Source organism: Paenibacillus sp. Soil766 (genome assembly GCF_001428105.1).
Taxonomy (GTDB): domain Bacteria; phylum Bacillota; class Bacilli; order Paenibacillales; family NBRC-103111; genus Paenibacillus_E.
Genome location: NZ_LMSJ01000011.1, coordinates 1 through 57,671, shown reverse-complemented (window position 1 = coordinate 57,671; position 57,671 = coordinate 1). Strand labels below are relative to the sequence as shown.

At 45.6% G+C, this 57,671-nt stretch carries 37 protein-coding genes and 1 pseudogene (1 of these 38 running past the window's edge); 3 read left to right on the top strand and 35 right to left on the bottom strand.

The features are described from left to right. From ASG89_RS35075 to ASG89_RS09115, 4 genes are all read right to left on the bottom strand, one after another. Nucleotides 1–1,680: the start of a cadherin-like beta sandwich domain-containing protein gene (locus tag ASG89_RS35075; RefSeq protein ID WP_157276578.1), read on the bottom strand. Its footprint begins 3,057 nt before the window's first position; 1,680 of the gene's 4,737 nt are visible here — the first part of the coding sequence; it begins with the start codon at nucleotides 1,678–1,680; its stop codon lies off the left edge, out of view. A 138-nt stretch (nucleotides 1,681–1,818) separates the two neighbouring features. Then, complete coding sequence (locus tag ASG89_RS09125) at nucleotides 1,819–3,390, bottom strand: extracellular solute-binding protein (protein ID WP_057310275.1); 1,572 nt, start codon at nucleotides 3,388–3,390, stop codon at nucleotides 1,819–1,821. A gap of 56 nt (nucleotides 3,391–3,446) precedes the next feature. After that, nucleotides 3,447–4,313: a carbohydrate ABC transporter permease gene (locus ASG89_RS09120; protein ID WP_057310274.1), complete on the bottom strand. Its 867-nt coding sequence runs from the start codon at nucleotides 4,311–4,313 to the stop codon at nucleotides 3,447–3,449. A gap of 16 nt (nucleotides 4,314–4,329) precedes the next feature. Further along, nucleotides 4,330–5,313 (bottom strand): ABC transporter permease, encoded by a 984-nt coding sequence (locus ASG89_RS09115; protein ID WP_082592937.1) that lies wholly within the window; start codon nucleotides 5,311–5,313, stop codon nucleotides 4,330–4,332. A gap of 287 nt (nucleotides 5,314–5,600) precedes the next feature. Between ASG89_RS09115 and ASG89_RS09110 the strand changes: the two genes are divergently transcribed. Beyond that, the gene (locus ASG89_RS09110) at nucleotides 5,601–7,862 is read left to right on the top strand and encodes a helix-turn-helix domain-containing protein (protein ID WP_057310273.1); all 2,262 of its coding nucleotides are present in this window, start codon (nucleotides 5,601–5,603) and stop codon (nucleotides 7,860–7,862) included. 237 nt (nucleotides 7,863–8,099) lie between these two features. Here the strand turns inward: ASG89_RS09110 and ASG89_RS09105 are convergent, their stop codons facing one another. After that, nucleotides 8,100–9,458, bottom strand: coding sequence for an S-layer homology domain-containing protein (locus ASG89_RS09105; protein WP_157276577.1), 1,359 nt, complete (start codon nucleotides 9,456–9,458; stop codon nucleotides 8,100–8,102). 196 nt (nucleotides 9,459–9,654) lie between these two features. After that, nucleotides 9,655–10,452 (bottom strand): hypothetical protein, encoded by a 798-nt coding sequence (locus ASG89_RS09100; protein ID WP_235549672.1) that lies wholly within the window; start codon nucleotides 10,450–10,452, stop codon nucleotides 9,655–9,657. Nucleotides 10,453–10,541: 89 nt separating this feature from the next. Here ASG89_RS09100 and ASG89_RS09095 point away from each other — a divergent pair, with 89 nt between their 5' ends. Further along, nucleotides 10,542–11,372, top strand: a complete 831-nt coding sequence (locus ASG89_RS09095) for an AraC family transcriptional regulator (protein WP_057310271.1) — start codon at nucleotides 10,542–10,544, stop codon at nucleotides 11,370–11,372. On the opposite strand, the gene ASG89_RS09090 is transcribed toward ASG89_RS09095, so the two are convergent. The 25 genes and pseudogenes from ASG89_RS09090 to ASG89_RS08965 all read right to left on the bottom strand — a co-directional run bounded on the left by ASG89_RS09090 (nucleotide 11,366) and on the right by ASG89_RS08965 (nucleotide 49,396). Continuing rightward, on the bottom strand, nucleotides 11,366–12,886 hold the full coding sequence (locus ASG89_RS09090) for an FAD-dependent oxidoreductase (RefSeq protein ID WP_057310270.1): 1,521 nt from the start codon (nucleotides 12,884–12,886) through the stop codon (nucleotides 11,366–11,368). The genes ASG89_RS09095 and ASG89_RS09090 overlap by 7 nt on opposite strands. 584 nt (nucleotides 12,887–13,470) lie before the next feature. Beyond that, entirely contained in the window at nucleotides 13,471–14,259 is a 789-nt protein-coding gene (locus ASG89_RS09085) for a heparinase II/III domain-containing protein (protein ID WP_057310269.1), read from the bottom strand. A gap of 91 nt (nucleotides 14,260–14,350) precedes the next feature. Next, complete coding sequence (locus tag ASG89_RS36985) at nucleotides 14,351–15,925, bottom strand: helix-turn-helix domain-containing protein (RefSeq protein ID WP_057310268.1); 1,575 nt, start codon at nucleotides 15,923–15,925, stop codon at nucleotides 14,351–14,353. A gap of 681 nt (nucleotides 15,926–16,606) precedes the next feature. Further along, entirely contained in the window at nucleotides 16,607–20,206 is a 3,600-nt protein-coding gene (locus ASG89_RS09070; RefSeq protein WP_157276575.1) for a hypothetical protein, read from the bottom strand. 521 nt (nucleotides 20,207–20,727) lie between these two features. Further along, on the bottom strand, nucleotides 20,728–25,173 hold the full coding sequence (locus ASG89_RS09065) for an OmpL47-type beta-barrel domain-containing protein (protein ID WP_162259687.1): 4,446 nt from the start codon (nucleotides 25,171–25,173) through the stop codon (nucleotides 20,728–20,730). Further along, on the bottom strand, nucleotides 25,118–25,312 hold the full coding sequence (locus tag ASG89_RS36220) for a hypothetical protein (protein ID WP_057310264.1): 195 nt from the start codon (nucleotides 25,310–25,312) through the stop codon (nucleotides 25,118–25,120). Before ASG89_RS36220 ends, ASG89_RS09065 begins: the two co-directional genes overlap by 56 nt. Before the next feature lie 53 nt (nucleotides 25,313–25,365). Continuing rightward, entirely contained in the window at nucleotides 25,366–26,460 is a 1,095-nt protein-coding gene (locus tag ASG89_RS09055; RefSeq protein WP_057310263.1) for a TolB family protein, read from the bottom strand. A 23-nt stretch (nucleotides 26,461–26,483) separates the two neighbouring features. After that, nucleotides 26,484–28,850 carry a helix-turn-helix domain-containing protein gene (locus ASG89_RS09050; protein WP_057310262.1) on the bottom strand — a complete coding sequence of 789 codons (2,367 nt, stop codon included), beginning with the start codon at nucleotides 28,848–28,850 and terminating at the stop codon, nucleotides 26,484–26,486. A 74-nt stretch (nucleotides 28,851–28,924) separates the two neighbouring features. After that, nucleotides 28,925–30,520 carry an extracellular solute-binding protein gene (locus ASG89_RS09045; protein WP_057310261.1) on the bottom strand — a complete coding sequence of 532 codons (1,596 nt, stop codon included), beginning with the start codon at nucleotides 30,518–30,520 and terminating at the stop codon, nucleotides 28,925–28,927. 83 nt (nucleotides 30,521–30,603) lie between these two features. After that, complete coding sequence (locus ASG89_RS09040; RefSeq protein WP_057310336.1) at nucleotides 30,604–31,473, bottom strand: carbohydrate ABC transporter permease; 870 nt, start codon at nucleotides 31,471–31,473, stop codon at nucleotides 30,604–30,606. A 50-nt stretch (nucleotides 31,474–31,523) separates the two neighbouring features. Beyond that, nucleotides 31,524–32,489, bottom strand: coding sequence for an ABC transporter permease (locus tag ASG89_RS09035; RefSeq protein WP_063867797.1), 966 nt, complete (start codon nucleotides 32,487–32,489; stop codon nucleotides 31,524–31,526). 1,149 nt (nucleotides 32,490–33,638) lie between these two features. Further along, a complete protein-coding gene (locus ASG89_RS09030) occupies nucleotides 33,639–35,186 on the bottom strand; it encodes a response regulator transcription factor (protein WP_057310260.1) in 1,548 nt (515 codons plus the stop codon). Nucleotides 35,187–35,213: 27 nt separating this feature from the next. Then, entirely contained in the window at nucleotides 35,214–36,950 is a 1,737-nt protein-coding gene (locus ASG89_RS09025; protein WP_057310259.1) for a sensor histidine kinase, read from the bottom strand. A 75-nt stretch (nucleotides 36,951–37,025) separates the two neighbouring features. Then, on the bottom strand, nucleotides 37,026–37,859 hold the full coding sequence (locus ASG89_RS09020; protein ID WP_057307816.1) for a carbohydrate ABC transporter permease: 834 nt from the start codon (nucleotides 37,857–37,859) through the stop codon (nucleotides 37,026–37,028). Nucleotides 37,860–37,872: 13 nt separating this feature from the next. Continuing rightward, complete coding sequence (locus ASG89_RS09015) at nucleotides 37,873–38,751, bottom strand: carbohydrate ABC transporter permease (RefSeq protein WP_200963448.1); 879 nt, start codon at nucleotides 38,749–38,751, stop codon at nucleotides 37,873–37,875. A gap of 66 nt (nucleotides 38,752–38,817) precedes the next feature. Beyond that, nucleotides 38,818–40,167: an ABC transporter substrate-binding protein gene (locus ASG89_RS09010; RefSeq protein ID WP_057310258.1), complete on the bottom strand. Its 1,350-nt coding sequence runs from the start codon at nucleotides 40,165–40,167 to the stop codon at nucleotides 38,818–38,820. Nucleotides 40,168–40,179: 12 nt separating this feature from the next. After that, on the bottom strand, nucleotides 40,180–41,643 hold the full coding sequence (locus ASG89_RS09005) for a glycoside hydrolase family 32 protein (protein ID WP_057310257.1): 1,464 nt from the start codon (nucleotides 41,641–41,643) through the stop codon (nucleotides 40,180–40,182). A 515-nt stretch (nucleotides 41,644–42,158) separates the two neighbouring features. Next, nucleotides 42,159–43,037 carry a phosphotransferase gene (locus tag ASG89_RS09000; RefSeq protein WP_235549671.1) on the bottom strand — a complete coding sequence of 293 codons (879 nt, stop codon included), beginning with the start codon at nucleotides 43,035–43,037 and terminating at the stop codon, nucleotides 42,159–42,161. A 206-nt stretch (nucleotides 43,038–43,243) separates the two neighbouring features. Next, the gene (locus ASG89_RS08995; protein ID WP_057310255.1) at nucleotides 43,244–43,621 is read right to left on the bottom strand and encodes a hypothetical protein; all 378 of its coding nucleotides are present in this window, start codon (nucleotides 43,619–43,621) and stop codon (nucleotides 43,244–43,246) included. A gap of 38 nt (nucleotides 43,622–43,659) precedes the next feature. Next, nucleotides 43,660–43,917, bottom strand: coding sequence for a Gfo/Idh/MocA family oxidoreductase (locus ASG89_RS08990; RefSeq protein ID WP_057310254.1), 258 nt, complete (start codon nucleotides 43,915–43,917; stop codon nucleotides 43,660–43,662). A gap of 157 nt (nucleotides 43,918–44,074) precedes the next feature. Then, a pseudogene (locus ASG89_RS08985) lies at nucleotides 44,075–44,294 on the bottom strand (ROK family protein); the annotation flags it as partial. 51 nt (nucleotides 44,295–44,345) lie between these two features. Then, nucleotides 44,346–45,836, bottom strand: coding sequence for a glycoside hydrolase family 32 protein (locus ASG89_RS08980; protein WP_057310252.1), 1,491 nt, complete (start codon nucleotides 45,834–45,836; stop codon nucleotides 44,346–44,348). 76 nt (nucleotides 45,837–45,912) lie between these two features. Next, nucleotides 45,913–47,511, bottom strand: a complete 1,599-nt coding sequence (locus ASG89_RS08975) for an ABC transporter substrate-binding protein (RefSeq protein ID WP_057310251.1) — start codon at nucleotides 47,509–47,511, stop codon at nucleotides 45,913–45,915. A gap of 49 nt (nucleotides 47,512–47,560) precedes the next feature. Beyond that, complete coding sequence (locus ASG89_RS08970; protein WP_057310250.1) at nucleotides 47,561–48,442, bottom strand: carbohydrate ABC transporter permease; 882 nt, start codon at nucleotides 48,440–48,442, stop codon at nucleotides 47,561–47,563. Between the two features lie 18 nt (nucleotides 48,443–48,460). Next, nucleotides 48,461–49,396: an ABC transporter permease gene (locus ASG89_RS08965; protein ID WP_235549680.1), complete on the bottom strand. Its 936-nt coding sequence runs from the start codon at nucleotides 49,394–49,396 to the stop codon at nucleotides 48,461–48,463. A gap of 544 nt (nucleotides 49,397–49,940) precedes the next feature. Between ASG89_RS08965 and ASG89_RS08960 the strand changes: the two genes are divergently transcribed. Beyond that, nucleotides 49,941–50,978, top strand: coding sequence for a LacI family DNA-binding transcriptional regulator (locus ASG89_RS08960; protein ID WP_057310248.1), 1,038 nt, complete (start codon nucleotides 49,941–49,943; stop codon nucleotides 50,976–50,978). A 403-nt stretch (nucleotides 50,979–51,381) separates the two neighbouring features. Here ASG89_RS08960 and ASG89_RS08955 read toward each other — a convergent pair whose 3' ends face one another. The 4 genes from ASG89_RS08955 to ASG89_RS08940 form a co-directional block, all read right to left on the bottom strand. Further along, entirely contained in the window at nucleotides 51,382–51,927 is a 546-nt protein-coding gene (locus tag ASG89_RS08955) for an ATP-binding protein (protein WP_057310247.1), read from the bottom strand. Nucleotides 51,928–52,895: 968 nt separating this feature from the next. Next, nucleotides 52,896–54,569 (bottom strand): alpha/beta fold hydrolase, encoded by a 1,674-nt coding sequence (locus ASG89_RS08950; RefSeq protein WP_057310246.1) that lies wholly within the window; start codon nucleotides 54,567–54,569, stop codon nucleotides 52,896–52,898. Between the two features lie 1,034 nt (nucleotides 54,570–55,603). Continuing rightward, nucleotides 55,604–56,854 (bottom strand): MFS transporter, encoded by a 1,251-nt coding sequence (locus ASG89_RS08945; RefSeq protein WP_057310245.1) that lies wholly within the window; start codon nucleotides 56,852–56,854, stop codon nucleotides 55,604–55,606. A gap of 13 nt (nucleotides 56,855–56,867) precedes the next feature. Further along, nucleotides 56,868–57,329 (bottom strand): MarR family winged helix-turn-helix transcriptional regulator, encoded by a 462-nt coding sequence (locus ASG89_RS08940; RefSeq protein ID WP_057310244.1) that lies wholly within the window; start codon nucleotides 57,327–57,329, stop codon nucleotides 56,868–56,870. Between the last annotated feature and the right edge of the window lie 342 nt (nucleotides 57,330–57,671).

Genomic DNA, 57,671 nt, shown 5'->3' with positions numbered 1-57,671 from the left:
CGCAGATGGCGTACCGCTTACAGCGCCAGGTGGTTCTGTATCGGTTGGTGGCTCCCAGAACACGCCGCCAGCTCCCCAAAAGGATGGCAGCTTGCGGATGTCGTCGTAGTGATGCATAGCAATGCCGCCGAACGATGCGTCGTCATTGAAAGCTGTATACACTTTGTCAAGCTCCGCTTCCAGAACTGCACGGCCTTCTTCCTGAAATGTGATCGTCTCCGGATCGCCGCTGTTCGCGATATCTTTCGTCTCTACGCCAATGACGACCGAGTTTGGCTTATTAATCGAATTCGCATAATCAATTTCGCCTTGCGCTCCCGCCATGATGCCGGCTCCCCCATCAGCCGTATCGCGGTAGTCCATGATGGCGATATAATCGCTGATGTCTTGAACATGCTGAGACAGCCATTTGGTGCTGCCTTTCCACGTAATGTCCTTCGAATTGTCACTCGAATCGTACCACTTCGGTATGGCTGGACCGAACGGCAGATTGATACCAGCGGTTTGAATTCGGTTCTTCATCTTCTGAATGCCTTCCAAATATTGAATCTGAAGCGATGGTTTCTTCGAATTAAACTCCGCGGAGATGTAAGGCTCAATATCAACGTTCACACCGTCGAACCGCTCATTTGCGCCTGCAGCCAAATTGTAGTTGATGATATGCTCGATCTCGCGGATCGCTTTATTGTGGTAAGTTTCATATGCTCCCAGGTATGGCGGAGAAGTTCCGCCCGCTATACAAGCCTGCACTTCATAGCCGTGTTGATGCGCCCAGGCGACGAAGTCGCGCAGCTTGCCCGGGTCATCCTCCAGAATGTCCATACCTGCAAAAGAGCCAACTGCCAAATAAAACGTCGTGATCTTATCGGAGCCGAACGTTGCCGTATCTTGAGCAAGCGCATCGAGCACCTGGCGGGAATTCGGATTTAGCAGCAGCTTATATGTCTCCGGCTCCCATATCCACATCGCGCGGTCCTGCCGGGACATGTGAAACGGCTCGTTCGTGCCGGCTCCTACCTTGGCATAGGTCGTCATGCTGAAGCCGACATTGCCCTTGGTGTCCGAAGCCTTCGCTTCAATACTCACCGTTTTGTCACCGATCCCGTCGGGCTTCCAATTGTAAACGTATTTATTTCCATTCAGAACTGTATTCAACCAGGCGCCGTTATTGATTCTGACCTGCACGCTCTGAATCGTTTCTGCGCTTGTGGCGGAGATACGAATCGGCACTGTGCCGCTGATATTCCCGCCGTCAGCTGGATTGATGACGGTCACTTGAGGGAGACCAGCCTCGGGGTTGTTCACATTTACATGAATCGTTGGGCTCCAAACCGCATACCGTGAGATAATATTGCTGGCTTTAGCGAGCACCTGCACATCGCCATTGTAAGAGCTGGCATCAAAGTCATAATACCAGGTGCCCGTATCGTCCCCTTCTGGGTCGATCATCACCGTATTAACCTGCTTTTCACCGTTAATGTACAGCATGACCTCATATGCGCCCGTATACGTTCCAGAAAAACGAGTGACACCTTTGACCAGCTGTACGCCGTCAGTCGGCGTATCGATCGTGACGCCTGGAGTTACATCTGCACTGGCATGAGACGGCATTCTAAACGTCACTGCGATCAGAAGCAAGCATACAAGCAATCCTATGTGACAAAACTTTTTCGCGAGCATGACCAATGTGACCACTTCCTTTCATTTAACATGATTAAAAATTTTTAAAAAAAACGGATGTTGCTCACCCAGCATGAAGCTCGAGTCAAACAACATCCGTCCTTTCTCAGCAAGTCTTGTCTTGTTGCAAATTGCAAATTATTTCGTTTTCAATTCGACCGACTCTATCCGTTTATTAGCCGTTTTATACGTATCTACCAGCTTCTGCACGCCTAGTCCATCAATTTCCTTGACGTACTTATCCCATTCGCTCAAGCTGCGGGAGCCCAAAACGAACTTGGCGAAGTTCTCATCTCGGCTCTTTTTCACCGCTTGACCGGTCACAGCCAATCCCTCGTTCTCCGCTTCCGTAAACGCCGGTTTCGGCTGCATCGCCGGCAGATCGTATTTCACAACTTCCTGATACGCCGCACGCAGATCTTTCGAGAACAGTGACAAATGCGCCCCGAAATCGATCCAAGTATAACCTCCGCTCGTCTGAAGGCCTGTTTTCTTGCGCATTTCTGTTACATCTGTAAATTCAGGCTTGAATTTCTTCTGGCCGTTCTCCACTGTAAACGTCTCACCTTCTTTCCCCCAGCTCGCCAACGTTTTGCCTTCCTCGGAGTAGAAGAAATCCATGTATTTCATTATGTCTTTCACGTTTTTAGATGTGGATGCCACTGTTAAACCGCCCTCCAAGTAATGGAAGTACGGATTCAACTGCTTGCCGCCAGCAATCCCTGCCGGAGGCGCCATGAATTGCATGTTATATTCTGGATTTTCCTTTCTCATGGCGTTATTGAAGAAGTCAACACGGCTGATATAGTCAATCGTGATGAACGAGTTACTGTTGGAAATCATGTCCTGCCATTGCTTCGTTTGCGTCGTCAGGAAATCCGGTGGGATCAATCCTTCTTTATAGAATTTATTCCAAGCACCCAACATTGCTTTATACCCTTCTTCTGTCGGTCCGAATCCCCAATCCTTTTTGTCAAAGTTATAGTAAACGTTCTCGCCAGTATTGAAATTCGTCGTCAGATTGGCGTACATTTCGTCCGGAATTTGGCCAAAACGCATGGAGAGTGGATAACTGCTTGGATACAACTCCTTCAGCTTCTTCATTACGGTATACAACTCATCGTAGTTTTTAGGCGGCGTCAATCCATGCTTGCGGAAGATGTCCTCCCGGTATAACCAAATCATCCGGTTTGTTTCCCCGAAGCCTTGGTTCGGGAACATGTACATTTTGCCATCCGTGGAAAGAACAGCTTTTCCTTCCTCTGGATATTTCTTCAACCATGCCGTCAGATTTGGCATCTGGTTCAAATAATCGAGAATATTAACGAGCGCACCTTGCTGACCGAATTTATTCGAGGTCACACGAGTAGGAATATACAGCAAATCTGGCATATTATTAGAAGCTACAACCAAATTGAGCGAATCGCTCAGTTTACCGGACGGTGTCTGGACATCAAGTGTTACACCTGTTTTCTCTTCGATCCATTTCCAAACCGGCCAATCTTTACTGTAAGGAAATGTTGGGTTGCTATCCAACAAAGCCTTGAATGTTTTCTTTTCTATGGCTGGCGTCGACGTGCCAACAACACTCTCCGATGCCGTACTCTTCGGTTCCCCGCTTACATTCCCCTCCGTCTTGCCGCCTGTACATCCAGCTAAAACAGATAATCCGAGCATCAAAGTCACAAGCATCATTGCGTTTCTTTTCATTTTCTTTCCCCCTCGTCATCTTTTGGGTTGCTGACTGCATTCTATGCAATTGTGCATTATCCTTTTACTGCGCCAATCATGACACCTTTGACAAAGTATTTCTGGATGAATGGATAGACCAGTAGAATCGGCAGCGTCGATACCATGATTGTCGCGAATTTTAACGAGTCCTCTACGATAAGATTATCACCTCCAATTCGAGTTACATCACCCGATGCGACGTTGCCTGCTAATACGAGATTGCGTAGAAGTACTTGAAGCGGAAACAGATCCGGATCTCTTAAGTAAAGAAGTGGCAGCATAAAATTGTTCCATAACCCTACCGCGTAAAACAGGGATACGGTCGCGATGACCGCCTTCGACAGCGGCAGGACGAGGCGGAAGAAAATGCCGATATCGGTCAACCCGTCCATTCGGCCAGATTCTTCAACTTCCTTCGGCATGTTGCTGAAAAAAGTGCGCATAATAATCAAATTCCATGTACTCACCGCTCCCGGAAGCACCATGCCCCAAACCGTGTCTATCAAACCCAGCGAGCGTACGACCAGGAACGTAGGAATCATGCCTCCGCTGAAAAACATAGTGAAAATAATGAGTATAGTCATCGACTTATGAAACCCCATATCCTTACGTGACAGCGCATACCCCCCCATAGAAGTAACAATGACAGAAATCAGTGTGCCTAAGCCGACGTAGACCAGTGTGTTTTTATACGAAGTCCATATTTTCGGATTCTGAAACACCAATTCGTACATCTTCAGGTTGAAGCCTTTGGGCCATAGACTAATTTCCCCTTTCATAACATATATATCTTTACTTAATGAAACGGCCAGCATATATAGGAATGGATAAAGCGTAACGACAATGACAAGGAGCATGATCAGAGAATTCACTAGGCCGAGAAGGCTGATCCGATTTTTCATACCGTTAGTCCCACCTTTACCATAAGCTGTTTTCTCCCACTTTCCTGCTGATGTAATTCGCCGAGTAGATAAAGATTAGGCTGATGATGCCCATGAATAAATCGATCGACGCCCCGTAGCTGAAATTGCCTTGCTCTAGACCTACACGGTAAACATAAGTGCTGATGATATCCGCCGTCGAATAGACAGCCGCATTGTACATAAGAAATACTTTTTCAAATCCGATTTCCAATACTTTCCCAACATTTAATATAAAGAGGATAACGATCGTCGGCGCAATACCAGGCAGTGTCACGTTCCACAGCTTTCCCCAGCGTCCTGCTCCATCAATATTGGCCGCTTCATAGAGCTGCGGGTCCACAGCTGTCAATGCCGCCAAATAAATGATCGATTCCCAGCCAATTTGCTGCCATATATCCGAAGCGACGTAGATGGAACGGAACCAACCAGGCTCCATCATGAAGTTAATCGGCGTGAAGCCGAGCTTTTGTATAATCTGATTGATTAGGCCGCCAGAAGGAGACAGAAACATAATGACCATGCTAGCCACAATCACGTTAGAGATGAAATGCGGCAAATAGCTGACTGTTTGGACAAACCGTTTTAAAGCCATACTTTTTAACTCGTTCAGCAGGATGGCCAGAATAATGGGCGCGGGGAAGCCGAACAGCAGCTTGTAGAAGCCCAGTAAAAGTGTGTTGCGCATTAAGAGAAAGAAATCCGGATTTTGAAAAAACATCACATAATATTTGAACCCTACCCATTCGCTAGCCCAAATCCCTTTAAAAAGATTAAAGTTTTTGAATGTAATCACCAAGCCAAACATAGGGATATAGCGAAATATGACATAGTAGATCAAGCAGGGCAGAACCAACAGCCATAAATATTTATTATGGTTCCATGACTTTCTCAGCAGACTCGTTCTCTTGGTCCGATTGAACGATTCGGCGGATACTTGCTCTTGCTTATGCTCGATTGCGTGTGTATTCGTCTGTGCCATGCGCATATCTCCTCATTCAGTTATAGATGCTTGCCTACTGCTGGCGCCTTCGTGCAGCCGGCTTTGATATCGTCATTATACGCACGCCATTCTCGGGAAATAAATCTCCACATTTACTGGAGAACCCGCATTTTATTGGTTAAGCAAAGAAAGTGTGTATGATTTAGAAGAAATGAATATTGTTCCTGCACATTACGTTCCCGTAGTATAGTGGTATGATAAATGTAATATATATCCGCCTAGATTCGACAGAAATCGACACAAAGAGCATGAGGGGGGTCTATCGGATGTTGAGATTGAAAAGATTCAGTTGGAAAACCAACTCCTTGTTCGCTAAGTTAATGATTAGTTTTCTTGTTGTAATTGCCGTGCTCGCGCTCTTCAATTTCGCATCCTTTCTATTTTTGAAATCGAAAATCCACCAAGAGATCGTCAAATACAACCAATCTAATTTGAATCATACGGTGGAGCAATACGAGAACCATTTCAGACTGGCCTGGGAAACAATTATCAGTTTAAATCAAGATGACATATTCAGGGCGAATCTGAATATGTTGCGGAATGTACAGAAATTTAACGCTTATGACAAAGTAGATAGCGTCATGTCGGCGATCAAAGTGCTGATTGCCAACCCTTTTCTTTCTATTGACAATATCATGCTTTATTTTAAGAATGATTCTTATGTGGTGGAGAAGGAAGGGACGAGCGGGGCTAAGGACTTGTTCTCCAGATATTATGCCAGCAGCGAATATTCGCCGGAATTTTGGTACCGCCAGTTCGACGAATCCTTTACATACCGGTTGATCCCTGTCTCCTCATTCACGGAAATCTCAGCAAATATCCAAAAGAACAAGGGGCAGCTGCTTCCAGCTGTTATCAAACTGATGCCATATAAAGACATGTATTTCATCGTCATGCTCGATCCGAAGAAAATGTTCAACTCGTATCATTACTCAGATCATTCTGATTTCTACATATTAAATGAAGAAGGTGCTTCAATCTTCTCATCGGCACCCAGCATGAAGGCACTTCTTAACCAATCTTTTGAAGGACAAAACGGGAGCTTTACCAGCAATAATCTCTATTACTTCTATCAAAAAGGGCAGCAGACTGGCTTGACCTATGTAAGTGTCGTTCCGATTAAGAGCATTTCCAATCAGTTAATGCGGTTAAATATTCTTTTCATTACTTTACTGCTAATCATCATCCTGCTAAGTATCGTAACGTCTGTTGTACTCACGATGCGATTGAACCGGCCCGTCAAAAAAATCATCGAAGCCGTTCAGCAACGTCACCCGACAGCCATGCCGATGAGCAGCCCTATCCATGAATTTAATATGATTAGCGAAAAAATGAGCAGCATCCTCCGAACAAATGACCAGATGACGGAGGATTTAGACAAAAAGAAAGACCAGCTTCGCTATTACGCTTACACAAACAAATTACGAAACATCCATATGAACTTATCTGACCTGCGGGAGCTGGTTGTTGCCGATACCCCTTTCACACTCGTGCTGTATCAATTGACGATGAAAGAAAAATTTGCGGAACTCGATTACGAGCTCGAAAAAGCCGTATACTTTATCCGGGAATATATCAACATTATCCTATCACAGGCATACCAGGACACGATTACGTTCCAAATGGATAAAGATACGGTGCTTACCCTATTCTTCTGCCCGGACGATACGGCAGCTATTGAATCTGCGTTGGAGCAATTGATTCAGGTACTCGAAGTGGACCGAGATCTATTTTTCCTGACTATGGCAGTAAGCCCGATATATCCCGATTCCGGCCATTTGATTTCGGCTTATGAATATGCGTCCACCATGCTGCTGCAGCGGAAATTGAATGACGAGACGCAATTCATCCGCACGTTCCGTCCTGCGAAAGGGGCCGTTCATTTCACCGTACTAGAAGAAGAGGAGTTCTCCACCCGGTTCATGTCCGGCAACGAACAGTCAATATTGGACTGGATCTACCGTTACCTGGACTCCCTCTATAAGAGAAAGGCTTCCGTGGACGAATTCAGACGGTTCGCCAAAGAAGTATACGGCCAGTTGAACAAGTCGCTTATAAAACTTAATTTGCAAGTCGAGTTGTTTACTCTGGAATTAGATCACCTGAACAGCTTTTACAGTATCGACAAATACAAGCAATGGTTCAAAGAGCTTCTGTCGCCGGCCATAGAAAAAGTGAATGACAAGAAATCGGATCACGATCCGACGACCCATTTTATCTTGGAGTATTTGAACCTGCACCTCGAGCAAGACATCACGCTGGATATCATGGCGGACAAATTGAATATTACGCCAGGTTACTTATCGACCTATTTCAAAGAAAAAACAGGAGCGAATTTCAGCGATTACTTGAACGGCTTGCGCATGCAGAAAGCGAAAGAGCTACTGAATAATCTGGACCTGAAAATCCAGGAAATCTCCGTCAAAGTCGGCTACCATAACGTAAATTCGTTTATCCGCATGTTCAAACGCTACTCCGGTATTACCCCAGGTGAATACAGGAAGATGTACGGCACGCAGAGGACGTAATTTTTTCAAAAAAAATCCTCCTGCAAGATTCCAGTGTAATCTTCTGAGCCGGCTGCGGCGTCTGTCCGCCGCTCTCGCCCACATTCGTATCCGCGCCGTCGCAAACGAATGCTGCAGGTCGGCCTGTAGAACCTCTTATTTCAACTCCTGCAGCCACTGCCTTCAATAAACCCCGCATTGGCCGGTTAAGCAAAAAGGGACCCGCTGAATATAAGCGGATCCCTTGGATTGCATTCTCTACTCTAAAATCAATCCTGATTTTTGTAAAAGCCGTCTTACAAATACAGCAACCTCCGCACGGGTAATATTGTTTTTTGGCGCCACTAAATTGCCATCCCGGCCGGTAATAATTCCGGTCTTTATGCACGATACAATACTGCTTTTCGCATAGTCAGCAGAATAACCGGCATCTGCAAACCCTGAAAGCAGGTTTTCAGCTTCATTCTCTTTAAACTCTGCTTGTAATCCAGTAATTTTCATTGCTCTTGCCGTCATTGTCATAGCCTGCTCGCGGGTAATTTTATCCGCAGGCCCGAATGTACCGTTTCCGTATCCGTCTATAATACCGTATTCGTAAGCAGTGGCCACGGCATCGTAATACCAATTGCCTTTGGTTACATCGCTGAAGATATCCTTACCGGTACCGGGCCTCATTACCCCAAGCCCCTTTACTATAATCCCAGCAAATTCCGCACGGGTAATGTCCCTGTCGGGCTCAAACCTTCCATCTCCGCTACCATCAATGACAAGTCTGGACCCCATGTCATTCACCGCTTCTTTTGCCCAATGCGCATTAACGTCTGCAAAAGTTTTGGAGCTGTAAATGACCGAATAGGTGCTGTTGGTCAAGCTGTTGATTTTGGCGTAGCGTCTTCCGTCGATGATAGAAATTGTCGTAGGCACATGGGAGAAGGTTCCGTCAGTATTAAGGACAATGCCTGTCGTTATCTTGCTCGAATCTATTCCATCCGGAATCGCTATGGCCCTTTCCACAAAGCCTTTGAATGTTGAAACGTCCACCGTTTTGCTGCCACTGGTGAACGTAATATTGAACTCTACCGGATTGACAACAATCTGATAACTGTTTTCGTTTGCAGTATCTTGAACCATCTTTACCGTATCGGTTGGAGGAGTTGCTACCATTATGTTGACTTTAATATCCTGCAATGCCACCTGATCCCCAATCTGTTGTGAGACGGCCATCATATTGATGTATGCTGCAGGCAGCGTATAAATTACATTGTCCGTTTTTATCTGCAGCACTGCTTCCTTGGCTTCCATACTCTTGACCGTCTGCCCGGTCAATTCATAGACTACCACGTCAGATTTGTCTGTGACTGGAATAGTCACTATGGCTCCCTTTCCTTCCTGTGACAACTTTTGTTCCACCTTGCTCTGGTCAATGGAAACGGTAGTCACGGTTTTATCGCCTTCTTGAATGGTTGTTACTATGCCGGCATTTTCCTCTTTATCGTTAACCGGAATGTCTGCGCCAGTATTACCTGTTGCTGGTGGCGATGATGTACCTTCACCGCTGTCGGAATTGCCGTTGCCGGATCCGCTGTTATCTCCTGTTATAACGGCACTTACAGTCAAACTTATGGTTTTGGTATCGGTAATGCTATTGATCCACGCAGTCCTATTCCAGGTTTGCTTCTGGAATGTAGCCGTTATGGTGTAATTGCCTGCTAAAGTCGACGTGTAGCCGGAGGAATATACCTGTCCGGTTACGGTAAATACCCCCGACTTGCCTCCTTCTGTGGAACTCCATGTAGTCGGGTAATATCTTTCGTCACCGATTACTGTCGGTGTAATGCTCTGTCTGTTGCCCTCTGCCGTTATTGTTACGGTTTGCCCCACCACAACACGGTAACACGTTCATTGGACGATGAAGCATCACATATTGCAAATTCCCTTGAATCATCATTTTGTCGGGAAAAAGAAAAACGTCCCGATTATCGCTAACGTGCCCTTCCGTCAGAGGACCTATATAGTGGAATGCTGCGCTATAGTTACGCATTTTCAACTGCTGCAAATCTAATTTATATAGCACCGTGACAGTATCATTGGAGCGCGCTGTTTTAACAAAAGTGTCTTCAACTTCATTTCCATTGAATATCCACTCTGGTACATATTCAAATCTCGTCTGAACATCCGACAGCCAATAAGGGCCCGGAGGAAATGGGCGACAAGCCACACTAACGTATAGCTCCCCTTCAATTGGGAAGATACGGGGATCTTCAATACAGCCATTTGCATAATTGCGTACGCGATTTCCATGAATATCTGCAATGTAAAGTTCGTGTTCTTCATAGCCTAGCGCCGGCGAAAGCGCTGGCTCGCTGAAATCGGCTTCCCATGTTTCCCCATTATCTTCGCTAGTAGCATAGCCTAGGAAAATTGGGTATGGGTCGTGGCAGCCCTCTCTCCGCTTTTGTGCCCAAGGACCCGTTGCCCTAAACAACATATGCAATGTGCTCGACTCTGGATCTTGTACGATGGCAGGATTCAGCACCATTTTGCTGGCCCAGTCACAGCCTGGTACCGGTTCTAATACCGGCTTATTTAAATATTTAAAATTTGGTTTCATTATCCGTATTCCTCTCTTTCCTCTGTCAATCTCAACGAAGAAACTATATAATCGGAGCAGAATAGCTAATTTCTGGAGGTATCTTCACTATGACGAAGTCAGGTCAACACCAATCCTACGTCATTTATGCTAATTATTTCACCCACACAAAGCCCCACTCCGTTAAGTATAAAGACGGGCTGAACTTCTACCTCTTCCGGCTTCAGGCAGAAGGATCCTGTCGCGCACTGGTGGGAGGGAAATCCGAGACCATCATCCCCGGTGACCTGCTCATTTATCCTCCTGATCAGCCATACGAACTCAATGTGCAGCCCCGAAACGCTCCGGAGTCGGGTGCGATTCAACCTGTCAGCGACTATTTCCTGGCCGGCAACGGGGGATGGCTGGAATCGTGGTGGAAAAACAAAGACTTGCCCACTAAAACAAACATTGGCTTTAACGATACGGTCATTACCCTATGGAAGCATATTATCAGCGAAAAGAAAAAAGTCATGCAGAACCAAGTGGAGATCATGGACTATCTTCTTAGAACGCTTTGTTTGACACTGGAGCAAGAGATTCAGAGCAAACAACGCACCAAAGGAGCAGATATCGCTCATAAACTTAAGCTATTTATAGAAAGTCATGCAAATGAACCTCTTAGTTTGGAAAAAATATCGGCCTCTGTAGGATTAAGCGTCTCTCGCTCCTCGTATCTATTTAAAGCCACTTTTGGCCAATCGCTGTTCGCCTACTGTATTGACGTTAGGCTAAAGCTTGCGCAGCAGCAGGTGCTCTACAGCAATCTTGCGCTGGAGCAGGTTGCTGAAAAGACAGGCTTTGAGAGTTACCCTCATTTTTGCCGAGTTTTCCGCGAACGATTTGGACATCCCCCAGGAGAATACCGGCGTAAATTTGGATATGGGTTCAATCCTTATTGATGCGGACTTAGGACGTCTACGTATAATACCTGATTCTCTTGAACGAGTAAGGAATGAAGCTGCTCATACTTTACATTTTGAACGATGCCATCCGTATCAAGCGCTAGAACTGCTGCGGCCGCAGCAGATTGTCCCAGGATCATAAATACAGGCTCCATCCGGATCGAACCGTAGGCTGCATGGGTAGCCGAAACGCATACTGGCACAATTAGATTGGTGCACTCTGTCCGTTTTGGCACAATTGCTCGATAGCTTATCGGATAAGGCGCTTTTAATTTTACGTAAAATCCGCCTTCTGTGCTAACATGCCCGTCTTCGTTTACATAATATTGGGTGTGGTGCGAGTCCATGGCAAAGGATCCCATTCCAACGGAATCCGCTACTTGATTTTCCAATCTAACCACATGCTCGGTCACTACATAGTCACTAACCATTCTGCGGGATTCTCTGACGTACAACTGTGGAGTCCAGTGACCTGTCTCGATAAATTCATCGAGCGGCAAGCCCCACGGCTTGTAGACTGCCCGAATTTCCTCTGGTACTCGCGGATGATTTTGAATGGTCCACACATAGCCTTGCTGATAGACGCGATGAGCATGCCACATGTGTTCCCGCTCAAGATAATCCGCCTCTGCATAACTATGGTTCATTCCATTATAATCCGTAGAAATGCCACTATTGTTATTGGAGTCTGTCTTATCTGGTGTTACCAGATTCAATTTAAAAAATTTCGAACTTTGTCCTTGCTCGATGGCCCGGAACAAAATTTCATAATCGGCTTCGTTATATCCCTCAGGCTTTTCGATCTCCAGGCGGTTGTCCGGATTATTCGTCAAACACATGCGGAAGTTATAAGCTTGAAGCTTGGTGTCCCCATCACCAAAATTTCCACCACGGTGAGGATTGACACGCAAAAGCAAGCCGCTCGAGGGTACCCCTTTAATGACATACGGATCAATCCCGCTGGGTAGCTCATTGAGTTCATTGCCAGGATGAATGCCGTTTAATGTCTCCCCATATTGTGAATTGGACTCCCGGCCGACAAAATAGGATACGTTCGATTTACCCATCAAATCCCCTTCATACGTAGCATCAATAAACACTTTGCCTTGATAGAGGTTCCCGGACTCCATGCAAATGGAGATAATTTTTAAACCTTTCTTTGTAACCCCGTCTTTTAGACGTAGTCTTTCTCCGTATATGACTTCAATGTTATGTTCCGCCACCAAATCTTGCATAACTTCGAGCGCTACTTTAGGTTCAAACAGCCAGCAAGCACCGTCATGCGAGTATTTCTGGGCTACCCGTTTGTAAAACTCCAAGGATAAGCCTCCGATAGCTTGTTTCATCCCGAAGTCCGTATCTCCCAGGCCTCCAGTGGTCAAGCCCCCAATCCGCTGACTTGGCTCGATAACGACTACATTTTTAGACATTCTTTTAGCTTGAACAGCAGCCATAATACCTGCCGCAGTCCCTCCGTAAATTACAATATCATACTGTTTCTCCTGGTACATTTTATTCATCCTCCTCATAATTACATTTACATTTATTATAAGCCTATCCTCAATCTATCGAGAATGATGGATCTTCCTTTTTAACTTGATAAATCTTACTTTTTTAGCATGACTACCATTTGACATAAATGACCCGGAAGCTGAGCACTTTTTTTAAAAGTGTCCACCCTCCGGGTCACAGTAGAAATCATAAAATCAGTAGTTTGATAAACCGGAACATTATCTATATGTGCATTAACGTGTATGACGTCGTCATTCATGTTGGATGACAAATTGGTTTTGAAGTGAATTTTCAGCCAAATTGTTTCATTTACAAATTAGTTATGAAGTACTTCTGACAAATTCAGTCCTGTGTTTGCGCTAACTAATATCGAGAAAGACTGTTGTGCTTGCCCAATAGCCTCCTTCAATAGACATCCCGTCGCTGATGCTGATGGGTTTCACATTTCCTGTCTTGTCGACGCTGGCTACATCCGGGTTGTTCTACAACTAGGGTGTTATTTCGCTTATATCGGGAATACCCTTGTTTATAAATAGTAGACGCTTTTCGGTACGCTATCGTAAATAATGCTTTAAAGTGCTGGCTAATGTAATAAGTGTTCCCCAAAAAATGGGATTATCAAAATCGTTAAGGCTACCTTCTGCGTGTGCATTAGGTGAATCGCCAGCTTCTGCTTGGGCTGATGCATTTCACGGTAGCGCGGATTCCCCCACTGTGGATACGTCCATTGCACCTCTGGGTCCGGCGATGTCGGAAGAGGCTTCGCCTCCATGACAGTAAATTTTGCTTCTTCGGCGCATGCCAGTTGAATCTGTAACCTTTTATTCCCAATGGTTAAAATCGCTGTTCGCCCTGACTCCATGATTTCGACTGAAGCCTCGCTGTTGATGTGCAGGAACCATAGAATCTCACCCGCCTCTTTCAACGCAATCTCGTCATGAATTCGGATGTGCTGACGATTGTCGACAAGCGCAATCTCACGCACTACCTTATTTGCCGCCTGAGCATAAGCCGCTGTCAGGTCCATTGTGGCATAGCATTCCATCGCGCTAGCTTGAAACAGTGTAATAGCTCCTTTGGCCAGTGGATCTTGGTCTGGATTGGAATCCGAATCTCCACTACGCGGACGAGGATTGATTACGAGCGTGTTATGCCCTTCATCTAAAGGAAGATCATGTACAGCAGCCATCCTATGATTGGGTTGGTACCACAATAAGTCCATCGGGTTCTTGAAAGGCTGTACCCCTTGATCAACAATGCCAACGCGCCACTGTGTAAGAATTGGCAGGTCAAACTTCGTCGCCAACCATGACATGCCCTCATTATCTCGGTAGTTCAACTCCGTAAAGCAATCGGCAAAATTAAAATACAAACCGGAGGGCCCCTCCATATAGATAGGGAAATAACCGCTTTCCCGAATGCCTTCACTGTGGGCAAGTTCATTGAAATCAGCACCAAGCGCACTATCCAGCTGAGAAAATATCCTGCACAGAAAGCCTTTCTTCCATGAGCATCACAAGTGCCCGCTTCAACCTCAATTCGGTTACATATTCAGTAAATGTTTTCCCATTGACCGTTTTAAATAGCTTGCTGACGTAGTTCGAGGAAATATTCAGATGTTCAGCGACGAGATCTAGCGAGAGTTGATTGTTTAGATTCACTTCGATAAATTGATTAATTTTATCCTGCAGCTTGATGTCTAATTTAAACTTGCCTACCTGCCCATTTTCTGCCACTATCTGTACGATTGGACCAACCCAATTCGGAAACAATGCTATGCTTCGCAGTTTTTTGAATGCTTCCTGGATATCGAAACCTAGCATTTCTTCCGATGTTTGCCCATGTGCATGAATACGTTTGCGAAGAACAGTGATTACATCCGTCAATGCCGATTTGCAAAAGGCCACCGTATACTGCCCATTTCGCAGATCATCTACGAGACCTTGAATTGTTTTAAGCGTCTGCTCTGCAAAACCATCTCTTAGCTCGTCTTCCATCTGTTGCAGACATTTGAGAATTGGGCCTGACTCTTTGCGATGCGGAATTGATAGTTCCCCGTATTTCATAATGGTGTCTGGATATAGAAAAGCATAAGGAAGTGCTTCCTTCGCTTCGCGATACCCATCTGATATGTCAGATTCATTAATGGCATACGTTTCACCGACACTCAGCGTATAACTGGGATTCAACTGCGTATCCATAATGGTCGTCATACGCGCCAAGATCGCATCCAAACTAGTCGTTTCATCAAAATTGACGATACCCGAAATATGTTCATCCTCGTCCTGAACGGCAAATAGGCGACAATTTATCGTATCGTTCTCCAACGCTTGCACAAGATTATAAACTTGCATCATTACCAGCTCGTACGGAATGTTGTCCTGCGGCAAGAGATGTACGACGAAACAACAATAATACGGAAGGTCAATTTGAACACCAGTCACTCTTTCATTGGGCAGCGACTGATCGTTCAGTTGAACTTTGCCTGTTAACAATCTCAAGATATAGTTGTGCCGGATAATCGGTTTATTTCGCTCTAAATTTAGCTTTAATTCATCAATTTCCGTGCCAATTGGCTTATTGGCTCTTCTCGTCATCCAGTAGGCGACTAACAAGTTTACGAAAAGAAGCATACCCGCTATCGCGATTAACCAATTGCGAATTTCAATCGTTTTGCCAAAGAAAGCATCCACAGGCATGACAGAAACATACCGCCAATGATTCATTTCAGAAAGCGAGTAGGAGAGAATGCTGGATTTCCCATTCACGGTGGCATACAGGAGGCCTTCCTGCTTATCAGCGCCTAGTAGCTTCTGGCGCAACCCAACCCAAGGACTTCCTGATACGCCAAGCAGAAGCTTATAATCCTGAAAGGCAATGAGCACACCATACATAGGGCCATAATGGAATATGGCGTAATAAAGAAGGACGGGAAGCAGCATGATGAATAAGTATTTATGTTCCCAATATTGTTCCCAGATGGACTTTTTCTTTGCGTTTACGACAAGAGCCGGCACCGTTTTTCCGAATACTGACATTATGGGCTATTAATTAGCGCTCTAACTGTCATTTGGGATTTCGCGCTGATCATGTTCATTAAGTAAAACACCCCGATCGCAAAGGATATTCTCAATCAACTCTAAAAAATCACTCGAGGTATTTGTTGCAACAGCAGCAAAATATATTTTCAAGAGTTGCTTAGTATCTAGCTTCTCGATTGATGAAGCATGCCGTTTAATGCATTTGAACATTTAGCCATCTACCTCACTATCTAGAATAATTCGTAGTTCATCTGATAATATCCATCTCCCCGTTCCCTAGATCTCGATGAAGATTTATTTTGCAAAAGAGCCGGGGATAATTACCCTCGACTCAATCCGACGTGTACAAGCTTAGTGTTATGTCTAAATTCTTAACTCCCTGATGCCTGTAATTCAATAAATAACATTCGCCGTTCCTTACACTTGTACCCCATCCAAAAGCTGCAATCATGCCACCGGTTTTGGCCATTACCTCAATGCCGTGACAAGCTTCAACGTGACCACGGCGGCAACCTCGGAAAATTTCTTTCCGCGCTGCGCGTTCCGACTGGCGGCTCAACGCGGCTGATGAATCAGCGAAGGGACGTAGCCGATCTGGGATGGGCGAGACGGACTTGGTGACCAGCTATTTTCCATTTCTCGTGTTAGTCCTGATGATCTTCGGGTCAGATCCGTCCTTTACTGTACTAGTTGTGCGTTGCGAAACAATGAGGGGTCCTTCGGCGTCGTTCCGATTCCCGATCCCCATTGCAAGAAACCATCGCGGGAATCGCCCGTGGAGCCCCGATCATCGTCATTCACCAGAAACGACATTCCGATGGTCTGCGTCGGTGGCCCGCTAAACCCAAGCGAGGCCCACGGCACAGAGATGACATAGTGCAAGGAGCTGCCGCTTCGAGTGATGTTCTTTTGGACGCCAGGGGTTGGTCCCGCCTGCTGGCCAGCTGGCGCTGTGAAAGTATAAACCGCCGGTCCGCTATCGAGAAGCGCTGCCCCGATTTCAACGCGTTTGCCGCCAACCTGTCCCGGCACTCGGTCGTAGGTGCTGAACTGAATGGAATCGGTCTGCCACAATGTGTTTGGTGAGCGCGCGTCGAAGTGTTTGTCGTCTGTGATGGTGGCGTCGATCACAAGCGCGTCGCTGTTGTAGTTGATATGCAGCTGTCCACTTAGGTCGCTGTTACCACTGCGCGTCCCTGATATCGATACCCAGGTCGCTTGCGTCGCTAGGTCGATTGCGGGAAGGGTTTGATGGTTCGTGGGCTCGATAGGAGCGTAGGAAATCGATCCAAATGAAGCGTCCGAACCGCCGACGCTGTCGAGGGCCACGTTATAGCTCAGGGAGTCGAACAACGGAATGTCGGAGAGCGGGACACGCAGCGAAGCGGTGGCATTTGCAGGGACATTCGCCAGATCTGTCACAGTCCCTGATGCTGGCCCAACTTGGTAGGCAACCTTGGTCGGCGTGAAGGCACTGGTTCGATTGTTCTTCAGCGCGATGTCGAGAAAGTAGCTTCGGGACGCCGTATCCGAAGTGATCGTCGGTTGGACGCTGATCTCAAACGGCTTGACGACATTTGTCGTTGCCCTCATTTTGGCAACAAAACTCGGCTGGTTCTTGTCGTGGTTCTCTTTCTCTGGCTTCACTTTCCCAGGCTTCACTTTTGTCACGTCTACGGCCACAGACCGCTGGCCGAGGAGCGTGGTTGCAGGAACACTGATGGTAGCGCTCGTTACCTTGCCCGGAAAAGTACGAATGGTCACAGGCTGCGCCCCGTTCGCAGTGATTGTTAACTCATTGGGAAGGTCCGTCTTTGGGTTCGATCGGTCTGCAGTCACCGTAACCGCGACCGTATCACCTTTGATCGACTGGTCGGCGACTTTCATCGTGACCGCAGACTGCGTCACGCCCAAGCTGTCAACGTTACCGGTTACGTAGATCGGGCTGCCGTTGAGCGTCAGAACGACCGTGCCGTCTGTCGAATTTACCGTCTGCGTTGAGCCATATTCATCCGTGATAATAAGAGGTTGGGTAGTGTGCAAAGCAATGTTCTCGGAGCTGGTTGACCACATCACCCGAGTCGTCGAGCCTCCTCCCGTGTACGGATACGAGTAGGCGGTACTGGAGCCAAGGCCATCGCGAGTACCAATCGTCTTTCCGGTCACCGCGCGAATGAGCACGGCGTTTGTGACAGCTCCAGGTTTCGGAGCTACGCCGACTACACCCGCGACGGGTTGCCTGAATAACCCAAAGTGATGTTCCCTATTATTGGGGTCCGTACCGTCATCCATTGCCGAGTACCAGCTGAAGACGCCCACGCCGGCTGCCTTAGCTAGCACCTGAGCACGCACCAGGTTGTCCGCTTGCTGGGGCTCCGTGGAGGCGGCGGCATACGTCGGCCAACCGTTCTCCGTAATCCACACTGGGACGTTCCGATTTCCAGCCGCCTGCTTCACTTGCTGTACCAACGCAGGAAGCTTCGATACCAACAGTGTGCGCTCAGGCGGGGTGTTTGCTCCCTCTAGAGCGTAGCCGTAGACATTCGTCGAGAACGTATCAATGTAGTTGATACCGCCAGCAGCGAAAAAGGCACTATTCCAGTTATCGTCAATGGTGGAAGTAATCGGGCCTATGACGTTCGCATCTTGGTTTCCTTCGTGAATCGGTCCATACATGGCCTGAAGCATCTGCACATAGCAGGCTGCGGTAGTACCGCAAGCGCCGTTGTTGAAGCCGGTGCCATTGAACTCATTGTAGATGTTGAAATCGCTGACCTTGCCCTTATAGTGCTCGGCGGCAGCTTTTCCAAACCGACCAAATGCGGCCAGACCAGCCACGGAGCTCGGCGTTTTCCCATTGTCATAATTTACGTTGTTGTATGCCACGACTCCTTGGGGAGTCATGCCGAGGTCAAGAGACTGTTGTGACTTGGCTTCAAAGCCATACCCAGCCCAGTTGTACACCCCCGGCTGTTTTTCAATTAGCGACCAGTTGATGTCGCTTCGAATGTGGCCGTAGCCGATTGTCGCCAATGCGTTCATGAGCCCATCTTCGAGGGATTTGTAGTGACCAAAATGTGTGTCGATTCCGAAGAAGGAGTCAGGACTCAAGGCGCCCGCTGGCGTCGGGGTCACAATGCCAAACGTTGTGGTGCGCGTTACCGTTTGGTCATCAATCACGCTTGAGAAAGTGAGGTTGTAGAACCCCGAGCCGAGGTCCATCACGGATAGCGCAGCATGTCCGTCGGAACCTACGGGGACAGATCCCGTGCGAAGACTGACGCCCTGATCATCTGAAATGTCATATGAAACCGAGTCACCCACCGTGCCGAAATCCAAGTTTGCGGAATTGGTTGTGAAGAGCAGGCTTGGGTTCATCAATGACAGCGCTGGAGTCGTTGCAAAGGTCACCTGGATTCGTGCGAAACAGATTTCTGGGATGACGCCGCCCAGGCTATGAACACGCAGACGGAAATCTGCGCCGTTCGTGCCGTTGGCGAACTTGATTCCGTTCAGCTCAAAAATCTGGTTCTTCCAGGTCTGACTGCCGCTCGTGGGCATCCACGGGGTGGCCTGATATGCGTTGCTCTGGCCGTCATACTCAATTGCCAAGGTCGTCGCCGCTGCGTCAAAGTAATCAACGGACACAATCGCGTACGTTGCGCCCGCAGGTTTCGCGGAGCTTGCGACATCAACGTAGACGTAGGGGTTTAGCGGATTTTGTGACGTCGTCCAGCACGCCGTGCCGTTCCTGATAGTCGCAGAGTGCGTCGGATCTTTGTCCGCGTCGCCGGGCCAAGCCTTGGTTACACCGCTGTAAATTGGGGGCGAACTCAAAGTTACTTCGGCTTGCGGCATGGTTGCGACGGCTTGGGGTGCCACTCCCCCAAGAACGCTCGCCGTGACAGTGATCGCTGCCGCAGCTGCCCTCAATCCACGATGGCAATTTCTCACACTCTGCAAGCGCATGAGGGCCTCCTTAAGAAGTATGACTGGCAAAAGCAGAACAAGCATCAAACGGATCATACACTTTTTTACGAACATCACATTCACTCCCTTATCCTGATTTGAATCAAACAATGCAAGCGCTTTCCAAATAGTCTGATCGCCTGCGCAGCCTTTCCCCGATCCGTCACTCAGCTTTGTTGTGCGAGTGGCATTCGTTACTCTCCCTTCCATTGTCAGCCTGCTCGATCGGGGCCCGATCCCACCATAGCAATTGCCCACTTCATTGGAAAGCGTCACTTTTTGCTGCCCCTCTGCTTTCTTTGCTCCCATGGACAATGCTTTTCTTGCTCCATATGCTTTTTATGATTCAAATGCCTTATGGCATTCAGAAAGGCTTGTTCGTGGGAGGTTCACGGCGGAGGATACCGATGAGCTGAAAGGAGGAAGGAAAACGGATTTGCGTCCTGCTGCTTGCAAAAAGAGACTTTCGTGGGCAGCCTGAGATTGTTTAGAATATAGATATTCAACGATCGAATCATAGAACTCTTTGATCATGGTAGGAGAATGGAATGTCTACATAACCACGGGCCAGTCTCCAATATTAGGAGAAATATGGTTTCCGGAAATCGATTTGGATACTTTTGAGTGGGGGAGATGAATTTTCGTCACATTCGAGAGGACCCAATTCACCGGCCGGAACATCCAGCTTGGAGCACCGGTCGATCGAGCTTGTAAAGAGTATGTAACTGGGTAAATTGCTGAATATCGTTCTTCGACATAATGGATCACCGACTTTCGCATTTTGTAAAAACACTTGCTCCCTTTAGGGAGCAAGTGTTCAGGCAATCTTGTTATGATTTCAAATCATTCACAAACTTCAACAAGTAATTCGCAGCTTCTTCGGGAATTTTCTTGCCTTTCTGCGCATGAACTTCGTTGATGAAGGCATCAAACTGTCCATGCCGGAGCTTAGTTCCAAGCGAGTTAACTATACCTTGGCTGCCATTGCCGGTGACCCAAGCTTCGATAAGTCGGATCAGGCTATCCACTGTCACCTTGACGGTAACAGTGGTTGTCGCTGTGCCGGAATTGCCGGCAGCATCGGTCGCATATGCCGAAAAGGCATTGTCGCCCACGTTCAACAGGTATACTGGGGTGCTCAGCAAAGGAGCCGAGCAGGAGCTGTAAACAACGCCGGATACGGCGTCCGTAGCGGTGCAGGTGACCGTTACCGTCTGATCGACGGTATAAGTTCCCCCCCCGCTGATTTGAACGGCCGGCGGGGTTTGATCAATTGCGAAGGATACCGTTTGCGACTGTTCCTTATTACCAAACTGATCGGTCGATCGGAACGAAATCGTATGGACTCCATCTTCTTTAAAGACAAGCTCGTTCTGATATTTCGTCCAAGTGGCTCCTCCATCTAGGCTGTATACGGTTTCCTTAACGCTGGACTTGTCGTCCGTAGCATTCAGATTTACTTTAACATCGGAGACGTACCAACCGTTCTGCTTCGTCCCTTCCAATGTGGTGACGGTAACCGGAGGTGTATCATCCGTTACGATCCATTGAACCGTTCTGAATTTTTTGGGATCTTTCGTTTCACCAATGCCGGAGCCCCACTCGATATACCCTTTGCGACCGGTACCATCGTTATCATTAACGAGCAGCGAGAAGCTGAAGGCACCCTGTTTTTCCGGTTTGATCGGTGCAAGCTCAGACCAAGGAAGCGCAAGTTCATAAACCGTAACCTTCTGCACTTCATCTCGCGAAATCTGCAAGGAACCGTTCGTTATAACCTCCCTGACGCTGGTATTAGGCGACGACCAACGATAGATTTGCGGCCCTTGCGGCGTCTGGGAAATACCTATTTCATAGAAACCCAGATTTTCTCCAGGGATACCCGCCATTGCAGCAAACTGAAGGCTGTCATTTTTCCAAATTTCCGCTCCGCTTGTAGGCGTGTAATGCACATCGTCTTTGACTGTCGCAGTTAGATTGAAATGATCCTGATCCCAGTTCACCCATACGCTGCCGTCCAAATCCGAAGGACCGGTATAATTTTGCATTCTTACCGTCCCTTGTGACAAAAGCGCAACCGGTGCCGACGCTACGATCGCAGGGTCAGCTGAGCCGTCAATCTGTACCGTTCCAGGAAGGATCGGATTGAAATCCAGCTTCCCTCCATAAACGAAAGGTTGTTTTCCGTCAAATTGGACGGTCACTTGTGCTTGGTTGCTGACGCCGTAATTAAAGCCGCTCAGTGGAATATCAAACGTCTTGATGGTGTCCGGAGGAATCACATAGGTCAAATCTTGTGTGCCTGACTGGTTACCAAACTGCCAATCGGCTTTCCTGACGGTTAGCCCTTGCTGCTTAGAATAGTTCTGAATTTGGATCTTCAATGCTTCAGCTTTCGTATTCACATCCGTAATAACAGGGATGATTCTTGCACGATAGGAAGGGAGGGTCTGAATCGCATGCTTCAGTCTTCCAATTCGGTTCCCACTCACGGTCAAGTCACCTGTTACATAGCGAATGCCTTCCTGACTCAATCCAGGCAGGGCAAACGGCTGCGACGTCTTCTGACCAGCTCCCGCGTACATAGGATATGTCGAGCCTTCCACCGTAAATAAAGCGGCGAGTGGCGATGCGGATGTATTATTCGCTTCTACCTTTAGCGCAACAGGCTCGCTGGTTACCGCCTCTGTCCCCGTCACGGCGAACGTCGCATCAAGCACGATGCCGTCAATGTCGCTTTGGATATAAATAGGTTCCGCAGTTAGCGTCATATACACCTTGCCGTTAAGCGGTGTGAAGGTTTCCGTGTTCCCCATGATATCCGTGATTTGAATAGGCGCATTCGTTTGAATTACTGCCTGCACAGGGGTATTAGCCCAGACGACTCTTAGCTTCTGACCGTTTTTATCAAATCGGTAGCTGGTAATGCCCGTGTCGACGGCTTCCTGTTCAACGAACGAGGCACCTAGCAATTCTCGCGTCATCGCCCCATAAGCCGCATAGGCGGGTTTCGGTAAGAACTGCCCTTTGGGGTCATCCTGGTGGCGAATGAGGCCGAAATTATCTTCGCCATAGTCGGCTTGCATGCCGTCATTCATCAAATCATACCAGAATATTTTCTCGACACTGGCACTCAACGCTTGCACATAAGCACGCACCAAATAATCCGCTTGCGTTTTTTCGTCCACTCCCCTTGTGTCGGTATGCCAGCCGACTTCCGTAATCCAAACCGGTTTGTCTTGTCCCTGATTATATATCCGGATTAAGTTTTGCGCATCGAGCACAGCTTGCAACATGCCATCCGGCGTTCGATTGTACGGATGGATGGAAACCACGTCCATGTATTGGAGTCCGCCAAGCTTAAAAACTTCCTCCATCCATTTTATATCTACATTCGATGCCATTCCAACAACCGTGACATCCGGTCTGGCAGCTTTCACCGTCTCGTAGGTCTTCTTCAGCAGCTTAAAATAATAGTCCGGACGCGAGTCTGCGGGGCCGTTCCCTCGATCACCGAACCCTCCATTGAACTCATTGTAGACTTCCACCCATTCCATCTGGTTGCCGTATAAGTCCAGCAAAGCCTTGCCATAATTGGCAAAACCCTGACGGCCATCGTCCGAATAGGGCGTACTGTCCTGATCATAAAACGGATTGGTAAAGTCGAGAGTGATGAACGGCTTCAAGCCGTCTTGCTGCGTTTTCCGCATAAAGGCATCACGGCCTGGCGGCTTCTGGTATTTCCCTTTTTCGTATTCGACATCTACCCAAGTGATTTCGTCACGAAAATTTTTGGATCCGGCGCGTTTCAATAATGTACTTAACTCAGGCGTCCATCCCGTATTTGTTCTTGCTAGGTGAGTGGATACCCCGAATGGAGAGTTGTTCACCAAAGTGGGGTTATCCGAAGCTAAGCGGGCAAACGAAATTTCTGCACTCTTGATCGTTTGACCCTCTTTCTCAGCAGCAAGCGAAAGCTTATAATAACCAAGCTGCTGAATAGGAATCGTCAAATTCAATTGCCCATCCTGCACCCCCTCACTGCCTGCCAATACTTGATGATCCAAGTGGTCATATACGCTCCAATTTACGGTATCTCCCCTTGTTGCAAGAGGAAAAGCTGCAGGCTCGTTCGCTAGGAAGACATTCCCCATTCGGGACTGCTCGATGGATAAATCCGGGAAAGTGGATGTGGTCACGATATTGTCCAAGCGAATGTTTCCGCTCGTTTTGCCCGCGATCAAGCCAGTCTTTTCTAGAATAAATCCGATTCTCTGGGCGGGACCATGCCATACCCCGTCGTTGGCCCCGTTATAATGTAGATAGCTCGTACCGCTATTGAACTTAAATATTTCTATTTTTTGCCAATTTCCAGTTGGCGCCACAGCGATTTTCTGCTGATGCACCTGCCCGGTCGAATCCGTCAACAGAACCAGGATGGCAGCAGCATCCGTTGTTTTCACCCAAAATCCAAGCTTCTTTATCTCCCGAGGAGAAAAATTTCTTCCTATCGAAACACTTTTGCCGGTACCACTAAAATCTCCGCTCAACTTACCCGAAAAGCTTCCCTCCTTAAACACGGACGAATCCCGGACATATTCGCCTTTAGCTCCTGTTCCCAAGGTTGGTTTCCATATGTCAAAGGCGTTCTCGAAATCGCCGATCGCGGAATCCCATAGAGGCTCTTGCTGCGGAACCGTCGCAGATACATCATCGATCCACAAGTCCCCGCTTGTTTTCCCACCGCTTAAACCAGATTTCTCTAACAAAAGCCCGATTCCCTGGGCAGGTCCATGCCACACCCCATCGTTTGCCCCGCCGAAATGAAGATAGCTTGTGCCGCCGTTAAATTTGGTGATCTCCATCTTCTGCCAATTGACATTTGACGCCGCTGTGAGCTTCTGCTGATGCACCTGTCCGGTCGAATCCGTCACCCGAAGCACGATCGCAGCGGCGTCAGCTGTTTTGACCCAAAATTCAAGTTTCTGTATATCCATAGGAATAAAATATTTACTCACCGAGACATATTTGCCGCCGGCGCTAAAATCCCCGCGCAGCTTACCCGAAGAGGTCCCCGACCTAAATACGGACGTATCCCGCACATATTCGCCTTTGGCTCCGGGAAACTCGGTTCCCAAGTTAAAATTCCAAAGCTCTTCATCGCTTTCAAATCCGCCAATCGTTGCATTTTGTAACGTGTCTGCCGCATAAACGGTCGTGTTATCCAATGATTGTAGTCCAAACAAAGGTGAGGTAAACAATAAAGAAATCAGCATAAGGCTTAACATCCATTTTTTCATCACCAAGTAAATCACTCCCTCTCATATTTGAAAGCGTTTTCATTAATAAGCCAACACGGGCAGCCAAATTATGCTTGCTCATCTCCATCCCCACGCCTGCATGATTCTTGATCATGCAGGCCTATCCTTGCGCTCTAACGTAACCGCCACTCGCGAATCCTCACCTAGCTACAATCGGTCGCCAATATCCATAATCCCGACATGGAGCCGATCATGCTCATCCGAAAATGTAAAGGTAACCTTACGGCTGTCCGGACTAAACGATGGATGCGGGTGTCCAGGATGCATCCCACGGCAAGGAAGCTCGCAAAGCAGCTCGGACTGTTTCGTAGCCGTGTTGATGAGCACGATTTTGGAAATACCGGGTTCCTGCGTATCCGCGACCGCATATCGGCCGTCGGGACTGATACCGACATGCCAATATCTGTAGTCTCCGTTAATGAACTCGTGCCGCTCGCCCCGGTGATCCACGAAATATACGCCTGTCGGTTTATCCGGACTATGCGGATACTTCACGAAGTACAGTCCACTGCCGTCGAACGCCCACATTTCGTGCCCAACATATTCGACTGGCAATCCGCTCTCCTCTTTCTTCTGCGAAAAAAGGTTACGCATACCTCCGGTTCGCGTATCGACCGCCCACAGCCGATCCGGAATTTGCTCCGTAGCGCCCTCATGGGAAAAGAACACTTGATTCGGATCAACAGGATTGATCATGGCATGATTCGCCACCGGATAAGGCTCGTCAAAACGCGGACGGGCTACTTCGCGCATCTCCCCGCTCGCCGTATGGACAGTGCCTATCACCCAATCGGCCTCCCGAGATGCAGCATCTTCGGAACGAAGAAGCTGCTCTTTCCAGTAGACACCAAGCGTCTTGCCATCGTTCGTAATCGATAATGGCCCAAAGAACGTACAATGCTCTTCCAGCTTGCAAATCGTACGCCGTTCGCCGCTCCACGCATCAATTGCATACAACTCATTCTTGTCGAATAGATACAAGATATCATCACACGAAACGACCCCGCGTCCCCATTTCAGGCTTTCCTCCAGCAACTGCACATCACCCGTTTCCGTATCGAAACGCACGATATTACCTGTCCACGTCTCCCGGTCCATATCCGTGTGTACGATCACATGTCTGTTGTTCGACAACCACGACATCGCCGTATAGTAGTGATGTCCCGTATCACCTCCTTCAGACCCAATCGCGAGGATTGGCAGCCCCGTGATTGTATCTGTAAACGATGTACTCTTCAGCATCGTCCGTACCTCCTGTTGCATTCTTATTCGGCACCATCAACTTCGTCGGTTTCATTAGCACCATCGGCTTCTCTTAGCGACGCTTGCTCCCGCTCCCGATATTCACCTGGGGTAAATCCTGTACTTTTCTTAAAAATCCGTACGAAGCTGTTGACGTTCGTGTAGCCGACCGCCCCCGATACATCGCGGATCAGCATATCGGAGCCGGCGAGCAGCTCCTTCGCCTTACTCATGCGAATATCCATCAAATAATCAATGAAATTTCTTTCCGTTTGCTCTTTAAATATGCGGCTCACATGAGACACGCTTAGCTTGAACTCGCTTGCCAAATAATTCAAAGATAAATCGCTGTGCATATAGTGAGCATCAATAAAAGCGGTAATCCGCTCAACAACGTCGTTTCGCTCTCGATTGCTTCGTCTCTCCTCAATTTGCCCTGCGTATCGGGCAAGCTGCTCGATGACGTAATCCGACAACTCATGGATGCTTTCGTACTGGCTCAGCAGATCGAATAGCCGATGCGAAGGCGCCTCCTCGAGCAGTGCCGGATCGATCTCGCCTACTGCCTTGGCTGCCTTCATCATAAAATGCACAACGAGTTGGCGAATCATATCCGGCGCAGCGCCGCTGCCAGCCATCTCACCGAACCAACGCTCCGTCTGCTTCGCCATCTTCTCGCTATCTGTCAGCCGCAGCGAGTCAACAATCCCATCCGTCATGCCAAGCAAGCGCAAAAACTCCCCGCTCGCTGGCTCGCGAATATCTTCGCTGGAGATAATTGTGTTGCCGCCGAGAATCATTTTGTACGACAGCGCCGACATCGCGTCGTGATACGAATGCTGTAGTTCGCCCAAATCTTGCGTCATACGGCCTAGTCCAATCGAAATCGTCTGCTTGAACTGTTCTTCCACGTAGCTCTTGATCATCTCGGCAACCGCCAGCGCCCGCAGTAGATTCGCTTCCCCGTTTTCATCGTCAAAGCTGATCACAATAACCACCAAACCGTCCCTCGCTTCAATGGCGATCCCTCGGTACTCGGTGTTGATCATCTCCTCCGCCACATTGCAGAGAGCGTAGCTATATAAATGAAGATCCTGCGGAGTGGCAATCCCCATCTTCCCATCGAATTCGGCAGCCATCGCATTATACTGCTTCGCATGCAGCGGAAATCCGATCGCTTCTAGGCTGGGCAACAGCTCGCCAGGATTTTTGCGTGCGCCGATCAGCGCATCCATCACAAGCCGCCATTTGATAACAGGCTGTGTTTCGCGCATTTGCCTGTACATGCGGTTGCTGTCCGCCAAAATGTACGACAAGGAAACTTCGATGCCGCTGAATTCGTCGTCTGCCGTATGCTCGTCTTTTCTTTCATATCCGCCATACGCCTGCAGCTGTTTCGTCACATTCGAGAGAACCCGATTCACAGGCCGGAACATCCAACTGTTCAATACCATCGCCATGCCGCCTGCTAGAAGCAGCAGAATGATCGAAATGCCAAACAATGTGTTCCGCACCTGGACCAGCGGCTTGCTGAGCTCAGATTCGGACACCACACTAATGATTTCCCAACCCGTATACGGGCTCTTCATATAAAAGACGGTTCTGTTGATCCCATTTATTTTCGTACGGAATTGCCCTTCCTCTCGTTCGTTCATTTCTTTCGACCAAAGCAACTCGCCTGTTTGCGTGCCAATCAACGATTTATCAGAATGACTGAGGACCGCTCCTTGCGCATCCGCCAGAAATAAATAACCAAGAGAAGGATCGATCGCGTTTTTGATCAGATTATAAATGGATCGCTCATCGACATTGAAAGCGACCGCGCCTTTCCGGTATCCTTCTCCATGTGTAAGCGGATAGGAGCGAATGAGCGTCATGACGTTGTGCCGAATGTTGCCCGACTCATCGATTGACAGCTTTCGTGTGCCGATCCACTGATAAAAGCCTTTGTATCGTTCAAACGCACGAATCCATTGATAATCGGGGCCTGGCTCCGGCGTCTGAAACGGGTTCGTCTGCGACCAGCGCTTCTTCGCATAGGAATACAGATCGATTGAAAAAATGGTATCATTGCTCATCAGCATATCGCCGATTCGGTTGTTGATATTGATCGTATCCTGCTGGTCAGCAGCATCATCCTCCATAAACGTCCTCATATCACGGCTGCGCAAAAATTGCATCGCCTCCGAGTCGATCGCCTTCAGCACCAACAGCAGTTTACCGTTTACCTCGTGGAGCAACGACATGTTCGTTTGCTCGACTTCCGCCTGAAGATGATCGGTCGTGATGAAATAAGACAGGCCTGCTGTCGAAACAATGCATAGGCTCAAAAAAAGCAAAATCATCGACATTGCGCGCTTCGAACGGCTTCTTTTTTGTCGCCAAAACATACCTCTGCCCCCTCGAGTTCTCGATAAACGAGGAAATAACGGGACCAACAGGCCCCATTTATTCCCATACCGAATTATTTGAAATTCGTTTTATTCTTTTGGTACCATTCTTGCGCGCTTTGATCTGTCTTGTCTCCGCCAGCGCTCTTGTACTCTTTACGTATCATATCAAGCGCTTGCTCTGGCGTGATATCACCTTTTACGATGGCTCTTGTGCGGATCTCGTCAAGCTTAGGCCCAATGCTCGCAAACACATTATTGATATCCGGCAGACTCGGCACATAAGGCATATCACGTCGGAACGGCACGCTAAGCGCTGTAGTAATTGCTTGAACATTCAATTTCGCCCAGCGCTGCGAAAGCGGATCCTGAGCAGCTTTTATAATCAAATCCTCCGGCTTGAACGTCTTGGCATCGTCCTTTACAATCGCATACTCGCTTGCATAGGCGACTTCTTTCTTAAATTTGTCCGCGTCTATCACCTGAGGGACGCCGCTTACCAATTTGTAATGCGTGTTCTCCACACCGTTTTTCAGTGAGTACCAGCCTTTATCGAGCAACCAGTCGAGATATTGAATCGCTGCTTTTGGATTTTTCATATCCTTATTGAAAGCTACAAAAATATTAGCATCAGTTTCCTGGTATACGCCAAATTTCCCGTACTTTGTTGAAAAAGCGGCCAGCGGCACCGGATTCGCATCGGGAACGTTCTTCATCAAATCCTTCATGTAGCTGTCAATACCGCTGCCGACAGTGCCGATCAAGATGCCCGATTTACCTTGCGCCCAGTCCGTCATCATTTTCTGACTGTTCTTATCCGTCAAGTACTCCTTATCGATATACCCATTCTCATACAGCTTCCTTTCGAATGAAATCGCTCCTACGTTGCGGTCCACGAATCTGGCATTGATCATTTTGCCCCCTTCGAGATACCATTGCGTGCTATGTGTCGCATAAAGGCCGGAGATCACGTTAGACCAAACATACATCGAAACGACAGGTGCGTTCGTATTCCCGGATAAACCTTTCTCCTTAAAGGCTTTCGTAACTGCAAAAAATTCTTCCTCTGTCGTCGGAGCCTTCATGCCAACCTTGTCCAGCCAATCCTGCCGAATCCACATGCCAGCATTAGCCAAGTTGTTCATCGGCCGTTTTGTTGTAATTCCATATATTTTACCATCGAATGTCATCAACGGCTTTAAATCGGGATTTTCGCTAATATACTTCTTCAGTACCGTGCTGTATTTCTCTATGTACTCGTCGATGGGCTGAATGACGCCTTGTGTGACAAGCGTACCGATATAGTTACGGTCAAAATCCCAGATCAGATCGGGCGCTTCGCCAGAAGCAATCAGCGTATTCAGTTTATCCTGCGCCTGGTTGCGGGGAACCGGCACATATTTGGCCTGGACGCCGGATTGTTCCTGAATCCATTTGGTCCAGCGATTCTGTTCGTAGGAGCCTTCTTCTGCGGCGACGGCCCCCCGGTCGTACATCGTGACACTAATAGCCTTCGGCAGCTTATCGTACTTATCTTCAACCTTACCTGCTGCTGACGGAGTTGGACTGCCGCTCGCCCCTTCCTCGGTTTTCGCACAGCCGGTTAAAGCCGCTCCCAGCGTCATTGCCAAAATCGTTGAACCTAACACCCAGCGTTTTGTTCTCTTCATACTATGACCTCCCACATGGATTGATTATATCACAAGGCGCTTAGCGCCATTATGAACAGTGCCAATAACTGACGTTAAACTAGCTAGCCTTTAACTGAGCCCATCAAGACGCCTTTCACGAAATATTTTTGAAGAAATGGATAAATGATCAGAATCGGCAGTGAAGCAAGCATAGCGGCTCCCGCTCGCACGCCTTCCGGCGGCAGCGCATTGTTCCCGTCTGTCGTGTCCCCGATCAATAGCGCTGGATCGAGGTTGTCGATCATTTGGTAGAGCTTCACCATCAAAGACATTTGGGTTGAGCTCTTAATAAAGATGAGCACGTTATAATACGCATTCCACCATGCCACCGCATAGAAGAGCGTCAATGCTGCGATAACTGGAAGCGCCAGCGGAAGAACGATACGCACAAGCACGACCCAGTCCTTCGCCCCATCGATGGATGCCGACTCTTCAAGCTCACTCGGCAAACCTTCGAAGAAGGTCTTCAGGACGAAAAAGTTGTACGTGCTGATGAGGCCAGACAGCCAAAGCGACCAATACGTATTCATAAGTCCCAAGCTTTTAATGAGTAGAAACTGAGGAATTAGCCCTCCACTGAAAAGCATCGTAAAAATAATCATTCCGAGGACCAGTCCCCGTCCGCGCAAATCCATTTTGGACAGCGGGTATGCCGCCATGATCGTAACTACCATGTTTAGTGAGGTGCCGACAACGGTCATCACAACCGTATTTTTCATCGCTACGAATAGCTGCCCGTCATCAATCAAGTTGCGATAGGCATCCCACGAAAACTGTCTCGGCCATATCGAAACGTAGCCGGCGCGTATGGCTTCGCCCGAGCTAAGGGAAACCGCCAGCACATTCAGAAACGGAAACAACGTCGAGAACGTGCACAAACCTAAAAAGAGATAAAGTAGTAAACGGGGCACGCGCTCTTTCCAAACGATCATCCGCCGCCCCTCCTTTCGGTGATTGAATTTGCCTCCAGCCGCATCCTTCGCTACCATAACGCTCGCTCTCCCATCGCCCGAATAATGCGATTCACCGAAAGCACGAGCACCAAGCCAACGAGGGATTGAACCAATCCAATCGCGGTTGTGTAGCTGTACTGCAGGTTGACAAGCCCGAGTCTGTAAATGTAAGTACTCATCACGTCGGAAACGCTGGTCACCATTGGATTGGTCAGCACCCAGACGTGTTCGAAGCCAACGTCGAACATGCGGCCCATTTGCAGAACAAGCATGAGCGCAATTGTGCTTCGGATACCAGGAAGCGTCACATGCCAGATTTGCCGCACTTTGCCGCCGCCGTCGATACGGGCAGCTTCATACAGATGCGGGTCAATACTGGACATTGCCGCCAAATAAAGAATGGTACTGAAGCCTGCATCCCGCCATATGCCGGAAAATACATAGACGAGGGGCCACCAAAAGGTGTTTCCCATGAAATATATCGGATCAAGTCCAAACGCCTTCAGGACATAATTGACAAACCCGCTGCCAGGGGAAAGTAGTCCGATGACGATCGTTCCGAGAATAATCCACGATAAAAAATGCGGCAAGTAGAGGAGGTTCTGCACAACTCGCTTGTACCATTCCACCCGGATTTCGTTCAGCATGATGGCGAGTGCGATCGGCACAGGAAACCCAATGCACAGTCCATATAGATTTAATAGAAGCGTGTTGCGAACGATCTTGATCAGGTCGCTGCTGTGCAGCAGCCGATTGAATTGGTCCAGCCCCACCCATTTACTGCCCCAAATGCCGTCTGCCAGCCGAAAATCTTTAAATGCGATGATTTCCCCATATAATGGAAAGTACTTAAATACAATGAAGTAAGCGATAACGGGGACAAGCAGCAAATACAGAAATGGCCTGCGCTTCAGATCCCTCCACAACGATCTTCGTGAAGCTTTCCCTCTAGCGCTTCCACGGATTCCATCTTTGGCGATTGGTTGTGAAATCATGTATGGTCACCTTCCTTTCTGTTTAGCCTGTTGTGATTCGGCTTGAACCCACCATACCAACCGTAGTTTTATATAGAAAGTCTCACTTTTTGAGGTTCTCAGCTTCTCTTGCTTTGAGGGCTACACAATTTTTGCGCTCCTATTCTTTTCATGATAAAAGCCCGTGCGCTGGGCGCACGGGCTGGGAAAAACGGCTTTGCGGGAATCGATTTCTCATGGATTAGATTTCCTTCCATGATTGTTTGCTCTTTAATATATGAATCAATTGATTCAAAATCTGCACAACAAATATTATTAATTCGGCACTATTATTGAGAAAAAGCCCATTGTTTGGGAAGTATATCCCTTTTCGCTGGGATCAACGTGTAGATGGTAACCATCGATAAAGTCATTATAAAGAACGAGTAGTTCCAGAAAAGTAACTAACCTGAGTTCCTTTCACTTGCACTGCAACGCACCCTAAAGGGTTAATTTTTTCTCAATGGATCCACGAAAGACTTCAATTGTCCGATCAAAACTTATTTATCACCCGATAGTTGTGTTCAGGAGGTGATGTTATCAAACAAATGGATAAATCACAATAGTGAAGCATTCAGCTGTCAGACTCCAAAAAACAAAGAGCCGATTAAAAATTGGCTTTTTTAATTATTGCTCCGTTGCATACGTACGTCTAGCCAGTCTCGTTTTTGTCTCTCATGTTATATCATTTAGTAAGGATCATAGAATTGTTGGAATCGTACTTTGAAATCAGCCTTAGAAAAAACATTCTGCTCCATAGTCGGGATACTGAGCACTGCTGAGCCCATGAGAAATATACCTGTACGCTTTTCACCTGCTGGTTAATCGCCATGCAATGCGTGACACAACATGAAGAGACCTGCCAAATTCTTTTTCTTGGTGGGTCTCTTCCTAGTCAATTACTATACTGCTACTACCGAACATTATCGGTATCGAGATAACAAAAAGGGTAGTTCATCATCCTTATACTCCTCCTTATAGGCATTTCAACCATTACAAATTGCAAGTAACAACCAGAAATTATTACCTCCGCCTTCAATTGCTCCTAATAACACGTTCTTCCCCTCGCAACTTTAGTCGTTTTCCTTACCCTACAATCTGATATTAGTTCGTACCATTAACAGGTAACTTTCACTGTTGAATCATGTGATCCTCTCGATACTGACCTGGGCTAATGCCGACATGCTTCTTGAATACATGACCGAAATACCTTTGGTTATCGTATCCAACAGATGTTGATATTCTAGAAATTTTGAGACTGCTTTCCCTCAGCAGTTGTTTCGACTTTTGGATTCGTAAGGAAGTGATGTACTCCAAGATTGTCTGTCCAGTCGATTTGGAATATAAATTGCTAATATAAGAGGCACTGAGGTCAACGTGTTCCGCCAATTGATCCAACTGAATATTCTCACAGTAGTGTGCCTCGAGATACGTTTTGATCTCTTGAACCAATTTTTCTTTGAGCGTAGTTTTAGTCACATTCAGAAAGAATTGGACACTCTTCAACAGTTCGTGACATTCCTTCTTTAATGACGACCAGCTTGATGCTTGCAGCATATTATCGAGCAGCGTTGAGCGGTCACCAATTACTTTCTCGATTTTTACGCTATAATCTTCCTCGATCTTATTAAGCATCCAGTTTGTCCACTGTACGGCCGTCTTCTTAATGATGAAGGGAGTGATCAAACCACTCGATCCCTTATCCGTCCACAAATTGAGCATTTCCTCAAATTTTCGGGAATACGGGATTATTACCTCGAGCCACTCCGATGCAAATTGTTCGGAAACGTATGAGAGTTCTAGCCACCTATTGCCATCAATCACAGCAATATTGAAAAATAACCCCATTTGGCAAGCTCCATCCGCAGCTAAATACGATTTATGGGCATCCATAATATCCCAGACTATAGTGCCAGTCCCGAACACCAATGACAAGCAATCCGGAGTAATGCCATACGAGAATTTGGATGCTGCGAGCTTAAGGATTTCCCTCAATTGGTCTGGATCATCTAATGAAACCATACATAATAAGATGATCTTTTGCTTTTCATAAAGAAGATCAACCGTTATACCTTTTGAGGAGAAAAAATCCAATATGGAATCTGTAATACCATCGGCTTTCAAACGTTCTAGCCAATGCGTTGTCGCACTGCTTATCACAATTGCGGAATACTGGGTATATTGCTCAAATGGCTTATGGTCGAACGAAGGAGCCTTCCCGTGAACAACAAGATCAGTAAGTACGGCCCGATCCAATGCTTCAGCAATCCGACGTTTCGGACGAATTACGTTTTTTTCAAACTTCCGTTCTAAACGATCAATGGCTCTCTTAACTGTATTAGCGACCTCATTCAATTCCACCGGCTTAATGAGATAATCAACAGCCTCTAATTCAATCGCTTCCTTGGCGTATTCAAATTCTGAATATCCACTTTCGATTATGAACTCCGCTTTGATCCCATGTTCCTTAACGGCACGGATTAACTCAAGTCCGTTCAGACCTGGCATCCGTATATCCGTTAAAACGATATCCGGCTCCGTTTGGATAATCTGGTTCAGGGCTTGTTTACCATTGTACGCCGTTCCCACAATCTGAACTCCGTAATCGTTCCAGTTGATCATCGTTGATAATGTTTCCACAACCAACTGTTCATCATCCACTATGAAAAGTCTATACATGTTGTACTCCCACCTTCACTTCGTGAGTCATTTCATAATGCCGATTACAAGTTTGACTTTGGTACCGACGCCCGGTGTACTGTCTACGTAGATTCCGTATTCCTGACCATATTGCAGCTTAATTCTTTCCTGGATATTTTTTAATGCATATCCCCTTGGTCGAGCAATGGTTGGATCAAAACCTACTCCATCATCCTCAACTTCAAAAAGTAGTTCGCTCTCATTCATTCGGCCCCGAATGGATATACTCCCCTTGTCTTCTTTCAATTCTATTCCATGATAAATCGCGTTCTCGACCAGAGGTTGAATTAGCAGCTTAAGCATACTTACCTTTTCAATGCCCGGTTCCAAATCAATCTCTACATCGAATTTCCCGTAATAGCGGATATTCTGAATCTCCAAATAATTTTTCACTTGTTCAATTTCATTGCCGACTGTGGTAATATACTCGCCGTTGTTCAAACTGAGCTTGAAAATGTTGGATAGTGACATAACCATTTTCGAAATGTTCTTGGCCCCGATCTTCTCTGCCATCATATATACGGAATTCAGCGTATTATATAGAAAATGAGGATTAATGTGACTTTGCAATGCTATCAGTTCCGCTTCTTTTTCTTTCAGTTTCGCTTCCATTAGCTTATCTGTCAACTCCGAATTATTCCGGAAAATCCGAATAAACTGGTTGCCGATTCTGCCGATTTCATCTTTTTCTTTAAAGTGGATGCCTTCGATTTCTTCCCGCCTTGCCGCTTTCCACGCCACAGATGTGAGGAGAGTCAATTGCTTCGTAATTCTATCAGAAATTAAGAACGCGCCTCCTGCTGCCAGCAGGAAAGCCACCAGCGTCAATCCGATCGTCAGGTTTCGAATGAATGCGATTTCGGAGTTGATGCTGTTAAATGGAATCATACTGACCACTTTCCACTGGGTGCTTGCGTTCGTATCGAACGTGATCACGTATTGTTCTCCGTCTATCGTTTGGATTTGGGTCCCTTTGTCAGGCAAAGCAGAAATCACCTTTAAGTCCTGTTCATTCAGTGGATTTTGCATCCCGGTCTGTGCGTTATAATAAATCAATCTGTCCTGCTCAAGAATCAGTAGGTTCCCGTTTGCCGGTTTATTGATATCGCGAAACATATCGTCAAATACCCGACGGTCGATGGAGATGATCATCAAGCCGATCGGTTCCAGCGTGTCGAGGTTGTTGAGCCTTTTTCCATAGAGAAGCAGGTCCGGCGTTTTGAGAATGTGAAACTCATCGCTATTCAGCCATATGCCTCGGCCTTGTATATCATCCACTTGACTGTACCACCGGGAATGAGTTACAGCTCCGTAAATGTTGTCGTTCGTTAGGGCGTCCCACTGATTAGTTACGATTAATTCCCGCTGCGGGCTACCGACATACAGGTACCTGATATACGATTTATTATTAGTCATGTTGATGGCAAAATCCCGGGTCGCGGTCTGCAGACGATAAATTTCCTTAAAATTGTCTTTGTTATACGTCAGAAAAGACTGAACATCCCGTGAAGACAGCATCAGCTTGGAGATACCTTCAACATCGTTAACGAATGTCTGAATGTTCCAGTTGATCGAACTGAGCAGATTAGTCGTTGTGTCCGAAAATTTGTGCTCGATAGCCTTGCTTAAATATATAAACGTGAATGAAGCAATTAAAAGGAGCGGCACCAACGAACTGATAATGCACAAGATGATAATTTTGCTTCGAATGCTGATCGCAAGGAATGGCTTAGTCCATTTCATAATGTCTCCTTCTCGGCAGTAGATGGGTGATGGCCTCATCACTTATTATAACTCCAACCGTGAAGGCATGGGATATCAACCTTTGGTAGCTCCTGCCGTCATCCCAGATATTACACTCTTGTTAAAGACGAAATACACGAGCAACGTCGGAACCGTGGTTAGACTGATCGCCGCGAACGTCGCGCCCCAATCCGTCAATCCGTACTGCCCAATGAAGTCCATCAGTCCGACGGGGATAGTCCGGAATTTTAAATTGTGGATAAACGTATTGGCGAAAATGAACTCGTTCCAAATAAAGATCAGATTCATGATGGCGACCGTCACGATCGTATTTCGGGACAACGGAAAGATAATTCGCAAAAACACCTGATATATCCCGCATCCGTCCATGACAGCTGCTTCAATGATCTCATTGGAGATGTACTTATAAAAGCTAACAAACAAATATACGGAAATCGGCAGCGCGAATCCAACCTGAGGCAGGATTAAGGAAAGCAGTGTATTCATGAGTCCAGTCTTGTTATAAATCATAAACAGCGGGATCAAAACCACCTGAATCGGAATCATGATGCCACACAGAAAAAAGAAAAGCAATCCGTTACTCCACTTGAATCGCATCTTTTCAAGCACGAATGCCGCCATCGCGCTAAGCACGATAATGAGCACGATCGACGAAATGGCCACAATGAGGCTGTTCATAAAGTACGTGCCGAGGTTTCCTTTGTTCCAAACGTTCAAGTAGTTCTGAAGTGTGAACTGGCTTGGCAAACTAAGCGGATTATTGCTGGAAAATTCTCGCGGGTCCTTAAAGCTGGATATAAAGATCCAGAAAAGTGGGTATATTTGGATAATTAACAAGGCTAAGGAAACGAGCACCAAGATAGCCCTAGACTTTTGGGAAAGTTTCATCTACTTTGTCTCCTTACGATTTTTCATCCATCATTTTGCGGATAAAAGCGACTGCGATCAAACTTTCAATTACGATAAACACTGCCATCGCGCTCCCGTACCCATAGTTTAAGCTGGAGAACGCCGTTTTGTACATGTAGGTAGGAAGAAGCTCTGTCGCCCGTCCGGGTCCCCCGTTCGTCAATAGGAACGGAATGTCAAAGCCTTTGAGCGCACCAGTCGTCGCCATTATAATCGATACCATCAATACCGGCTTGATCATCGGGAATTTGATGCGATAGAACATACTCCACTTGGAAGCCCCGTCAATGCGCGCCGCCTCTTCAATATCCGAAGGGATCGAAATCAGGGCTGTGTACAGGATAATCATATACAGTCCGATAAATCTCCAGCCTTCCGGTACCGACACGGCGACGAGCGCCAATTTCAAATCTGCCAGCCACGGCCGATTCCACGCTTCCAAGCCGATCTTTTGAAGGACATAATTCAGCAAGCCGATCGGTTCGAACGAGAACACGTTTTGGAACAACTGGGAGATCGCGACGGATGTAATAATAGCAGGTGTGAAATAAAGTGTCTTGAACAGCTCTCTACCCTTACGAATGTTGGTCAACAGCATCGCAACGAGCAGTCCAAGGCAAACTTGCATAAATACGATAATAACGACGTACACCATGTTGTTCTCAAAAGCTTTCCAAAACGTTTTGTCGCGAGTCAGCATTCTGACGTAATTATCCAATCCAATATACTTCATTGGAGCGACCCCATCCCATGAGAAGAAGCTATAATAAATGGACCATAGGATGGGGGCCATTACGGTAAACAAATACACAACAAGCGTTGGAAGTAAGAAGACAAGTATGGCTTTCCGATCTCGAAGTATTTTTTCCATGCCCTCACTCATTCCTTATCGAAAATCTTGAATGGAGCCAACCGGGAGATCCCGGTTGGCCAATTGCTATTTGAAATATTTCGGCGCGTTTTCTTTAATGGCATCGTCCATCTCACGAGCAAAATCCTTCGGATCGATAGCACCCATGCCCAAGGCATTCAGTTCATTGCCCAGCGTTTCGTTCGTCGCAGGGTCGAGTCTAGTATCCCACGGTACAGCGAATACAGTACCCGATTTCGAGATTTCGTCCTGGATTTTGTAGAATATATCCGGCATACCGTCCATTTTGGCCAGCGAATACTTGAATGGGGAGAATTGTCCTTTCTTCGTATAAGCCTCCGGATATTTATCCAGCAAATACTTCACGAATCCCTTCATATTATCGTCGAAGGTATTCTTGTTGAAAGCGAGACCGATACCCGAGTTAATGAAATAATCGTTCGAAGCTGTTCTAGCGCTATCCATAGTCGGCATCAGGAAGTACCCGATATTGTCTTTCATCTCCGGGCTAATTTTGTCATTGGCGAAATTCATCGTTTCCCAGGAACCCATGTAGTAGATTCCCGTTTTGCCTGCCAGGAACAAGTCCCGTGCCGCCGTGTAATCCGTCGTAGAGAATCCTTGTTGGAAGTATCCCTTCGAACCTAGATCATGGACAAAGTTAATCGCTTCCATTCCGGCAGGATCTTTGAACGACGCTTTTCCTTGTTTTACATTCTCGATGAAATCGTTGCCCGTCATGCGGAATGGTTTGAAGGCCAAGTAGCGCAGAACCGGCCATTTATCCTTCCCGTCGACTGCAATCGGTGTAATCTTGTTACTCTTGATCGTGTCTGCAACTTTCATGAATTCGTCGAATGTTTTCGGCGGCGTGATACCGAGGTTCTTGAACATTTTGATGTTGTACCAGAATACCTCAATACCGAATTCCAGCGGAAGCGTGTACATGCTTCCGTCCGCAAATTGCTGGTATTGAAGCGCAATTGGGCGGAAATCATTATATTTGTCTAGTTCCTGAAGCATCTGTTTCGTGTCGACGAGCTTGCCTTGCTTGGTCAACTGCGCTGCGTAAGCATCGGAATCCGTGTCGAACATATCCGGCATTTCGTTACTCGCGATCAGTGTATGGAGCTTCTGTAAGTAAGACGGTCGATCGCCAGTCCCTTCAAGAACGAGTTGGAATTCTGGATGCGTCTTCGAGTATTCATCTGCGATCTCTTTAACAGTAACGGCCGGAGCACTGTCTACACCTCGACCCACGAACCATTTGTACGTTTTCTTTGCGGCATTGCCAGCAGTAGCGGCCGGACTCGCTTTTCCCGTATCCGCGCTCTGTTTGGCACTGCATGCACTAAGCAGAGAAGTTGAGATCACAACCGAAAGGGCAAGCACGGACCATTTAGCATAATATTTCATTGGATAACCTCCTTATGAATTGGGAACTGATAGTTCTACTTGCTCAAATGTGGCTTGTCCTTCCTGGACGAAGAATCCCCAGTCGCCTTCTTTCATGTTGTAAATCCTCGTGGTCATCGCTACTTGATTGTTCAAATAAACAACGCATACGGAATTTTCGACGATAACCTTGATTTCATATGCGATGCCGGCTTGTAAATCCATAGGTATTTCCAGCTCTACCGCATACGGCTTATCTCCCGCAATGTGCCATTGAGCTTCTCCCTTAATTCTTCTTGGCCAGAAGTCGAATACGAGCCGGTTATGCATCGGTTCGATGCGAATGTAATAGCACTCGTCCATATTCGAGTTTGCTCTTAGCATAACGCCACAGCCGCGTGTCTGGTCTGTGAACGTCACATTCGCCTTGATTTTGCAAGTGGCAGGCATCGCCCCTGCCGAAATGCAAGCGAATGTTTCATCAGCTTCCACGAATGCGGAAACGTCTATTGTATGCCAATTTCCAATCCGCGCCTGATATAGGATAGGTTGTCGGCTACCAAAATGTTGATCTAAGGCCTCCGGGGTGCAGACCGTCAACGTCCCGTCAGTCTGCTGGACCACCTCATGTACAACTAGATTGCCGGCCCATTGCCAATCGCCAAAATCATTTTCATGTTCCTTGCTGGGGACCCAACCGAACGCGTACCGTTTTTCTCCATCGCCCCACGTTTTGGCAGCATAGAATGCTCGCCCATCGAACGCATCGTGTTTCGGCGCCGTCCAAGGACCGCTAAGGGATTTACTCATTCGGTAATGAGTAACAAAACGTTCCGAGAACGTGGAGTACACCAGATACCACCATTCGCCAATTTGAAATAAATCTGGACATTCATGGGTCACATACAACTTTGGATCCCAGAAAGGCTCGCGAATTTCCCATGACTTCAGATCATTCGACGAACAAAGTGCAATGCAGCCTCTTCGTCTCGCGAGTCCTTCTTTAAGTCTGGCAGCAAGCAGCATCCAGTATTCCCCTGCTTCTTCGTTCCAAATCACATGTGGGTCTCTCCAGTCATGCCGTTCATACCGAATACCATCAGAATAGAACGTGTCCTCAGGGAGTTTCGTCCATGTCTCCATATCCTTGCTGACAGCATGCATAACACACTCGAGTGGTATGCCATCCTCACAAAAATCTGGATTAAGATTTTTGCCAGTATAGAAGAGATGATATTCGCCATTCGCTTCAATGATAGAGCCTGTATAGCAATTCATATCCTGCTCTTCATTACTGCCGTGCTTCAACTTTTCCCCCATCTCTTCATATGTAACGAAATCGTTAGAGCGAAGCTCGAACCAGGAAGTGCCTTCTCCGTACATTTGCTTGTTCTCTCTCCAATCATGAAGATAGAACAGTCTGAACGTCCCGTCCTTGTAGAAGGGAATTAAATCTCCTACCCAAGCTTTATCGGGTTTATAAAATCTGTTTGACATGTAGCGACTCCTTTCGGTTGTTGTAATTCTATTATAGAACGACTTAGAAAGCGCTTTAAATTCAAACATTTTTTTTAGATGTTCAATATTTTTGGATTTGATCTATACAGGTGCGAAGTCGTGTTTTATTTAGCGTGTTTGAGAGCGGATTTTTCGTTGTTGTTACAAAGTACCTGATCCCATAATGAAGTTATTTTTTCTTTTTTCATTTCTTCATCATAATTAATGGCCTATCGATGTCTCGCAGCAACGGCATAACTTACAGAGCTACCATACGACTAAGGCCATACACTCTCTCATCCTCAATGTAACGCATATATGAATTAATGCATGAAAAAATGAAATAAGCGTTCACCCAATTGATAGAGTGAACGCCTAGTTATCTTTTACTGAATCTGAAAGATTATTTAGTATGGTTATAATGCGACCAGAGTGGAGGGTTTATTTGTCGTACCATTACTCTTACTTAAAATTCATAATTCTGTTAATTAACACGCCTAGATTGCTTGCTAATATTATAACTGATAAATCCCTTGTTCAATCCGCTGAATGCAATATTCAGCAAACTTATAATAATCAAAATTATGGTTACTATCCCCTTTGGTAAGTCCACTGTAAAACATTCCCCATGCAACCTCTCGAACCATCGACACGAATTTCATGTCCTGAAAAATGTGGAATGTTTCCTCCTCGAAATATCCGAAGTATAACTTTAACCACTCACGCTCATCTGTTTCACTGAATTGGTTTGTAAACGGAATGAGCGTCAATTCGAAAAACACATCTCCGACTCCCGACAACTCCCAATCAATGATTTGCAACTGTTGACCTGTAAAAATCATATTGCATAAAAAGGAATCATTGTGACAGAATTTTCCATTATATTCTTTGTCATCACTCCTCTTATGCGCGATTTTTTCTACTTGACTCAACATTCTGTTTAATCCATCAGGATGCTTGACTTGAAACTGATCTGCGCCCTTCAAATATCCAAAAATTAAATCGTAAGGCGTACATGTTCTACCTTGACCTTCCATACGATGTATTCGTTTGAAGCGATCCATAATCATTCCTTTGATATTATCGTCTTTCAGATCATTTTTTTCAAGCATTCGACCTTCAATAAATTCCGTGACTACAAATTGTTCCGGATGATTATTAGAAATCACTCTGGGAGCAAATCCTTCGCGGTTTGCCTTCTTCATCACTTCTACTTCAGAGCGGCGTGTCAGGTTCAGATACTCATTTTGCCTGCTATTGATACGAAGAACGTATGAACTCTGTTTGGTTTGTACCTTATAAGTTTGGTTGCATAGCCCTCCATTAAGACTATTAAAACTTAGGAATTCATGGCTTAGCTCTGGTACTTTGCGAATAATCTCTTCAACTTTCATGTTCAACAAGATTCACCCCGCATCAAATATTCACTTGCCACAAAAAAACAGTACTGCCTCTTAACGATTAATCACAGATTTAGAATACTTGTAATATCGTAGTTGTGCTTAACTGAAGCTATGTTGATTCCTCTATATGCATACCATTTGCCAACAATTTCTGTGAAATATACAGGCAGCTCACATTAATGTGTTTATTATAAAAGCTACTTTTTGAAAGATTTCATTTCCTCGATCACCGAATCTTCATATGCGTGCATTTTTCCGTTGATGATGTCTTGGACATTAACCGGTTGGCCAATTGTAGCTGACTCCAATGCCGCAAATACGACGCATAAGGCTTCAAGCCCCCGTTCACCGCTCGAGATCGGCTCCTTATGATCCGTAATCGCCTCCCATAATTCCACATAAGAATGGGCAAACGGATTTTGCACCGTATCGGGTGCAAAACGCTCGATGATTTCAGACATTGGGATAATACTTCCGTCTTCTAACGCCGCATGTTTGCCAGGACGGAAGCAACCTTTGCTGCCGTAAATCCACACCCCGCCTGTTCTTTCCCCATGCGCAGCAGTACTGCACATCCAGTGCCCCAATCCACCGTTTTCAAAACGAAAAACGGTTACCGACGTATCTTCGCCACTAGGACGGATACTGCATCCAAGCGGCCTTCCTCCAGCATCCTACGATAATCAGTATATACTTCGGGCCGCTTTCCAAGCCGACTTTTCACTTCAACTGCAAACGCCTCAGCCCGATCCTGCCTAAGATCGCAAACAGCGGTTATATCAAACGTTTTCTTGCCTTCATTTTTTAATTGTTGCAAACCTTCCAAGTGTGCAGTTGAAATAACTCCGCAACCGATGAATCCAAGTTTCATTAACGCATCCTCCCGAATAGTTGTATATCTAAAGGAAAAATACCTCCACTACGATGAATAGCTGGAGGTGCTTTCCGGTATTTTCTTGGTGTCACACTTCTAAATATCCAAGGCTTGCTTAGCCAAGGCCAGGGCACCGTAAAGGCCAGCGTTGCCGCTTGCCTTCAAGGATTGCACCCGCACAGATCCCAGTTCCGATCGTCATGTACAGGCAGCTGTTCAATCCTGATGCAGCCCCCCATGTTGCTTCCCCCAATGCTGCGCTTCAAATGCTCCACGATCCGGTAACCGCTCCAGTGCGGCTTTGGAGTTCTTGTTACGGAACCATAAGCCGGGCTCTGCGGGTTCACATCGATCGGGCCGAAGGTTCCGATTCCTTCGATAGCACCTAATAACAATTCGTTTCCCTCACAATCATCGTCACTTTGTTATACCGTCACAACTGAATAGATTGATTTCAATGGATGAAGCGCTAGGGAAATGAGCTTAGCCTTTCCATCAAGAACATACAGTTCCAAACCTGTACTAGACGGATCTGGAAAAATTTGATCGGTAATCACGATCTTCCCGTCATTTGCAAATACTTCAATAGAGGAGTTATCGACAAAAAGGTGCAGCTTTAGCCGTCCATCTTGAAGCTTCAATTGTACATCATGCTTACATGCAAATGCGTCATGAAATCCGCTTTCACCGGAGTTGCAGCGGTCAACAAACAATGTCTGCATGGCGGTGTTATAGCCGACTACGGTTTCTTCCCACTCCGAATTCCGAAGCTTAAAACCAACTTCCGATGCTTCACCCAAATCGATTTCACATTCGAGCTCATAGAAATCGCAGTGCACGTCCGAAAGTATATTTTGACCGGGATTAACTGTAACCTCTTGCCAAACCTGCGCTTCTAACCGAAGCTTTTGCAAATCTGTAACTGGCTTTTGTACCAAACGAATTCCAGATGGCCCCTTCTTCAGGGAGAGCACCCGTGGCAGCGTCATAGCGCTTCTCCAACTGCTTGTCGGAGTGAGATTTGCGTACTTCCAATTGCTCATCCAGCCGATAAACAGCTTTCCTTTATCCGATCTATCAACATCCGACCATGTTACACCGGCATAGTTATCTCTTCCGTGATCCAACCATAATACGGTTTCAGGAGAAGCATCGTTCGTAAACGTACTTCCGTCAAAGCTCCCGACAAAATATTGTGTCCTTGAACCTTCCGCCATCTGTGGATGATCTCCAATGCTGACGATCAGTATCCATTTCGTTTCTTCAGCATGACCATTTATCGGTAGCTCTATTAAGTCTGGGCATTCCCATACTCCTGCGTGCGAGCCTTCTGCGGCACCGAACTCACTTGCAAAAGACCATTCCTTTAAATTGGCAGACGTATAGAAATGAACACGGTCACACGCTGCAAGCACCATGACCCACTGCTGCTTTGTAGCATGCCAGAAAACTTTAGGATCCCGGAAATCCGTTATTTGCTCGTTGCACAACACTGGATTCCCCTCATACATCACCCAGGTTCTGCCTTTATCCAAACTATAAGCAAGGCTTTGCCTCTGTCTCGGACGATCGGAATCCGGATAATGGTCCGCGTGGGTGAAAATAGCAACTAAACCCGGCTTACCGGAGAAAAATCCGCTGGTATCCTCCCAATCCACTACTGCGCTTCCGGAAAATATAAAACCGTTTTGATCCGGCTTTAACGCAATCGAACGATGCTCCCAATGGGTCAAGTCCGTACTGATTGCATGACCCCAATGCATCGGTCCCCAAGTTGTACCTTCCGGATAATGCTGATAAAACAAGTGATATTCCCCATCGAAATATACCATTCCATTCGGATCGTTCATCCACTTAGCCGGCGGTGTAAAATGAAACTGTGGCCGGTACCTTTCTCTATACATAACAGTTGACATCTCTTCCACTCCCTCTATATTTAAAATCCGGAGCGTTACCTTCATACTCGATCCGCTCCGGGTCCTATAACAAAACTTATTTTTTTACGTTTCTGTCGTAACCTGCTTGTTTAATCTTCAACCAATCTTGTAGGCCCAGACGGTCCAATTCTTTTAGATAACCCGCCCATTCAGCTTCAATTTTCCCATTTTGGATCCACTCGGTCCGTTTTCTCAGCACATAGGCAAACATATCTGTTTCAATCGCAGTAAGTCGATCCAATTCTTCAAGAGAGAAGAACACTTTTGGATAAATATTTTTAGCTTTCATGTCCGGGACCATCACTTTTTTCATTAGATCCAATCTCCATGCCGCATCGTCTGGCTTCGTCGTAACATTGCCATAGTAAGAATCCAGAATCGCCAATGGTCCGCCAACAAAGGTTTTTTGTCTCAATTCCCAAGGAGACATGCCGTTCAACGGTAGATGTTTCAGCATTTTTTTAGATTCGTCGAATTCAAAGATATTTTGCTGCGCTTTATCTCCATAAGTGCCCCAGTTGTTTTGTACGGATTGGGTCGGATCGTATAGAGAATCAATCCATTTTGCAGTCGTTTCGATATTTTTATTTGCTTTTGTGATAACCATTCTTCCTCTATCGAGTCCCATTCCGTTCGTTCGCGTTACATTTTTCCAGCCATTCGGCCCTTCAAGCGCAGGCATTAGGTCATATTTATCGTTCATGCCGGTAATATTTCCTTTATCCCATGTGAAATATAGACCGTAACGATTTTCTTTCCCTTTTGCGAGATAGGTATTCCAATCCTGCGTAGGCGCTTCAACATCCATTAAACCTTCTTTATACAATTCATTTAAGTACTTGACGCCTTCCTTAAAGCCGTTGTCAGCGGATGTGAAAATAACTTTTCCATCATCACTTACAACCGTGTGATCCCAGTTTTCACCCTGACCAAAGGAGCCGAATAAGAAAGCCAAGTCTTCTCCGCCGGTTTTATTAATGAAGGACATTGGTATTTCATCCGCTTTCCCATTACCGTTCGGGTCTTTTGTTTTAAAAGCTATCAAAACTTGTTTTAATTCTTCAGTCGTTTTAGGCATTTTCAAGCCTAACTTATTTAGCCATTCCACGTTAATCCAAGGAAAATCGTCGACAGAATGGATACTTTCCTTACCCGCGCCCAGCTCCTCAATCCATGGGAATGAATAAATATGGCCATCTGGGGCCGTAATCATCGATTTATATTGCGGCGCTTTCTCCAATACCTTCTTGAAATTCGGCATTTGTTTTTCAATAATGTCATCGAGCGGAATGATAGTTCCGTCCTTTGCCAATTTAAGCAAATCGTAGTCACCCAAGGCTGCATCGAAAATCGCATCAGGAAGGTCACCGCTGGCAATCGCTAAATTCCTCTTCTCCGCAAACGAATCCCAAGGATAATTCTCCCAATCAATGTGTATCCCCGTCTTTTCTTCTAGACGTTGGAATATCACCTTTTTATTAGGATCTTCGGGAGCTAGCGGTGAGCTTTGTGTCATAAACTTCAAAGCAGGTTTCGCTGTTGTACCTGGGGCAGTATTTGATGCTGCCGGCTGGCCTGATTCTTTGCTGCTGCACCCCGTTACTGCCAATAATGCCGCCATAGAAATGAATAATGCCTTTTGGGAATGTTTCATAAGAATAACCCTCCTCTTTTTTTGGAAAACCTATATGTTTGCCGATCCATTATTTTAATGAACCGACCAAAACACCCTTTTCAAAATACTTTTGGAAAAAAGGATACATAATAAGTAACGGTAGACTGGAAATAACAATGGACGAATACTTAATAATCTCAGATAACCGTTTCAGTTCTGCCATAGCCAATTGGTCCGCAATCATGCCAGGATTTACTTGATTCTGAATTAAGATAGATCTTAAAACCAACTGTAGAGGCAGCAAATTAGCACTCTTCAAATAAATTAACGCGTCGAAATAAGAATTCCATTGACCTACGAATGCATATAGAGCTAATACGAAAATAATTGGTTTAGATAGAGGGAGAACAATCTTGAAGAAGATACGCACCTCAGATGCGCCATCGACCTTTGCTGCCTCGTTCAATTCATTCGGAATTCCACTAAAAAAGGTCCTCGCCAAAACAATATTCCAAACATTTACAGCCGTTGGTAGGATGATCGCCCATACCGTATCTAGCATTCCCAAGTTTTTTATCACCAGATAGGTTGGAATTAACCCGCCGCCGAAAAACATGGTGATGACAAACAGGATTGTAAAAAACTTTTTACCTACGAAACCAGCAACCGATAATGGGTAGCCGGCAAAAATGGAGACAACGAGAGTAACAAAAGAAAATGCGACGGAGTAAAAAAGAGCATTTACAAATCCCCGGATCATCGCATGATTCGATAAGATGACTTTATAGCCTTGAATACTATAATCCGCAAGATGGAAGGAGATTCCTTTATTTAACAGTGCGGTCGGCTCCATAAACGATGCAACGACAACATAAATTAAGGGAACTACAACGATCAATACAGCAAAGAACAATAGAATGTAATTAATGGCCAGAATAAAACGGTCCAATCTAGTAGGCTTAAAATTCATACGGCTTCTCCTTTTCTTTTAATAGAGGCCTTCACCTTCATTTAATTTCTTCACGACAATATTAACGAGGATAAGTAAAACGACATTAATCACGGAGTTAAATAGACCAACCGCAGAGGAATAGGCATAATTTCCTGCTTGCAAACCAATTTTATACACATAGGTTGGAATGATCTCTGAAGTCGGAACATTCATTGCCGTTTGCATCAAATAGGCTTTCTCAAATCCAATTGCCATAATGCCGCCTGCAGCTAAGATGAAAACGATAGCCATAACCGGTTTAATCGTAGGCAAGTCGATGTGTTTAATTCTTTGCAGCAGGTTAGCTCCATCAATGGTTGCAGCATTATGGAGTTCGGGGTCAACGCCGGCTAATGCAGCTACATAAATAATCGATGACCAGCCCGCTCCCTGCCAAATGCCAGATAAGATATAAAGCGTACGAAAATAATCCGGGTCTGACATAAAACTAATAGGATGGCCAGTAATCAGGGTTAAAATCTTATTAATCGGCCCTACCGGCGATAAGAAGACGAATAGCATCCCAACAACAACGACAACGGATATAAAGTTTGGTGCATATAAGACCAATTGAATCCTTTTTTTAACACCAGCTTTACGCAATTGATTCAGCATAAGCGCTAATAAGATGGGGACCGGGAAACCAAGTAAGAGTCCGTAAGCACTAAGTTTCAGCGTGTTCATGAAAATAACTTCAAAATTGGGTGAGGTTAAAAACTTTGTAAAATGCTTTAATCCCACCCATTCACTGCCGAAAATCCCTTTGCTCGGACTAAAGTCTTTAAAAGCAATGACCGCCCCGTACATGGGCACGTACTTAAATATGATCGTCAGGATGAAGGCTGGTGCCATCAGTAGGTAAAGAAAAGGATTTTTCCTCATAAAATCAATTTTACTTATAAATGTATTACTTCTTTGTTTAACAGCTCTCATGTCGACCTCCGCAACTTCTTGCATGATTGCCCCCCCTAAAAACATATATAAATTATTCAATTGCACAAACACTTTCAATAATCGTGTTCTTTTGCATGCATAGCCTTAATAGTAAGGGCTTACATTTTTCATCTTATCCTCTTGACCTCAATTACAATTTACACATAATAATAAATTTAGTCAACAAATTTTTTCATATAATTTGTTCATTTGCAAACCAAATATGATGCATATTCTCACTGAAAATCGAATAACTTATGTATATTTATTAGTTTCCCTCCTTCTTTTAAAGAAAAAATGAAATAATTGGAGCTTCTCATCTCGATTCACGTATTCATTTGCACAAATTAATTTACGCATTTGTATACATGGATTAGTTTAAATGTCGAGTTACTGCCAATTTGCAAATGCACTATTTCCCGTCCTTACATTTGTTCAATTGTAACAATTTAAATTGACACTTTAACAATTATATTATACATTTAATTTAAACTATTCATCAGTTGATATGCGAACTGTAGTTGTTCGTTAAAGGAGTAAGCACATGAGTAAAGAAAAAATCACCATACAGTATATCGCGGACTCCTTGGGGCTATCCAGAAATACTGTTTCTAAAGCACTAAACAGCAGTGAAAGTATTCCTGCAGAAACAAGAAATAAGGTATTAAAACGTGCGATTGAATTAAATTATAAACAATTTGCTCTTATCGATACGGACACGTTAACCACCAAAAATACGGGCAATATAGCTCTTTTAACGTCAAATATGCCGAGCAATAGTCATTTTGGCACTTCATCACTAAGTGGGCTTGAGAAAAAAATTAGTTCCGAAGGTTTTAATCTATCCATTCACATTGTTCGGGAATCGGATATTCATTCGTTAGTATTACCTAATAATTTCGATACTAAAAAAGTGGATGGTATCGTTTGTATTGAGTTATTTGACAAGAAATACACCCAATTAATCAATTCCTTGGGAATTCCATCCATTTTTATAGATTCCACAGCGGATATCTTTTATCCCGAACTTCATGCAGATATTATTCTAATGGAAAACGAACAAAGTTCTTATTATATGACAAAGAAATTAATCGATAATGGTTATGCAAGCGTTGGCTTTATTGGCGATTACAATCATTGTAAAAGTTTTAATGAAAGATGGGTTGGATTTAACAGAGCATTACTAGACTCTCATTTACAGTTCGACCCTTTATTTTGCATAGTTGAAGAAGATCGATATATTGCGGATCCTAAATGGCTTGAAAATCGGTTGGATAACATGAAGAACCTTCCGTCTGCATTTGTTTGTGCGAATGATTTTATTGCCATTAACGTGATGAGGATATTAAAAATTAAGAATAAACAAATACCAGAGGATATTGTTATTAGCGGGTTTGATAACTCTCCTGAGTCGCAGATCGTAGAACCCCATTTATCAACCGTCCATATATTCAGGGACGAAATAGGAGTTCTGGCTGCTGAAATATTGTTATCCAGGGTCGGGAACCCTCTCAAGCCTCCTCAAATTACTCACGTTCAAACGAAGCCCATATTTCGTGAATCTACGGGTAAGTTAGACTAATCGTAATTTATGAAACCATAAAACAATAAACCGCTGCACCCTATGAATGGTGCAGCGGTTTTGTCTGTAGCCAAGCTGCTTGTCCGATGAACAGCCAGTGGCATTGACGTAGCGACTGATGTGCAGTCACCCGCACTGCCACTGACCAAAAGTATTCAGCCATGATTGTTGTTTGTCGGGTGACAAATTGGTTATGAAATGAAGAAAGCCAGCAAACATAAGGGTTTGCTGGCTTTTCACAGAAAATAGAATGACAAATAAAGTATTGGAATGGATTTTGGGGTAAATTGTTTGAGTAACAAATTAGATTTGAAATACTACTGACAAATTAAATAGAATTACAAATCAGAAGACTTTCTGAACTTTCGCTCCCAGTTAGTTTAATCCTGAAATGCTAAATGCTTCAGTTGATCAAGGATTGCTTGATTTGTTCTATTATTTTTGTGATATTATTGGGATCTTTTATTTCAAATAGATAATTAGCTTCGTCTTTACTAGGTGGTATTACTCCCGAATTTCCTTGTCGCTCCAACACTTCTAAAAAGCTCGATGCACTTCTGAAAATAGCTTTACTTCTTTGAGTTTGTTCAACTCGTGCTCTCAGTATTTCAATAGATAAATTAAAGTAAACAATAATACTTTTAAATCCCTTTTCATGAAAATATCTGAGTACATTTGTTCGTCCTGATTTATTTAGATTACAATTGCTTAAGATGATGTGAAAATTACTTTGCACTGCAGCATATTCAACAATCGCATTGGTAATAGAGAATTTTAGTGTGTTAGGTCCTTCTATCGGGAGAAGCTTCTTATAATGACTATTAATAAATTCAGCATGATTATCCTGATCTATGACTATAGCTTGTTGTAAGACAGATTCCAATTCTTTAGCGAAAGTAGTTTTTCCACTATGCGTTATTCCAACCGTCATAATTACTAGGCGGTTCATATAATTAATCGCTCCTTTATATTTTAGGTCGTACTTTCAGATATCGGATATTCAGAAAGTTCGTAACTCCTCCATCCCGAAGTGTATTCGAGGAACAATTGAATTATCCTGCCCCGGATAGTTAAAAAAGAGGCTCCCGCTGCTTATTGCGGCGGTAGCCTCTTTTTATAAAGTAACGTGTCCCGTTAGCGCAATGCGTCGTCCGCTTGATACCCCACAACCCCAGGAGAAGATATTCCATTCCCAAGTTTACAATGAACCTATCTAAAATTGCCTAATTTATTGGATAGCCAGTCTTTTAAAGCGTCTTCGTGTTGTTTATTAAAAGCGGTGGAAAATCTTCAACAGAGAAATCTCTTACCTCTAATATTCTGTCCCGTCTGCAATTAGCTCTCCGCTAACTGGCTTGCACACGAATATAGTTTTATTTCCCTCCATATTTTCCCTTCATAACGATAGCATATTAACTAAGTAGGTTTCTTGCATATCTCAAGAAGCTTCTCTTTTCCCCCTTTTTTTGTAATGCTTATTTGAATTGTAACAATTTCGACCGAATCTTGAATGGATTAATGAAACTGAAACATGGAATTTTATAACTATTTTTCAATTAATGTATTTAAGTAAACTCGTTACTTGAATAGACAACGGTAGCCATTAATTTCCAGCTGCCGTTATGTCTTGATTGGACTAAAGTGTCCCATCTTCCAAACCTGCAGAATCATCTTTTTATTGCACCTTTATCTGAACATAGCATTGAGAATTGACTATCCCAATGAGTGGCAAGTAAAATTTCGTAACAATGATCAGTATCAATGGATTAAAAAAGATGACCCCTGTTTAAAAACAGAAATCATCGATTGTTAGCTGCTTAGGCATTAACTAGTTTTTTTAAGTGTCATTAACAGAGGGGCCATATCATTGAATCCAGATGGTTTATTTGTTTGAACTCCTTTTACTTTTCTGCAAACTTATTTGTTTTTAACCCAATTGCCGATGTCGTTGATGACTTCGAACGGGATGTTACCCTGCTTGAGGTACTCCTGAGGCGTACTCATGGCTCCCTCGCCTTCGGTATAGAAGTGATTGAGTTTCGGGTACAGGCGATAAGTAACGTCTTTCCGATCTTTCAAGTTGTTCTTCCAGATATCAAGCTGTTCCGGCATGACTTGATAATCGCGCCCTCCCTGTAGGACGAGCATTTTTCCCGTCTGAGTCTTCGCCTTTTCAGCGGGCTCATAGCTGCGTAAGTCCATAAACCAATATCCGAGTGAATATTCTTTCGGAGGATTGGCTGTGGACAAGTTAGGGTCCTTCAAGATGGCAAACTGCTTTTTATAAAAGTCCAACGTTTGGGGGGGCATCTGTTTCAGATCTACGAGATAAGAAAATTGCTTTTCCAATAAGTCGAAAAAGGAGCCGCCTGGCGCTGACATTAGTACAGCACCTGCAATTTGCTTATCTTTATCCGCTTCCACAAGACGCGGCATCATGAAACCTCCTTGGCTGTGTCCCAGTACGTAAATCTGTTTCGGATCGATGCCTTCGGTGTTGCTCATTTGTTTGACGGCGGTAAGCGCATCGTCGAGCGCTTCTTCTTTCATCGTCAAATATGGCAAAAGACTGAGCTGCGCCGGATATTCAAGGCTGCGTTTTTCGTAACGCAGAACGGCAATACCTTGTGAAGCCAAGCCTGCTGCAAGATCGCTAAACGGCTTCAGCGCGCCAAGCCACTCGTCACGGTCATTCGGCCCCGATCCGTGTACGAGCACAACCACAGGATGCGGACCTTTTCCTGTCGGCAGCGTCAGTGTGCCAGGTAAAGCCCAGCGATCTTCACCGATCATAACTTCCTTTTCATTATATGTTTCCGAATTCGCATAGCTCGGCAGTTTGTAACCTTCTAGCTTCATTGCTGAGGAAGAATCGAGCAAAAAGTCATCGATCTCTCCTCCATGATTAAATCTGAGAACGAACGGTATTTCGCTTTTTTCAAAAGTGAGTGTGAGCCTCACATTTTCGTGTACAATGGTTTTGTCTGTCGTGAGTTTGGTTACACCTTTAAATCTTCCAAGTTGACCTGTTGCGTTTCCGAAAAATTGTTTGATAACCTCTGCCGTAGCAACTGACCCAAGATTGGCGCTAAAAAACTGCGTCGAACTGTTTGGCGATGAGCCCAAAGCGGTGGCAATAAAAGCTGTCGCTTTGCCGGTAAGATCCGTTTTGTCAAAGATGATAGCTTGGGCTTGGTCATCCCAACCGATTGTGGTACCGAGTGCTTCATTGAGTGCACGAAGCGCAAAATTGGTGCGTTCTTCTACGATCTGCGCCGCCGAAGGCAATGCAATCACCTTACCGTCGATTACGGCTTCATTGCTCCCGATTTTCAAGGATAATGCATGTCCGAGATACTTGACGCTTACAGACGAGCTGGTTTCGTCCCACAACACTTCTCCACCGAGCGATTCGACTACTGCACGTAAGGGTACGATTTGCGCTGAACTGTCGGCAGCAATTTGGACATGTGAAGCCGGAGTTACCACCAGCGTCTTATTTGACGCAGCACTTGAGACGGTCGGGAGACTGACGGTTAAGGCAAGCATTGCCGAGATCACTTTTAAGGGAATTGTAGAATTCGTTTTCAAAAGAATGTACCTCCAAAATGAGAAATTTTCACAATATAATTTACGATAATTCCGGGAAAAAGTTCTAAGTAATTTGGGGACTTCGCTGATCAAAATGATCCCACTGGAGCATTTTTTCAAGGCTGTCAAGCTGCATCATCGGATAAGGCCTTAAATGCATCGTTCGTTTTGTTCACCTCATTATTTTTATATATTTAGATAATTACCTAATAATATAAATATATCAATGTTTTTAACATTATTCAAGTTACAAAATGATTACCGAAAGATTGCAATCTTATATAATTTTCCAAATATAGCATTCCGTGTCAACTATGATTTGATTTACAAATGCTTAAGAGTTAAAGTTTTCACAGGGTTGTCGTGGTCTAAACCGACATTATCCACTTTTACCGACTTCCACTTCAAAGATATGTCTGTTGTGGTAGCAAAAAAGCAAAAGGAGCATTCTGATTTAAATCGGTCGTTGTAAGAAAGTGGGTATTGTTCTCTAATATCTACGACTTTATCTGACCAGGTTAATACCATTAGATAGCGACATTCTTCTTTAGAAAGAGTATGGTGTATTCTACCAGTCTTCATCCTAATTCTCATAATCCTTTCCATCCATATCCTTGACCTCTAAGTCTATCCATTTGCGTTTTGTGTATAGCACTACCTCTACTTATCATATATTCCCCTAAAGTAAAATAAGCGTTCACCCAATAGAGTAAACGCAACCGCTGACTAAGGACAAGGACAAATTTCCTAAAGATCTTGGTGTTATACAATCTCGACAAACAGGCCATTTTCTAATAAAATCGATTTACAAATTAAGTTTTGAAGTGGTGTATTCGAGTAGAAAACCTAAATTACAACTAAGTTTTGAAGTACTTCTAACAAACCTTTTTTTGGTTACAAGAGGGAAAAACCCTAACGAGAATCGTTCAGACAATAGAATCGCTCTATTGGCCTTCCTGAAATTCGCAAATTGAGTGGACGGAGAGATGAAGTCTATGAGATTGCGGATACTACCGTTTTTGTACAGCATTCGCTCATGAACCTAGCACGATATCATTGCTTCTTTTGACGCGTCTAGTCGCCATGAAATGCTGCAGCGCTCCAAAAAGAACGAACACTGCCATTACTCCCGCCGAGTATCTGTACATCACCGAGTAGTTGGTTACCGTCGAAATGGCACCAAGCAGAATCGCACCGAGCGCAACGCCGAAATCCGTTGAATTGTAGAACATACTGTTCGCCATACCATACTGCTCCGGTTTCGAGATTCGCAGCATCCAGGCTTGAATCGTAGGCTGAATGGCGCCGAATCCGACTCCATATAGCAGCGCGGACACTATCAGCATCGGCATCGCATGCGTAATCGACAGTACCGCCATGCTGGCCGTGACGAACAATCCCGCGGGAATGAGCACCACCGCATGTCCGAACCTGTCGAAAATGCGCCCCGAAAACGGACGTACGAGAATTATCGTGACGGCGTTGAACATGAAGAATAAACCGACCTGTTTGATATCTACGTAATCGCCAAATAATGCGAGAAAACTAAGCAGACCGCTGTACGTGATGGAGAGAAATACGTTCAGCAGTGCGGGAAACAGCAGTCTTAGGTTGAATTCTGGTTTAGCACTGGCTATAGGTAGAACGACTTGCCGAATAGGCTTCGTTTGCTCCACAGGGGCTTGTTCCCGCTTAGCACGCGACAGCCACAAGACCGGGAAGATAACCAAGGATGTAATCAATCCAATCATCGTCAATTGCAAGAAACCAGCTTGTTTCATCACATTCAAACCGATGGACGGACCAATCGACATGGCCAGACTAGTCGACAACCCGAAATAACCGATTCCCTCACCCATTCGGCGCAACGGGATAATACGGGATACCAGTGTCGGAAGAATCGTGCTCGCCATACCAAAGCCAATGCCGTAGCCAATGCGTAGCGACAATAATGTGGCAAAAGAGCTTGCCGCAGAGTACAGCGCCGTCGTTACCGCAGCAACAATAAGACCCGCGAGCAACAGCTTCATCCGCGAAACACATTGCATGAGCGCTGCGGTCGCAAAACGCGATATGATAGCCGCCAGCGCGAATACTGACGTTACAAGGCTCGCCTGGATATTTCCCGTGTGAAATTCATCTTTCACGTAGGCTGGGAAAGACGAAAGGAGCATTTGCAAACTTAGGAATAACAGAAAAAAACAAGTTGTCAAAGCGATGAACTGCCTCGTCCATAATGGAGTTTGTTGTTGTTCTTGCTGCACTTTATCATCTCCGATCAGCATTAATCTAATGTTATTAGTCTTCGATCAGCTCCGTATGTCCGAGTTTCCCACCGATATGCAGTTGAATGCGCAGCAGCAGCTCCATCATGATTTCGTACTCCTCTTCCGAAATGCATGCTTTTACCTCCGCCGTCACACTGTCTTCGATTGGCGTCGTTACGCGGATGACCGATTGCCCGAGCTCCGTGCTATATACGAGAAATGATCGCCTGTCCCGGTTTCCCGGTTTCTTATAAATAAGCCCCTTCTTCTCCAAATGATCCAAAATCCGTGTCGTCGTCGGCTTGTCCTTGCCGGTTCGTTCGGCGATTTCACGCTGGATCAAACCTTGAGCGCGATCGATCTGATTCAACGCAGACCACTGCTCGGGCGTAATGCCGTGCCCGCTCAGCCTTTGCTGAAACAAAGCCGCCAGTTTCCGGTATGTAACGCCCATCGCAAATCCGATTGGCAGCATCCGAGATTCGTTTGGCATGTATGATGCCCCCTCTAACATATTCTGTCAAGGCCATCAAAATCTGCTTTCCTGCCATGAATCAATGGAATTTGTCAGATTTTCGCTAATGCTTTTTACGGTTCCCAAAAGAACAGTAGTAAACTACAAGGATGTACCTGCTCTAGCGACAAGAATATCATTACTAAATGTGTAGGCAATAGAAAGGCCACTTCAATACTTATTTGTCACCCGATAAACAAGCAATGTTGGATGACATATTGGTTTTGAATCGAGTAGGAGGGGACGGCTAGTCCCCGACCTCTCACACCACCGTACGTCAGACTGTCTAACAACTGATTTCTAAGCACGCATTAAACCATG

Excerpts from the sequence above, each read along its gene's own strand:
- ASG89_RS09125 (WP_057310275.1), bottom strand. The coding sequence starts at position 3,390 with ATGAAAAGAAACGCAATGATGCTTGTGACTTTGATGCTCGGATTATCT.
- ASG89_RS09120 (WP_057310274.1), bottom strand. The coding sequence starts at position 4,313 with ATGAAAAATCGGATCAGCCTTCTCGGCCTAGTGAATTCTCTGATCATG.
- ASG89_RS09115 (WP_082592937.1), bottom strand. The coding sequence starts at position 5,313 with ATGGCACAGACGAATACACACGCAATCGAGCATAAGCAAGAGCAAGTA.
- ASG89_RS09110 (WP_057310273.1), top strand. The coding sequence starts at position 5,601 with ATGTTGAGATTGAAAAGATTCAGTTGGAAAACCAACTCCTTGTTCGCT.
- ASG89_RS09100 (WP_235549672.1), bottom strand. The coding sequence starts at position 10,452 with ATGAAACCAAATTTTAAATATTTAAATAAGCCGGTATTAGAACCGGTA.
- ASG89_RS09095 (WP_057310271.1), top strand. The coding sequence starts at position 10,542 with ATGACGAAGTCAGGTCAACACCAATCCTACGTCATTTATGCTAATTAT.
- ASG89_RS09090 (WP_057310270.1), bottom strand. The coding sequence starts at position 12,886 with ATGTACCAGGAGAAACAGTATGATATTGTAATTTACGGAGGGACTGCG.
- ASG89_RS36985 (WP_057310268.1), bottom strand. The coding sequence starts at position 15,925 with ATGTCAGTATTCGGAAAAACGGTGCCGGCTCTTGTCGTAAACGCAAAG.
- ASG89_RS09070 (WP_157276575.1), bottom strand. The coding sequence starts at position 20,206 with ATGGGAGCAAAGAAAGCAGAGGGGCAGCAAAAAGTGACGCTTTCCAAT.
- ASG89_RS09065 (WP_162259687.1), bottom strand. The coding sequence starts at position 25,173 with ATGCTGATTTCTTTATTGTTTACCTCACCTTTGTTTGGACTACAATCA.
- ASG89_RS36220 (WP_057310264.1), bottom strand. The coding sequence starts at position 25,312 with ATGATCAAGAATCATGCAGGCGTGGGGATGGAGATGAGCAAGCATAAT.
- ASG89_RS09055 (WP_057310263.1), bottom strand. The coding sequence starts at position 26,460 with ATGCTGAAGAGTACATCGTTTACAGATACAATCACGGGGCTGCCAATC.
- ASG89_RS09050 (WP_057310262.1), bottom strand. The coding sequence starts at position 28,850 with ATGTTTTGGCGACAAAAAAGAAGCCGTTCGAAGCGCGCAATGTCGATG.
- ASG89_RS09045 (WP_057310261.1), bottom strand. The coding sequence starts at position 30,520 with ATGAAGAGAACAAAACGCTGGGTGTTAGGTTCAACGATTTTGGCAATG.
- ASG89_RS09040 (WP_057310336.1), bottom strand. The coding sequence starts at position 31,473 with ATGATCGTTTGGAAAGAGCGCGTGCCCCGTTTACTACTTTATCTCTTT.
- ASG89_RS09035 (WP_063867797.1), bottom strand. The coding sequence starts at position 32,489 with ATGATTTCACAACCAATCGCCAAAGATGGAATCCGTGGAAGCGCTAGA.
- ASG89_RS09030 (WP_057310260.1), bottom strand. The coding sequence starts at position 35,186 with ATGTATAGACTTTTCATAGTGGATGATGAACAGTTGGTTGTGGAAACA.
- ASG89_RS09025 (WP_057310259.1), bottom strand. The coding sequence starts at position 36,950 with ATGAAATGGACTAAGCCATTCCTTGCGATCAGCATTCGAAGCAAAATT.
- ASG89_RS09020 (WP_057307816.1), bottom strand. The coding sequence starts at position 37,859 with ATGAAACTTTCCCAAAAGTCTAGGGCTATCTTGGTGCTCGTTTCCTTA.
- ASG89_RS09015 (WP_200963448.1), bottom strand. The coding sequence starts at position 38,751 with ATGGAAAAAATACTTCGAGATCGGAAAGCCATACTTGTCTTCTTACTT.
- ASG89_RS09010 (WP_057310258.1), bottom strand. The coding sequence starts at position 40,167 with ATGAAATATTATGCTAAATGGTCCGTGCTTGCCCTTTCGGTTGTGATC.
- ASG89_RS09005 (WP_057310257.1), bottom strand. The coding sequence starts at position 41,643 with ATGTCAAACAGATTTTATAAACCCGATAAAGCTTGGGTAGGAGATTTA.
- ASG89_RS09000 (WP_235549671.1), bottom strand. The coding sequence starts at position 43,037 with ATGAAAGTTGAAGAGATTATTCGCAAAGTACCAGAGCTAAGCCATGAA.
- ASG89_RS08995 (WP_057310255.1), bottom strand. The coding sequence starts at position 43,621 with ATGTGCAGTACTGCTGCGCATGGGGAAAGAACAGGCGGGGTGTGGATT.
- ASG89_RS08990 (WP_057310254.1), bottom strand. The coding sequence starts at position 43,917 with ATGAAACTTGGATTCATCGGTTGCGGAGTTATTTCAACTGCACACTTG.
- ASG89_RS08980 (WP_057310252.1), bottom strand. The coding sequence starts at position 45,836 with ATGTCAACTGTTATGTATAGAGAAAGGTACCGGCCACAGTTTCATTTT.
- ASG89_RS08975 (WP_057310251.1), bottom strand. The coding sequence starts at position 47,511 with ATGAAACATTCCCAAAAGGCATTATTCATTTCTATGGCGGCATTATTG.
- ASG89_RS08970 (WP_057310250.1), bottom strand. The coding sequence starts at position 48,442 with ATGAATTTTAAGCCTACTAGATTGGACCGTTTTATTCTGGCCATTAAT.
- ASG89_RS08965 (WP_235549680.1), bottom strand. The coding sequence starts at position 49,396 with ATGAGAGCTGTTAAACAAAGAAGTAATACATTTATAAGTAAAATTGAT.
- ASG89_RS08960 (WP_057310248.1), top strand. The coding sequence starts at position 49,941 with ATGAGTAAAGAAAAAATCACCATACAGTATATCGCGGACTCCTTGGGG.
- ASG89_RS08955 (WP_057310247.1), bottom strand. The coding sequence starts at position 51,927 with ATGAACCGCCTAGTAATTATGACGGTTGGAATAACGCATAGTGGAAAA.
- ASG89_RS08945 (WP_057310245.1), bottom strand. The coding sequence starts at position 56,854 with ATGCTGATCGGAGATGATAAAGTGCAGCAAGAACAACAACAAACTCCA.
- ASG89_RS08940 (WP_057310244.1), bottom strand. The coding sequence starts at position 57,329 with ATGCCAAACGAATCTCGGATGCTGCCAATCGGATTTGCGATGGGCGTT.